Source organism: Knoellia flava TL1, assembly GCF_000768675.1.
Classification (GTDB): Bacteria; Actinomycetota; Actinomycetes; order Actinomycetales; family Dermatophilaceae; genus Knoellia; species Knoellia flava.
Genome location: NZ_AVPI01000022.1, coordinates 1 through 57,671, shown reverse-complemented (window position 1 = coordinate 57,671; position 57,671 = coordinate 1). Strand labels below are relative to the sequence as shown.

51 protein-coding genes and 2 riboswitches (1 of these 53 running past the window's edge) are annotated in these 57,671 nt (G+C 69.9%); of the genes, 34 read left to right on the top strand and 17 right to left on the bottom strand.

Annotation, left to right across the window (positions count from 1 at the left end):
* On the bottom strand, positions 1-117 hold the beginning of the coding sequence (locus N798_RS09170) for an nSTAND1 domain-containing NTPase (RefSeq protein ID WP_084100396.1). The gene continues 4,884 nt to the left of window position 1, outside the view; the window shows 117 of its 5,001 coding nt (coding positions 1-117); it begins with the start codon at positions 115-117; its stop codon lies beyond the left edge, outside the window.
* 101 nt (positions 118-218) lie between these two features.
* Entirely contained in the window at positions 219-725 is a 507-nt protein-coding gene (locus N798_RS09165) for a hypothetical protein (protein WP_035947924.1), read from the bottom strand.
* 375 nt (positions 726-1,100) lie between these two features.
* On the opposite strand from N798_RS09165, the gene nrdR reads away from it, so the two are divergent.
* The 3 genes from nrdR to N798_RS17805 all read left to right on the top strand — a co-directional run bounded on the left by nrdR (position 1,101) and on the right by N798_RS17805 (position 6,010).
* Positions 1,101-1,628 carry a transcriptional regulator NrdR gene (nrdR, locus tag N798_RS09160; RefSeq protein WP_035947923.1) on the top strand — a complete coding sequence of 176 codons (528 nt, stop codon included), beginning with the start codon at positions 1,101-1,103 and terminating at the stop codon, positions 1,626-1,628.
* A 120-nt stretch (positions 1,629-1,748) separates the two neighbouring features.
* On the top strand, positions 1,749-4,715 hold the full coding sequence (locus tag N798_RS09155) for a vitamin B12-dependent ribonucleotide reductase (RefSeq protein ID WP_035947922.1): 2,967 nt from the start codon (positions 1,749-1,751) through the stop codon (positions 4,713-4,715).
* Between the two features lie 98 nt (positions 4,716-4,813).
* Positions 4,814-6,010, top strand: a complete 1,197-nt coding sequence (locus N798_RS17805) for a DNA cytosine methyltransferase (RefSeq protein WP_084100410.1) — start codon at positions 4,814-4,816, stop codon at positions 6,008-6,010.
* Between the two features lie 3 nt (positions 6,011-6,013).
* Here the strand turns inward: N798_RS17805 and N798_RS17800 are convergent, their stop codons facing one another.
* Positions 6,014-6,931, bottom strand: coding sequence for a NotI family restriction endonuclease (locus N798_RS17800; protein WP_084100393.1), 918 nt, complete (start codon positions 6,929-6,931; stop codon positions 6,014-6,016).
* A gap of 244 nt (positions 6,932-7,175) precedes the next feature.
* Between N798_RS17800 and N798_RS17795 the strand changes: the two genes are divergently transcribed.
* The 8 genes from N798_RS17795 (at position 7,176) to N798_RS19010 (ending at position 16,222) form a co-directional block, all read left to right on the top strand.
* The gene (locus N798_RS17795) at positions 7,176-7,916 is read left to right on the top strand and encodes an FRG domain-containing protein (protein ID WP_188450475.1); all 741 of its coding nucleotides are present in this window, start codon (positions 7,176-7,178) and stop codon (positions 7,914-7,916) included.
* Positions 7,913-8,962 carry a DUF262 domain-containing protein gene (locus N798_RS09150; protein ID WP_084100387.1) on the top strand — a complete coding sequence of 350 codons (1,050 nt, stop codon included), beginning with the start codon at positions 7,913-7,915 and terminating at the stop codon, positions 8,960-8,962. The genes N798_RS17795 and N798_RS09150 overlap by 4 nt, the downstream gene beginning before the upstream one ends.
* Positions 8,963-9,298: 336 nt before the next feature.
* The gene (locus N798_RS09145; RefSeq protein WP_035947921.1) at positions 9,299-10,306 is read left to right on the top strand and encodes an IS481 family transposase; all 1,008 of its coding nucleotides are present in this window, start codon (positions 9,299-9,301) and stop codon (positions 10,304-10,306) included.
* A gap of 45 nt (positions 10,307-10,351) precedes the next feature.
* Entirely contained in the window at positions 10,352-10,993 is a 642-nt protein-coding gene (locus tag N798_RS18370; RefSeq protein ID WP_198030734.1) for a transposase, read from the top strand.
* A 228-nt stretch (positions 10,994-11,221) separates the two neighbouring features.
* Entirely contained in the window at positions 11,222-11,899 is a 678-nt protein-coding gene (locus N798_RS09130; RefSeq protein ID WP_084100383.1) for a hypothetical protein, read from the top strand.
* A 165-nt stretch (positions 11,900-12,064) separates the two neighbouring features.
* Positions 12,065-13,333: an HNH endonuclease signature motif containing protein gene (locus tag N798_RS17355; protein WP_052117099.1), complete on the top strand. Its 1,269-nt coding sequence runs from the start codon at positions 12,065-12,067 to the stop codon at positions 13,331-13,333.
* Positions 13,334-13,604: 271 nt separating this feature from the next.
* Complete coding sequence (locus N798_RS09120; RefSeq protein WP_156971681.1) at positions 13,605-14,813, top strand: hypothetical protein; 1,209 nt, start codon at positions 13,605-13,607, stop codon at positions 14,811-14,813.
* A gap of 599 nt (positions 14,814-15,412) precedes the next feature.
* A complete protein-coding gene (locus N798_RS19010; RefSeq protein WP_462937160.1) occupies positions 15,413-16,222 on the top strand; it encodes a rolling circle replication-associated protein in 810 nt (269 codons plus the stop codon).
* Positions 16,223-16,442: 220 nt separating this feature from the next.
* On the opposite strand, the gene N798_RS09110 is transcribed toward N798_RS19010, so the two are convergent.
* On the bottom strand, positions 16,443-17,825 hold the full coding sequence (locus N798_RS09110; protein WP_198030733.1) for a recombinase family protein: 1,383 nt from the start codon (positions 17,823-17,825) through the stop codon (positions 16,443-16,445).
* A gap of 119 nt (positions 17,826-17,944) precedes the next feature.
* Between N798_RS09110 and N798_RS18365 the strand changes: the two genes are divergently transcribed.
* Together N798_RS18365 and N798_RS09105 are read left to right on the top strand one after the other, a co-directional pair.
* A complete protein-coding gene (locus N798_RS18365) occupies positions 17,945-18,190 on the top strand; it encodes a hypothetical protein (RefSeq protein WP_198030732.1) in 246 nt (81 codons plus the stop codon).
* Positions 18,191-18,228: 38 nt separating this feature from the next.
* Complete coding sequence (locus tag N798_RS09105; protein WP_035947939.1) at positions 18,229-18,957, top strand: SprT-like domain-containing protein; 729 nt, start codon at positions 18,229-18,231, stop codon at positions 18,955-18,957.
* 77 nt (positions 18,958-19,034) lie between these two features.
* Here the strand turns inward: N798_RS09105 and N798_RS09100 are convergent, their stop codons facing one another.
* Both N798_RS09100 and N798_RS09095 read right to left on the bottom strand, forming a co-directional pair.
* Entirely contained in the window at positions 19,035-19,943 is a 909-nt protein-coding gene (locus tag N798_RS09100; protein WP_035947915.1) for an oxygenase MpaB family protein, read from the bottom strand.
* Positions 19,944-20,018: 75 nt separating this feature from the next.
* Positions 20,019-20,792, bottom strand: coding sequence for a hypothetical protein (locus tag N798_RS09095; protein WP_035947914.1), 774 nt, complete (start codon positions 20,790-20,792; stop codon positions 20,019-20,021).
* Between the two features lie 117 nt (positions 20,793-20,909).
* Between N798_RS09095 and N798_RS09090 the strand changes: the two genes are divergently transcribed.
* On the top strand, positions 20,910-21,467 hold the full coding sequence (locus N798_RS09090; protein ID WP_052117098.1) for a TIGR03086 family metal-binding protein: 558 nt from the start codon (positions 20,910-20,912) through the stop codon (positions 21,465-21,467).
* Positions 21,468-21,487: 20 nt separating this feature from the next.
* Here N798_RS09090 and N798_RS09085 read toward each other — a convergent pair whose 3' ends face one another.
* Positions 21,488-21,955 carry a GNAT family N-acetyltransferase gene (locus tag N798_RS09085; protein ID WP_229708841.1) on the bottom strand — a complete coding sequence of 156 codons (468 nt, stop codon included), beginning with the start codon at positions 21,953-21,955 and terminating at the stop codon, positions 21,488-21,490.
* A gap of 80 nt (positions 21,956-22,035) precedes the next feature.
* Between N798_RS09085 and pdxH the strand changes: the two genes are divergently transcribed.
* A complete protein-coding gene (gene pdxH, locus N798_RS09080) occupies positions 22,036-22,719 on the top strand; it encodes a pyridoxamine 5'-phosphate oxidase (RefSeq protein ID WP_035947913.1) in 684 nt (227 codons plus the stop codon).
* Positions 22,720-22,837: 118 nt separating this feature from the next.
* The gene (gene rocD / locus N798_RS09075; protein WP_188450476.1) at positions 22,838-24,070 is read left to right on the top strand and encodes an ornithine--oxo-acid transaminase; all 1,233 of its coding nucleotides are present in this window, start codon (positions 22,838-22,840) and stop codon (positions 24,068-24,070) included.
* Positions 24,071-24,172: 102 nt separating this feature from the next.
* Here the strand turns inward: rocD and N798_RS17350 are convergent, their stop codons facing one another.
* Positions 24,173-24,838 carry a cobalamin B12-binding domain-containing protein gene (locus N798_RS17350; protein WP_052117097.1) on the bottom strand — a complete coding sequence of 222 codons (666 nt, stop codon included), beginning with the start codon at positions 24,836-24,838 and terminating at the stop codon, positions 24,173-24,175.
* A 99-nt stretch (positions 24,839-24,937) separates the two neighbouring features.
* On the opposite strand from N798_RS17350, the gene N798_RS09065 reads away from it, so the two are divergent.
* Positions 24,938-25,759, top strand: coding sequence for a tryptophan-rich sensory protein (locus tag N798_RS09065; RefSeq protein ID WP_035947912.1), 822 nt, complete (start codon positions 24,938-24,940; stop codon positions 25,757-25,759).
* On the opposite strand, the gene N798_RS09060 is transcribed toward N798_RS09065, so the two are convergent.
* On the bottom strand, positions 25,751-26,656 hold the full coding sequence (locus N798_RS09060; protein ID WP_035947911.1) for an alpha/beta fold hydrolase: 906 nt from the start codon (positions 26,654-26,656) through the stop codon (positions 25,751-25,753). The two genes, N798_RS09065 and N798_RS09060, sit on opposite strands and share 9 nt — an antisense overlap.
* 80 nt (positions 26,657-26,736) lie before the next feature.
* Between N798_RS09060 and N798_RS09055 the strand changes: the two genes are divergently transcribed.
* Positions 26,737-27,093 carry a hypothetical protein gene (locus N798_RS09055; protein ID WP_035947910.1) on the top strand — a complete coding sequence of 119 codons (357 nt, stop codon included), beginning with the start codon at positions 26,737-26,739 and terminating at the stop codon, positions 27,091-27,093.
* Positions 27,086-27,547 (top strand): hypothetical protein, encoded by a 462-nt coding sequence (locus N798_RS09050; protein WP_052117096.1) that lies wholly within the window; start codon positions 27,086-27,088, stop codon positions 27,545-27,547. The genes N798_RS09055 and N798_RS09050 overlap by 8 nt, the downstream gene beginning before the upstream one ends.
* Positions 27,548-27,550: 3 nt before the next feature.
* Here the strand turns inward: N798_RS09050 and mgrA are convergent, their stop codons facing one another.
* Positions 27,551-28,597, bottom strand: a complete 1,047-nt coding sequence (mgrA, locus tag N798_RS09045) for an L-glyceraldehyde 3-phosphate reductase (protein ID WP_035947909.1) — start codon at positions 28,595-28,597, stop codon at positions 27,551-27,553.
* A 96-nt stretch (positions 28,598-28,693) separates the two neighbouring features.
* Positions 28,694-28,809, top strand: a riboswitch (SAM riboswitch).
* A gap of 15 nt (positions 28,810-28,824) precedes the next feature.
* Here mgrA and N798_RS09040 point away from each other — a divergent pair.
* The 3 genes from N798_RS09040 (at position 28,825) to N798_RS09030 (ending at position 31,777) form a co-directional block, all read left to right on the top strand.
* Entirely contained in the window at positions 28,825-30,162 is a 1,338-nt protein-coding gene (locus N798_RS09040; protein ID WP_035947908.1) for a bifunctional o-acetylhomoserine/o-acetylserine sulfhydrylase, read from the top strand.
* Positions 30,163-30,296: 134 nt separating this feature from the next.
* A complete protein-coding gene (locus N798_RS09035) occupies positions 30,297-30,584 on the top strand; it encodes a hypothetical protein (RefSeq protein WP_035947907.1) in 288 nt (95 codons plus the stop codon).
* Complete coding sequence (locus N798_RS09030; protein ID WP_156971680.1) at positions 30,581-31,777, top strand: hypothetical protein; 1,197 nt, start codon at positions 30,581-30,583, stop codon at positions 31,775-31,777. Before N798_RS09035 ends, N798_RS09030 begins: the two co-directional genes overlap by 4 nt.
* On the opposite strand, the gene N798_RS09025 is transcribed toward N798_RS09030, so the two are convergent.
* Genes N798_RS09025 through N798_RS09015 form a run of 3 tightly spaced genes read right to left on the bottom strand, consistent with a single transcriptional unit; the run spans position 31,764 to position 36,318 of the window.
* Complete coding sequence (locus N798_RS09025; protein WP_229708843.1) at positions 31,764-34,388, bottom strand: multicopper oxidase domain-containing protein; 2,625 nt, start codon at positions 34,386-34,388, stop codon at positions 31,764-31,766. The two genes, N798_RS09030 and N798_RS09025, sit on opposite strands and share 14 nt — an antisense overlap.
* 8 nt (positions 34,389-34,396) lie before the next feature.
* Positions 34,397-35,518 carry a hypothetical protein gene (locus tag N798_RS09020; RefSeq protein ID WP_052117103.1) on the bottom strand — a complete coding sequence of 374 codons (1,122 nt, stop codon included), beginning with the start codon at positions 35,516-35,518 and terminating at the stop codon, positions 34,397-34,399.
* Between the two features lie 38 nt (positions 35,519-35,556).
* Positions 35,557-36,318 (bottom strand): helix-turn-helix transcriptional regulator, encoded by a 762-nt coding sequence (locus tag N798_RS09015; protein WP_198030731.1) that lies wholly within the window; start codon positions 36,316-36,318, stop codon positions 35,557-35,559.
* Positions 36,319-36,383: 65 nt separating this feature from the next.
* On the opposite strand from N798_RS09015, the gene N798_RS18920 reads away from it, so the two are divergent.
* The 3 genes from N798_RS18920 to N798_RS09000 all read left to right on the top strand — a co-directional run bounded on the left by N798_RS18920 (position 36,384) and on the right by N798_RS09000 (position 42,158).
* A complete protein-coding gene (locus tag N798_RS18920; RefSeq protein ID WP_035947903.1) occupies positions 36,384-37,241 on the top strand; it encodes a DUF2249 domain-containing protein in 858 nt (285 codons plus the stop codon).
* A 111-nt stretch (positions 37,242-37,352) separates the two neighbouring features.
* Complete coding sequence (hrpA, locus tag N798_RS09005; RefSeq protein ID WP_035947902.1) at positions 37,353-41,186, top strand: ATP-dependent RNA helicase HrpA; 3,834 nt, start codon at positions 37,353-37,355, stop codon at positions 41,184-41,186.
* A gap of 63 nt (positions 41,187-41,249) precedes the next feature.
* Positions 41,250-42,158 (top strand): proteasome assembly chaperone family protein, encoded by a 909-nt coding sequence (locus tag N798_RS09000; RefSeq protein ID WP_035947900.1) that lies wholly within the window; start codon positions 41,250-41,252, stop codon positions 42,156-42,158.
* A gap of 94 nt (positions 42,159-42,252) precedes the next feature.
* Here the strand turns inward: N798_RS09000 and N798_RS08995 are convergent, their stop codons facing one another.
* The gene (locus N798_RS08995; protein WP_035947899.1) at positions 42,253-43,950 is read right to left on the bottom strand and encodes a DNA polymerase; all 1,698 of its coding nucleotides are present in this window, start codon (positions 43,948-43,950) and stop codon (positions 42,253-42,255) included.
* Between the two features lie 129 nt (positions 43,951-44,079).
* On the opposite strand from N798_RS08995, the gene N798_RS08990 reads away from it, so the two are divergent.
* The 6 genes from N798_RS08990 (at position 44,080) to N798_RS08965 (ending at position 50,209) form a co-directional block, all read left to right on the top strand.
* Positions 44,080-44,829: an EcsC family protein gene (locus N798_RS08990; RefSeq protein ID WP_035947898.1), complete on the top strand. Its 750-nt coding sequence runs from the start codon at positions 44,080-44,082 to the stop codon at positions 44,827-44,829.
* A gap of 1 nt (position 44,830) precedes the next feature.
* On the top strand, positions 44,831-45,268 hold the full coding sequence (locus N798_RS08985; RefSeq protein ID WP_035947897.1) for a YkvA family protein: 438 nt from the start codon (positions 44,831-44,833) through the stop codon (positions 45,266-45,268).
* Between the two features lie 93 nt (positions 45,269-45,361).
* Positions 45,362-46,477 carry a DUF4192 domain-containing protein gene (locus N798_RS08980; protein ID WP_084100376.1) on the top strand — a complete coding sequence of 372 codons (1,116 nt, stop codon included), beginning with the start codon at positions 45,362-45,364 and terminating at the stop codon, positions 46,475-46,477.
* Positions 46,478-46,541: 64 nt separating this feature from the next.
* Positions 46,542-46,652: riboswitch (SAM riboswitch) on the top strand.
* A gap of 15 nt (positions 46,653-46,667) precedes the next feature.
* Positions 46,668-47,801, top strand: coding sequence for a homoserine O-acetyltransferase MetX (gene metX, locus N798_RS08975; protein ID WP_035947893.1), 1,134 nt, complete (start codon positions 46,668-46,670; stop codon positions 47,799-47,801).
* A 121-nt stretch (positions 47,802-47,922) separates the two neighbouring features.
* Positions 47,923-48,297, top strand: a complete 375-nt coding sequence (locus N798_RS08970) for a universal stress protein (protein ID WP_035947892.1) — start codon at positions 47,923-47,925, stop codon at positions 48,295-48,297.
* Between the two features lie 211 nt (positions 48,298-48,508).
* Positions 48,509-50,209 (top strand): RNA polymerase sigma factor, encoded by a 1,701-nt coding sequence (locus N798_RS08965; RefSeq protein WP_035947890.1) that lies wholly within the window; start codon positions 48,509-48,511, stop codon positions 50,207-50,209.
* A 100-nt stretch (positions 50,210-50,309) separates the two neighbouring features.
* Here N798_RS08965 and N798_RS08960 read toward each other — a convergent pair whose 3' ends face one another.
* Genes N798_RS08960 through N798_RS08950 form a run of 3 tightly spaced genes read right to left on the bottom strand, consistent with a single transcriptional unit; the run spans position 50,310 to position 54,904 of the window.
* Positions 50,310-52,619, bottom strand: a complete 2,310-nt coding sequence (locus N798_RS08960; protein WP_035947889.1) for a transglutaminase TgpA family protein — start codon at positions 52,617-52,619, stop codon at positions 50,310-50,312.
* Positions 52,616-53,878: a DUF58 domain-containing protein gene (locus tag N798_RS08955; protein WP_035947887.1), complete on the bottom strand. Its 1,263-nt coding sequence runs from the start codon at positions 53,876-53,878 to the stop codon at positions 52,616-52,618. Before N798_RS08955 ends, N798_RS08960 begins: the two co-directional genes overlap by 4 nt.
* 6 nt (positions 53,879-53,884) lie before the next feature.
* Positions 53,885-54,904 carry an AAA family ATPase gene (locus N798_RS08950; protein WP_371870458.1) on the bottom strand — a complete coding sequence of 340 codons (1,020 nt, stop codon included), beginning with the start codon at positions 54,902-54,904 and terminating at the stop codon, positions 53,885-53,887.
* A gap of 349 nt (positions 54,905-55,253) precedes the next feature.
* Between N798_RS08950 and mraZ the strand changes: the two genes are divergently transcribed.
* The 3 genes from mraZ to ftsL all read left to right on the top strand — a co-directional run bounded on the left by mraZ (position 55,254) and on the right by ftsL (position 57,659).
* Complete coding sequence (mraZ, locus tag N798_RS08945) at positions 55,254-55,685, top strand: division/cell wall cluster transcriptional repressor MraZ (protein ID WP_035947885.1); 432 nt, start codon at positions 55,254-55,256, stop codon at positions 55,683-55,685.
* Between the two features lie 229 nt (positions 55,686-55,914).
* A complete protein-coding gene (gene rsmH, locus N798_RS08940) occupies positions 55,915-56,895 on the top strand; it encodes a 16S rRNA (cytosine(1402)-N(4))-methyltransferase RsmH (protein ID WP_035947884.1) in 981 nt (326 codons plus the stop codon).
* A complete protein-coding gene (ftsL, locus tag N798_RS17345) occupies positions 56,892-57,659 on the top strand; it encodes a cell division protein FtsL (protein ID WP_156971679.1) in 768 nt (255 codons plus the stop codon). Before rsmH ends, ftsL begins: the two co-directional genes overlap by 4 nt.
* Positions 57,660-57,671: the final 12 nt, after the last annotated feature.

The window sequence follows — 57,671 nt, the reverse complement described above, 5'->3', positions numbered from 1 at the left end:
GTGGGCCAGGAGCGTGCGTTCCTTGACGCCACGGATCTCGATGGGTCCGTGCCCGTTGCTCACACGCAGCGGGCCGAGGACGCTGTAGTCCACGTGCTGACGATAGGGGCGGGTCATGGCGCGCGTCCTCGGTTTGACGGTTCAGGGAGTGCGCCGCGACGGCGGGGCTGCGGCGGACCGGGCCGCGTTGGCGGACGGGTGAGCGCGGGAGGGGACCGTCACGCCGTGAACGCGGAGCAGACCTCGGCGATGCTCTCCTCCTCCGGGCCGCTGTGGAAGATCACGACCTCCTCGCCCTCACGGTCGATGTTGTTGATGGTGAGTCCGGACGCGAGGGTGACCGTCCCGGCGCCGGGGACGCGACGGTTGACGACGCCGAGCACCATGGCCGTCGCGGTCCCGTCGTCGTGGTAGGTCGTGACATCCGGTCCGTGGGTGACGCCCTGCACCGTCACTCCGTTGGCGGTGAGCTCCCCACGGAAGAGGTAGTTGCGAATCTCCTTGGTCACGTTGCCGGCGCCGTCCGTGTGGGTCACGACGTTGAACCAGCCCCAGACGTGCAGGCTCACGGGGAAGCCGCACGCCTCGCTGGTCTGCTCGTGCACCGGGATGGTGAAGTCCCGCGTCTCGACGGTGCGGGTGGCGCCTGCCGTGGCGGTCGGTGCGGTGAGGGCGACGAGGGCGGCTGCGGAGGCGGCGGCGGCCAGACTGCGACGACGGTTCATCGGATGCTCCTTGGGGTGGCGGGCCGCGAGTTCGGTTCGAGGTCCTGGATGGGAGCCGGCTGGCTCCCGACCACACCGTGGCGTTGCCCGGTCGCGAGCCGGTCGCCATCCGGTCGCGGCGATGGCAGGACGCGACACGCCGGGTCTGCGCGACGACACGCGGGGACGGGTGGCGTGGTTGCGGGGCGACACGCGCAGATGTGCGGAAGGGCTTGCGGCGCGGGTCACACGAGGCGCATACTTGGCACAACATCTAGTGGTTACACCGATGTAGTTCATCCACATATGGTTCACAGGGGCGGGCGGGTTACCCACACGTTGTCCCCAACCCGTCCCCAGAACCGTCCCCATTGCGCCCCTGAGAGGAGCCGGTCCGTGCACTGTCCCTTCTGCCGCCACACCGACTCCCGCGTCATGGACTCCCGGGCCACCGACGACGGCGCGAGCATCCGCCGGCGGCGTCAGTGCCCCGAGTGCGGCAAGCGGTTCACGACCGTCGAGACGGCGGCGCTGTCCGTCGTCAAGCGGTCGGGGGCCACCGAGCCGTTCAGCCGCCCGAAGGTGCTCGTCGGCGTCCGCAAGGCCTGTCAGGGCCGTCCGGTCACCGAGGACCAGCTTGCCCTCCTCGCCCACCAGGTCGAGGAGACGATCCGCGGGCTCGGGCAGGCCGAGGTCGACGCCCACGAGGTCGGCCTCGCCGTCCTCGAGCCGCTGCGGAGCCTCGACGAGGTCGCCTACCTGAGGTTCGCCTCGGTCTACCAGGCGTTCGACAGCCTCGAGGACTTCGAGCAGGCGATCACGCTGCTGCGCGTCGAGCGCGACGCTTTCGGAGGGGACCAGCGGGAGGAGCGCGTGGCGGGGCCGTCCGCTCCAGAAGGTGCCTCGGTCTCCCCGCCGGACTGACCGGCATACCGAAGAAACGAAGCACGAAAGCAGGACCGCGTCACTGTCAGTGCCCGCGGGTAGAAAAGAAACCAGGTCACACGATCGCCCGGCAGGTGCCGGGCAGAAGAGGGAGCAGTCATGACCGAGACCGCCGGTGCACGTGCAGGTGCCCGCAAGTCCGCCAAGGGCAAGGGCATTGCCGTCGAGCGGATCTACACCACGCCCGGCGTGCACCCCTATGACGAGGTGACCTGGGAGAAGCGCGACGTCGTCCAGCAGAACTGGAAGACCGGCGAGACGATCTTCGAGCAGCGCGGCGTCGAGTTCCCCGACTTCTGGAGCGTCAACGCCTCCACGATCGTCACGACCAAGTACTTCCGCGGCGCCGTCGGCACGCCCGAGCGCGAGCAGGGCCTCAAGCAGCTCATCGACCGCGTCGTCCTCACCTACGTCAAGGCGGGCAAGGAGCACGGCTACTTCTCCACGCCGGAGGACGCCGAGGTCTTCGAGCACGAGCTGACCTACGCCCTGCTGCACCAGGTCTTCAGCTTCAACTCGCCGGTCTGGTTCAACGTCGGCACGAAGTCGCCGCAGCAGGTCTCGGCCTGCTTCATCCTCTCGGTCGACGACTCGATGGACTCCATCCTCAACTGGTACAAGGAGGAGGGCTTCATCTTCAAGGGCGGGTCGGGCGCGGGCCTCAACCTCTCGCGCATCCGCTCGTCGAAGGAGCTCCTCTCCTCCGGTGGCACGGCCTCCGGCCCGGTGTCGTTCATGCGTGGCGCCGACGCGTCCGCGGGCACGATCAAGTCAGGCGGTGCGACCCGTCGCGCGGCCAAGATGGTCGTCCTCGACGTCGACCACCCGGACATCGAGGAGTTCGTCGAGACGAAGGCGCGCGAGGAGGACAAGATCCGCGCGCTGCGTGACGCCGGCTTCGACATGGACCTCGGCGGCAAGGACATCGTCTCGGTCCAGTACCAGAACGCCAACAACTCGGTCCGCGTCAACGACGAGTTCATGCGTGCGGTCGAGGACGGCACCGAGTTCGGCCTGCGCTCGCGCAAGGACGGCTCGGTCATCGAGACCGTCGACGCCCGTGAGCTCATGGGCAAGATCGCCAAGGCCGCGTGGGAGTGCGCCGACCCGGGCATCCAGTACGACGACACGATCAACGACTGGCACACCAACCCGGAGACCGGCCGCATCACCGCGTCCAACCCCTGCTCCGAGTACATGTCGCTCGACAACTCCTCGTGCAACCTCGCCTCTCTCAACCTGCTCAAGTTCCTCAAGGACGACGACACGTTCGACGTGGAGAAGTTCCAGGCGGTCGCCGAGCTCGTCATCACGGCGATGGACATCTCGATCTGCTTCGCGGACTTCCCGACCGAGCCCATCGGCGAGACCACCCGCAACTACCGCCAGCTCGGCATCGGCTACGCCAACCTCGGCGCGCTCCTCATGGCGACCGGTCACGGCTACGACTCCGACGGTGGCCGCGCGCTCGCCGCGTCGATCACGTCGCTGCTCACCGGTGCCGCCTACAAGCGTTCCGCCGAGCTCGCCGGGGTCGTCGGTGCGTATGCCGGCTACGCCCGCAACGCGGACGCCCACAAGCGGGTCATGCGCAAGCACGCCGCCGCCAACGACGCGGTGCGCACGCTGCACACGATGGACAAGGACATCCACCGCGCCGCGACGAAGGCGTGGGACGCCGTCGTCAAGCTCGGTGAGAAGAACGGCTACCGCAACGCCCAGGCGTCGGTGCTCGCCCCGACCGGCACCATCGGCTTCATGATGGACTGCGACACGACCGGCATCGAGCCGGACTTCTCGCTCGTCAAGTTCAAGAAGCTCGTCGGTGGCGGCTCGATGCAGATCGTCAACCTCACCATCCCGCGGGCCCTGCGCAAGCTCGGCTACACCGAGGAGACCGTCGAGGCGATCGTCGAGTACATCGCCGACAAGGGTCACGTCATCGACGCGCCCGGGCTCAAGACCGAGCACTACGAGATCTTCGACACCGCCATGGGTGCGCGCGCCATCTCCCCGATGGGCCACGTGCGGATGATGGCGGCGACCCAGCCGTTCCTTTCCGGCGCCATCTCCAAGACGGTCAACCTGCCGGAGACGGCCACGGTCGAGGAGATCGAGGACGTCTACATCCAGGGCTGGAAGATGGGCCTCAAGGCGCTCGCGGTCTACCGCGACAACTGCAAGGTCGGCCAGCCGCTCTCCGACGGCGGATCGACCGCCAAGGACGCGGCGGCGGACAAGGCTGCCGCGGCTGACAGTGCCAGTGAGACCAAGGTCGTCGAGAAGGTGGTCTACCGGCCGACGCGTGAGCGCCTGCCGAAGCGTCGCAGCTCGCAGACCACGTCGTTCGCCATCGGCGGCGCCGAGGGCTACATGACGGCCGGCACCTACGAGGACGGCCGCCTCGGTGAGGTCTTCCTCAAGTTCGGCAAGCAGGGCTCGACCCTCGCCGGTGTCATGGACGCGTTCTCGATCGCGATCTCGGTCGGTCTCCAGTACGGCGTGCCGCTCGAGACGTATGTCGAGAAGTACACGAACATGCGCTTCGAGCCGGCCGGCATGACCGACGACCAGGACATCCGGATGGGCCAGTCGCTCGTCGACTACGTCTTCCGTCGCTTGGCGCTCGACCACCTCGACTTCGAGACCCGGTCGTTCATGGGCATCCACACCGCCGAGGAGCGTCAGCGCCAGCTCGAGACGGGCTCGTACGCGCCGTCGACGGTGGACGACGAGGACGTCGAGGCGCTCGAGGACGAGATCGAGTCGTTCTCGCAGGGGGTCGGTGCGAGCTCGCCGAAGAAGACGGCGCAGGCCGCTCCGAAGACGGCGGGGGAGTCACCGGCTGTTGACGGCGAGGACCACGCGTCCGAGGTGAAGTTCGGTGCGGGTGCGGCGTCGGCCCGTGAGGTGTCCGGTGACGTGCACTCGTCCGCCGAGCTGCTCGAGAAGTTCCAGGGTGTGTCCGCCGACGCGCCGATGTGCATGACCTGCGGCACGAAGATGCGCCCGGCTGGTTCGTGCTACGTCTGCGAAGGCTGCGGAAGCACCAGCGGCTGCAGCTGATCAGCGGCTGCGTCACGGCGTGGGTCCGTTCAGCCGGACCCACGCCGTGACACTAAAGATATAAAGTCCCTCTAGTTGCTAACTGAAAGGCTGTGCACGTGTCGGCGCGGACGCTTATTGACTTATTCGCTGGAGCCGGCGGGCTGTCTGATGGGCTGCAGAACGCAGGCTTCAAAGCTCTCTACGCCAATGAGTTTGAAACGACGTTTGCATCGACATACGCCTTTAATCATCCGGACACCGTGGTCGAGTCAACCGATATCCGAAACGTTGACGCACGGGCCGTGCGAATCGGTTTAGGGTTGAAGCAGGGAGATCTTACGCTTTTGGCCGGCGGACCCCCCTGCCAAGGATTTAGCATTAACGCGCCGGCACGTCGTGAGTCTGACAAGCGCAATCATCTCTTCCGGGATTACCTACGCTTTGTTGACGAGTTTCAACCGTTAGCCGTGCTGATTGAAAACGTGCCCGGCTTGGTTAGCTTCTCGGGTGGGGCAACACTCGAGGCAATTTTGGAAGCGCTTGAACAACTAGGTTATGCCTCGGATGTTCAAATACTCTACGCCCCCCATTTCGGCGTGCCGCAGACGCGATGGCGGACGATCGTCCTAGGATTCCGTGATGGAGTAGATCCAACTAGTGCTTTCCCTTCTCCGAGGCATGCGGCACCGGCACGCGTGAATTTTACATCCCGACTCGGTGGGCGGCGCTTGGTGCGCATTCCAACCGACCAAAATTTGCGTCGGCACACCACCGTTAGGGAGAGTTTGGACGACTTGCCATTCCCAGGAACGGGTGAAGAGCCGACCGAAGGGCAGCAATATCGGACCGAGGCCCAGAACGAGTATCAAGCCCGCCTTCGGGTCGGCTCCTCTGCAATTCGCAATCACGTGGCCAGTCGGCTTTCGGCCCTGCAATTGGAGCGGTTGCGCCACATCCCACCAGGCGGCAACTGGACAAATATCCCAAGGGAACTACTTCCATCAGGCATGCAGCGCGCACGGACATCGGATCACACAAAACGCTACGGGCGAGTGCATCCGGACGGACTGGCTAGCACAATTCTTACTAAGTGTGACCCTCACTGGGGTGCGTACTACCACTACGCACAGGATCGCGCGTTTACCGTCCGTGAGGCGGCGCGGCTCCAATCTTTTCGGGACAGTTACCTATTCCTGGGCAATCGAGCGGACCAATATCGTCAAGTTGGCAACGCAGTGCCTCCCCTTCTGGCCCAGGCAATAGGAGCAAGCATCGCTGCGCGGCTCGATCTCGCAGATCGGGCGTCAGCCTAGCTATCAGAGGTGGTGCCTAATTCTGTCTTCATACGCACCTGCAGGCGGAAGGTTCTCTGGAGTAATGAACGCGATCGACATGTCGCTAGTGGAGATCGTCCGTCCGACTGTGCGCCGAATTGGAATGGTCTGACCCGGCACGATCGCGGCGCCGTAATCGATGGGCCAGAATGTGATGCTTCCTGGCTGACGTGGGATACGTCGGAGTCGCTCGCTACCGCCAAGTCGCATCAAGACTCGCTCATAGACCGGCACTGGTGAGACAAAATAGATGCCCTGCCGGCAAAGTTCCTCTGCCTGCAGCATAAGCCCCTTGACAATCAGCTGCGGAAGAATCCTTTTATTGACATTCTCATAGTTGAGACCTGCCTTAGTCGGCGCAATCGTCCGATCTCGCTGCAAGGCTGTTACGCCACGAGTGTTTGAGTTCGAGATGTCGATGGATTGAACTTCAACCGGCACAAAGGTGGCCAGTTCACCATCAGACTGCACGTGGGTGAGTACGAAGTCAATGGAGTACCTGCCGAGGCCATTGCCGGCCGGTGGCAAACGAAGTTCTCCCCCGAATCCTTGTCCGAACACGCCGACTTGTGCACGTCCGCTCATTAGCGCTCTCTCCCGCACTTGGGCAAAAGGTGTTAGCAGGGGCAACCCATCCGGGCCCGACTCTAGATCGGCGTCTGAAAAAGCTTCAAGAGCGATCTCTTTCAGAAACCTGTGACTGTCTGTATACATCCGCTGTGGACAAATAATGACGGGGGTTGGCGAACCCGTAGGAACGATTGAACAGACTCCTCCGCTGGACCTCTTTACACACATCCCCTTGATGTGCGGACAGAGTTTGTCCTCAGCGGCCAGGGCCGCTTCTGGGCTCGCGTCCGTAGCTGCGTAGCCAAACCACTCATAGATCGTCGAGCCCATCGAAACCTCCGGATGTCTAATAGAGCGCCGTAGAAGTAGACGACAGTTGTACGAGATGCGACATCGCCCGGGGCATTCGGACCCGTGGAGAGCTGACGGCTCGTGGTCGTCGAACCAGAGACCCTATACGCTAAAGAGCTGCCGCTCCGCGGATCCATCGATACAGCTGAAGAGGCGGCGCGTCTAAGTTGAGGTTCCTCGCGTTTGCCTGCGGTCACCTCGATCATCAGGCAGAGTAGCGCCCGTGACGGAAATCGAGGGTGAGGGCGGCGGGGCGGACCCGGAGATTCGCGGGGTGGGCGAACTGTTGGATGCCCTGGCAGGCTCGCACGCTTCAGGCCACCGCTGGTTCCGTGGCCAAGCCGACAGCAATTGGGGTCTGCTACCGGGAGTGGCGCGGAACTCAGGTCATCTGGCCGAAGAAGTGACCATGATCAAACAGTTCATGCGCGACGCGGTGAACCGCACTTCTGTCCGCCCGAGCGGTGGTTGGGAGTGGTTAGCGCTGGCCCAGCACTTTGGATTACCCACGCGCTTGCTCGACTGGAGCGAACATCCGCTCGTCGGGCTCTTCTTCGCCTGCGAGACCTCATCCGGTGGCGCCGCAGATGGCCGCCTCTTTGAACTTGTGCCCGAAACCCTAAATACCACCAATTATCCGGCCGGGCCTAGCCTCCTCGTTCTGGGGCACGATAACCACCTTGACGCGTACCTACCTGAGGCGCCTCCCGGCCCTAGGAATGGCCCCTTAGCTGTAACCTCCATGCGATACTTTGACCGGGTGTCGGCTCAAGTAGGAACATTCACCATTTGTCAGGCGGGTGAGGATTTGGCGAGGGACAAGGCTGTAACAAGTTGGGTAGTACCGTCCGCGGCCAAGGCTGGAATATTGGCTGAATTGGCTGACCTCAACATCACGGCGAGTTCGGTATACCCGGACTTGGCCCACCTGGCCGAGCATATCAAGGAGACGTTTCGCAAATGAGCGCGTTTACACTCTCGGTGATGCGGAATAGCAACGTTGCATATCTGCACCGTATGCGAGAACAGATCCAGCTCGATCCTCCCTATCAGCGCCAAGGAGCCGTGTGGTCGGTCGAGAAGAAGCGCCTCTTGATCGATAGCCTGTTGAACGGCTTCGATATTCCCAAAATCTACTTGCACGAGCACGCTACCCCGATCGAGGTGGACGGACGCCGGGTTCGGTTCTCTCTAATCGACGGTCGCCAGCGTCTCGAAGCCATCTGGGGCTTTCTGGACGGCGAGTTCGCTTTGGCGGACGATTTCACGCTTCTCGAAGATGGCGCGGCAGGAGCGGCTGGTAAGACGTTCAATGAGCTCGAGCAGTCCGATGACCTGATCGCCGCCTTCCTGACGTCGATCAACCTGGATGTGTGTGTTATCCGAACGGACGATATCGAGCTCATCGAAGAAATGTTCAGCCGCTTGAATGAAGCTGTCCCTTTGAATGCGGCTGAGAAGAGAAATGGGCGAGGGGGCGTCCTTCGGCCCATCGTGCGGGAATTGGTCACGCACCCGTTCTTTACGGACAAGGTGCCGTTCGACAACACGAGATACCGTCATTTTGACCTTGCGCTTAAGTTTATGTTGTGGGCCGAGGCTGGAAGGCCTGTAGACGCCAAGAAGCGGCAATTGGACGAGTTCTGGGACGACAACAAAAGTGCGGCCTCCGAGATGTCTGGCGTGCAGACGCGTGTTGCGTCGGCTCTAGACGTCATGGCGCCTGTTTTCGAGGACAACGACAGGCTGCTCGCGAACGTGGGCATGATTTCGGTGTACTTTCTCGCATTTGACCGGAGATTGCGGCATGGTCAGCCGATTCCTCAGCGGCATGCGCTATTGCAATTCAACATCGTTAGATCGTTGGAGTCGTTCGAGCGCGAGGAGTCGTTGTCGCCGACTATGAAGGACTATCTGGAATTCGATAGTTTGGCCCAACGGATGACCGATGGCTATGCGCTTGAGTTTCGGCTTGAAGTCCTCGATCGGTATCTTAATGCGCATGCGTGATGCCTTGGGATAGGGCTCTGGGGCTCCGAGGCGATGTCTAGCCTGGGATGTGGCTGAGGCATCTGCGTTGACGCACAACCAGGCGCGGATCAAGCCATCAGTCTATCTATGCCCATTCGTGGGCTTAAAGCATAAAGGCGAGATCGTCGGGCTTCGGCTCTGCCCTGACGGCCTAATTGGAGCCAACGAAAATGTGGTGCTGGCTGCGTCTAGCTGTACTGACCCGGGACGTTGGTTGAGTGATTGTGATCCGCTGATCTGATCAGTGGCGCGGGAAGGGCCTCCCGCGGTGGAGTGGAACTGCCAAGTCACCACTGCCACGCACAGGAGGCCCTCATGTCCCACGCTAATGCCGCTTTGACGGTTCGTCACCGCCTCAAGGTCGCCCAGCTCGTCGTCGACCAAGGGGTGCCGATCAGTGAGGTCGCGGCCCGGTTCCAGTGCTCTTGGCCGACGGTGAAGCGCTGGGCTGATCGGTACGCGGCCGGTGAGCCGATGAGCGACCGCTCGAGCCGTCCGCACGCGATGCCGGCCAAGACCTGTGCGGCGACGACGAAGCGGATCGTGTCGCTGCGGCTACGCAAACGGTTGGGGCCGGTCCAGCTCGCCGCGCACGTCGGGGTCGCACCTTCGACCGTTCACCGGGTCCTGACGCGGTGCCGGCTGAGCCGGCTCGCGCACGTCGACCGTGCCACCGGTGAACCGGTCCGCCGCTACGAGCACGACCACCCCGGCGACCTGCTGCACGTCGACGTCAAGAAGTTCGGCAACATTCCCGACGGTGGCGGGTGGCGCTTCGTGGGCCGAACCCAGGGTGGCAAGAACCGAGCAGCCACCCCGGGCAAGCCGAAGAACAAGCACTACAACCCGAAGATGGGTCACGCGTTCGTGCACACCGCCATCGATGACCACTCCCGCGTCGCGTACGCCGAGATCCACGACAACGAGACCGCTACCACCGCCACCGCGGTTCTGCGCCGCGCCGTTGCGTGGTTCACCGCCCGCGGCATCACCATCCGCAGGGTCCTTTCCGACAACGGCTCGCCGTACGTCTCCCACCTGTGGAGGGATGTCTGCGCAGAGCTCGACCTCAAGCACTCACGCACTCGGCCGCGCCGTCCTCAGACCAACGGCAAGGTCGAACGCTTCCACCGCACCCTGGCCGACGGGTGGGGCTATGCCCGCTGCTACACCTCGGAGGCTCAACGACGCGACGCCCTGCCAGCATGGCTCCACGAGTACAACCACCACCGACCCTACACCGCCTGCGCGAACAAGCCGCCCATCACCCGCTTGACCAACCTGTCGGGTCAGTACATCTGGGACTGCTGCACCGATAGGTGACAACTGATCTGTGGCGTTGTGAGGCGCCGCTGGAAGGATGTCCCCGTGCCTAATCCCTATCCGCAGGAGTTCCGCGACGACGTCGTGCGAGTAGCCCGTCAGCGTGAGGGCGGTGTCACGCTGAAGCAGGTTGCCAAGGACTTCGGGATCTCCGAGTCGTGTCTGACGAACTGGATGACGCAGGCCGACCGCGACGCCGGGATCAAACCGGGCGCCGATCGTGAGGAGCTGGCCGAGCTGTGTGAGCTCAAGCGGCGCAACCGGCTGCTGGAGCAGGAGGTCGAGGTCCTGCGGCGGGCGGGCCGCGTAGCTGTCGCAGGCGCACCTGCCGGGAAAATGATGTACCCGCTCGTCCGCGAGCTGGCCGCCAACGGGATCCCCGTGACGGTGACGTGTCGGGTGCTGAAGATCGCGAGGGCGCCGTATTACCGGTGGCTGCAGGCGCCCGTCACCGGCGCCGACCTGACCGCGGCGTACCGGGCGAACGCGCTGTTCGACGCCCACCGCGACGACCCGGAGTTCGGGTACCGCTACCTGCACGACGAAGCCACCGACCCCACGGCGATGAACTCGACCAGCGAGACGCCGACCATCCCCGCCAGCACGGCCAAGGGGCGCACACGGCGAGGCACGAGCAGGAGGGACGTCACGGCATACAGGAGGGCCTGCGCCCAGAGCGGCCCCTGACGGTGGGTCTCCCCGATACCCAGCCACGCCTCGAGCTGGCCGAGGACGCCGACCACCAGGGCGAGGCTGATGTCGAAGGCCCAGTTGCGGCGGCTCACGCTTCGACGGTACGCCCGGCTGCCCACCCGCACGTCCTCCTTGGGGAGGACGCGAAGGTCGTCCTGACGTCCACCAGGGCCGCCCGCCAGCACGACGACGGCGACCCTGCCGGACAGCCACCGTCGAGACATGGACACGACACGCAACGACCTCTCGCCGGCCACCGCTCGGCGCATCACGATCGCGACCTGGGCCATGGCGGCCTTCGGCACCGTTGCGGGGCAGCTGCACGCACTGTCCCGTTTCAACAGCCACCCGGACGACCTCTCCGAGGGCGGCCTCGGCAATGTCTGGGCCGAGCCGGCCCTGGACTTCTTCCGGCCGCTGCTCGACTGGGGCGACCCGCTCTTCGTCTACCGGACCTACGGCAAGATCTGGCTGCCGATCTGCCTGGCCTTCCTGGCTGCGGCGTGGCTCGTCTACCGGAGACGGCAGGCGGAGGGCAAGGAGCGGTGGGCCTGGCGCGTGCAGCTGGCGGCGTACGCGTTGATGACCGTCTCGGTGGCGGGGGACTACTACACGCCGTTCGTGGAGCAGTTCTTCATCGTGGGTCTGGTGGCGTTGCCGGTGATCTGCTTCGGAGGCATCTGGTTGGGAATCCTGCTGCTGCGCAACGGGTTCCGACCGCGAGTGACCGCCTGGTTGGTCATCGCCTTCCTGCCCTTCTTCTTCGCGATCACAGAGGTGACCTCGATGGGCAGCGCGCTCCTTCCGCTCATGTGGGGCTGGGCGATCGCAGCCCAGCACGTCGTGTCGACGACGCCGGATCGCGTCGTCACCGCGGAGCCTGTGACGTCCGCTCGCTGAGCGCGTCTCGTCACCACGAGGTTTGCCGGGTCGTCGCGTCCCGCACGCGGCCACCCTCTCGTGTCGGCGCCGCGAAGGGCATGCGGAGCGACGGGCCGGAGGCGGCGTCGGCAGGCGTTGTCAGTGGGCGCCGATAAGTTGGGAGCAGTCGTTGAGGGAGGGCTCATGGACGAGCAGCAGACACCCGTGGCGCCGTTGCGCCGGGTGCTCACCGCTGCTCGCGACGACCTCGCCGGGGTCGGTGACCTCCTGTGCTCGTTGAGCGCCGGAGAGCTCGCCGAGGTGATGACCCTGGCCGACGAGGTGAAGTCACAGGCGGCCGCCGCGCAGGTGCGGGTCACCGCCGAGGCCGCCCACCGGGGCGAGTTCGCGTCCGCGCGCAGGGGAGTGGGTTCGGTCCACGGCTGGGTGCGTGAGCACGCTCCGTCGCTGCGTCAGGGTGGAGCCGGCCAAGTGGCGCAGCTGGCGCAGGAGGCGGCTGCCTCGACCCCGGGAGGCCTGTGGTCGCGAGGTGGCCCGGACGCGGGTGCCTTCGCCGACGACACCCGACCCGAGGGCATCGTGTGGCGGCGCGTGGTCAGCGGGGAGGTCGGTGTCGGTCTGGCGTTGACCGCGCTGCGTGAGGTGAGCCGGATGAAGGACCTGTTGACGCCCGCGGCGGTGCCGACGGTGACCGGCGCCGTCCTCGACCACGGCGTCCAGTGGGGGCTGGCCGAGGCGCGCAGGATCCGCCCTCGGCTGCTCGCGAGGTATGGCGTGGAGGGGGAGCTCGACGGCAAGCACAGACGGTTGCGGGCCGGGGCGTTCCTGTCCAGTCCGTCCGTGGCTGACGGCGACCTGACCGAGTACAGGATGGCGATGACGCCTGAGCAGGCATCCCGGCTGGAGGCAGCGATCGAGCCGCTGTCGAAGCCCGCGCCGAACCCTGAGACGGGCGAGGCAGACCTGCGCAGTGCGGGCCAGCGCAGGGTGGAGGCACTCGCCTCCGTGCTGGGTGGCGCGGCCGCGCACGATGCGGCGGCCGCAGAACCGGGAGGTGCCGCCACCGTCGTGCACGTCACGATGAGCCTGGCTGAGCTGATCGCTGGGCTGTCAGGCGTTGCGGGCGCCGACGGTGCGGGGCGGGTCATGGTCTCGCGTGCGAGGCAGACGATGCTCGCACCTTCGACCGTGCGACAGATGGCCTGTGACGCAGACGTCGTCCTCGTCGTCCTCGGCGCCGACGGCGAGGTGGTCGACCTCGGGCGGGTGACGCGGCTGTTCACGCGGGGGCAGCGTCGGATGCTGTGGCACCGCGACGGCCTCTGCACGTTCCCCGGATGCACGACACCTGCTGCCTGGGCACAGGCCCACCATGTCGTGCATTGGGCCGATGGCGGCCCGTCGGACCTCGGCAACGCGGCCAGTTCTAAACAGGACCCCTTGGCGGCGTAGCAGTGTGGACTTGCCCGTGTTGCTTCTCCCGCAGCACGTAGGCACGTAGCCCGGCTACTCCCCAGGCGCACATCCGCGCATGTCCCGCGTAGAACCCAGCATTCGTGTCAAGATGCGGCCATGGCAGAGGGGAAGTCGCCCGGTGGGGGAAATGGACAAGCTGTAGACATCTGGGCACGTTTCGATCCGTCGGTGCTGGCAGGCTGCAGAAGGTGTCGTCAAGAAGGAGGCGACCCCAAAGCCGCCGCCCTCGCGGTGGAGAAAGTACCGCATGCCATTTCTGCACCTTCTTGGCTTCCTGTCTTGGTCTTGGGTACTGATCAAGGTATTTGTGGGAGACGTTGACCGCTGGTTGTTCGGAGCCGTAGCGCCCTCTTGGGCATGGGTTCTTGACTTCCGTCTTCTGGGATTCTTGCTTCTTGCGGCTGTCCTCGTAACAGTGATTCGTCGAAAATCTTGGTGGATGCCTGTCTTCGTACTTTTGTGGCCGTTGCTGATGCTCGTCTTCTTTCTGCCGAAAGCCCTGTACAGGCGGAAGAACCCAACGCTCGCTGTCGGGGTAATCCATGCGGTTTCGGGCTTCTTTCGCAGTCTGCGGTTCACGCTGATCGCCTTGTCAATCACAGCTCTCGCGGTTATCGGAATACTGGCCAGTGAAACGCGGTGGGTGCTCGTCGTCTGTGCGGTCGCACTGTTTTCCCTCTGGGTATTCTCATTAGTGAAAACGTTGAGGTTCGCCATCTCTCCAGGACGCTTTATCGCGAGCCAACGATCCCTGTTCACACGGTTGTTCAATAGTGACGTCGTCTGGCGATTCGTCCATCTGGACGAGAACCTGAAGAACCCGGCGATTCAAAAGTACGACCAACAGCAGGCCAACGCCATTGTTACCAGCCTGTCGACGGGGTTGGTGTGTTCCCGGGGTGCGCAGTTTGCCGCGAGTCATCTCGAAGCCTATCGCCGTAGCCCCGCTAGCATTCTTTCAAGCTGCTTCGCCGTCTTCGGCCTTTTTCTCATGGGCCTTTTCACCTTCACCTTTGTAAACATGGCTGTTTATAAGTCGGCGCCCCAGGAGTTTCTTGCAGGCTATGAGCCGAGCCTCGCGACCTTCGCCTATTACACGTCGTCGTCAGCGTCATTTGGTGAAATATCGGCACTGATTCCTAAGGGCAGTCTGGCGACCGCCGTAAACCTGCTCACTGGGGTTGGCTCAGGCGTCATCATCTGCATGCTAATCGCCTCAGTGGTCCTGGGCTTCCGCCAGACTAGGGAGGACGAGGCAGCTACAAAGCAAATCGAAGCGATGCGCAGAGAGGCGGACGAATTCGAGGACCGGTTGGCGCGTGAGTACGGACTCGGACCGGATGAGTTGGTGCGACGGCTTGAGGAACTTGGCGTGGGCTTCGTGAAGCTGATCCCGTTCCTCTTCGTACGTCGGCCCAGCTCGTCTCAGGGGCGCGACGGGTCCACCCGCGCTTGACTTGAACTAGCAACACAACTCGTTGGGCCGCTTAGATGGCTTCATGCCTAGTTTCTCGATGCTGGACTGTCCGCGCTGCGATGCCTCGGGTCCTCACCTGGCGTCTGACATGGGGGAGCACGTGTTCCAGTGTGAGATCTGTTTGGCGTGGTTCACGGACAAGAACGCACATTGGGACCCGCGGTAGTCACACGCGCTGCTGGGCAGGGGTGGGCGTCGTTCCATAGCGGCGGTCGTGAGGTGCCGGGGGAGGCTGTCAAGGGCGCGTAGCGGCGGAGCGGACCCTTGACGGGCGGCGGAGGCATCGGAGACTGGTGCGGCGGGACGGCGACCGCCGAAGGTGACTCGTTCAAGTGAGTGACATGGCTGTGGTTCGTGTGGTCTCATGTGGATGCGGCGCCTCTGACCGGGGGCGAAGACACAACGACAAAATTGAAGCCCTTGCCTGGGGCGCGAAGCGATCAGGGACGACAGACAGAGCGTCCACACGTATCGCAGGGTGACGGGATCACGTCGACGGCTCATCCGCAGGAGCCGCTGCCGCCCCTGATAAGCGAACTCACGGAACCGGTCGAGCCAAGTGGTTCCCGGTTCTTCGCGTGTCCGGGGGTCTCCACTCTCGTCGTTGTGGGGTTGTCGTGTCTGTCTCGGTTAGGGTTCCGCCACCATTCTCAGGGTGGTCGCTGTCGCTGTATCCGGGGGCGGGTGAGGCTGGAGGCTGCTTCATCGCTGCCGGTGAGCGGCGGCACAGTGTTGGTGTCAAGGGGGCTGCGGCTGATCCGGAGCGTGCGGCGCATGAGGCTGGGCGCCGGGCTAAGAGTCGCCTCCGGCGGTACTGCGCTCACAACCGGTTGAACCGGCTGGGCACGCTGACGTATGGCCCACCGCGGTGTACCGATCCTCGCGAGCTGCGGGTGCATGTGGCGTCGTTCTTCAGGCAGTTGCGGGCCGTGCGAGGTAAGCCGTTCCCGTACGTCTGGGTGCCCGAAGTCCACAAGGACGGCGTGCACTTTCATGTGCACTTCGCGGTGGGGTCGTTCATTCCTCGCGGACAGATCGACACCGCGTGGGGGCGCGGCTGGGTGCACATCAAGCAGTTGAATGACCTGCCGGTCGGGTCCGGCGCGATGGCGGAGTCACGGGTGGCGGCCAACTACCTGTCCAAGTACGTGTCGAAGTCGTTCCTGGACACCGGGAATGGGGTGATCCGTCCGCCGGGGCTGCACCGCTTCGATGTGGCGCAGGGGTTCAAGCCCTCGGTCGTGAAGGTCCCGGGGACCTCGCGTGATGAGGTCATCGAGCACGCGTCGGGGGCAATGGGTGGGCGGCCGGCACGGTTGTGGACCTCGGATGAGGTGGACGACTGGAAGGCTCCGCCGGCGCTGTGGCTCCAGTGGGACGGGCGATGACTGCGCTGGTGCCTGCGGAGGTGGTGCGGGCGTGGCTGGTCGCATCCTGTGAGGCGCAGGGCGTTGCGGTGGTGGTGGCCGATCCCAAGGTGTTGGCGTCGGTGGCGGTGCTGGTCTCTGGCAGGGGCGCGGGTGTGGGCGGGGCCACGCGGGGACCGCTTGCGGGTGCGGGGCGCGCCCGCCCCGCACCCCTGCCAGATTCAGACTCGCCAGATCGGTTTCACTCGGGCTGGGTCCAGGCGTTGGGCTCCAAGGACTCCGGGGGCGATGACGGCATGGTCCAGGACTGCAGCGACCACGGCGTGCTGACGGTCGAGGTTGAGGTCGCTCCACTTCGCGGTGAGGTCGTCGCTGGGGTGGAGCCCCTCGAGGGCGTGGCTGCTGGTGGCTCGGGTGAGTCGTCGTTGGGCGTCGCGTAGTCGGTGTCAATGCCTTCACGGGCTCGTGCCCATTCGGCTGCCGTTATGGTTCTGGCGGCGTAGAGGTCGGCGAGTTCGTCGAGTTGTGCCCGGTCGGCGGTGACCTGCTCGGCCAGTTGTGCGGTCTCTGCTGAGGCTGCGGCTCGTCCTGCGAGGGCGTCGGAGAACTCCGACGAGGCGAGGCGGATCAGGACGGCATCGGCGATCAGCTGTTCAACGGGGGGCGCGACGACGCTGAGTTGGCCGCATCCTCCGTGGTCCGGTCCCTTCTGGCAGACGTAGCGGCGCGTGGACTGCCGGGCGGCAGAGTAGAGACGGTTCCCGCACTTGCCGCATCGCAGCAGCCCGGAAAGCAGGTATCGGCGGGGGGCGCGACGACCGGTGATCTGCTTGGTGGACATGACGGCCAGAACTTCGTCTCGTTGTTCCGGGGTGATGATTCCCTCCCACACGGCGGGGCCGCCAACCTGCTCTCGATGCTCACGCAGACCGGCGATGCGCGGGGAGGTGATGAGTGTCCGCAGGGTCTGCGTCTTCCAGAGCCCCCCGCAGATCGTTCTGACGCCTTGCGCGTCGAGCCACACGGTCAACGACCGCAGCGACTCCCCGGCACAGAACCGCTCGACCAGCGTGCGAACGACCGCTGCTTCGTCCTCGCGGATGGTCACCTTGTCGCGCTCGTAGCCGAACGGTCGAGCCCTCGACCCGCCAGCGTGCGGCAACCCTGCGGCGGCTCGCTGCTCGTTCTTTCGCCGGATTCGACGGGACTTCGTTGCTGACTCGTTCGCTGCCACCGCGGACAGCATGCGGATGACCATGAGCCCGTCACCGGTCATCATGTCGGAGTCCCCGACCACGAACCGGACGTGCCGAATCCGTGCGGCGTCAAGGGTGGCGACGAACTCCTCCAGCTCGATGGGCCGCCGCGTCAACCGATCCACGTGGTAGACGATCACTGCGTCCCGCGTGCCGTCGCGCAAGTCGTCGAGCATCCGGACATAGGCAGGGCGACGCTTGCCCGAGTACGCCGAGAAGTCGTTGTCCTCGTACACCTCGCCGACAGGCCACCCCAGACGCTCGGCCAACGCTCGGCAGTCCTGCACCTGCCGACCAACCCCTAACCCGGCCCCCTCCTGGTCGCTGCTGATCCTCGCGTAGACCGCCGCAGAACGCACTGTCGTCATGAGGGTCAGATTAGCGACTAGCGGACAACGCGGCGCTGCTCTGCCAGCACCACCACACCCAGGTCCACGACCGCAGGCTCATCGCTCTCGTGCACCCGCCCGACGAGCACGGGCGGTGCGTGACGTGGGACCTCAGCCCCGGAAGCTACGACCGGCAGCTGCCGGAGCACCTCGCGGACCTTGCTCGCGCACGAGCTCGATCGGGCACACGCCCTCCTCGACGAAGCCTCGACACGGGGCCGCCGGAGGGGTGGGACCCCGGCGTCCCGGAGTGGGTGCTGGACGAGATCGTCGACGACCTCGAGTCGGCACGACGGGGGTGCGACGACCACGACGACCCCATGCAGTGGGGTATGCCCGCCTGATAGGCGCACTGTCGGTGGCCGCTGGCAGCATGGTCGGCATGGAGATCTCGTCAGCACTCGCTCTCGGGCGATCCCTGCTGCGCGAGCACGGGCTCGAGCACTGGCGCGTGACGACCGATCGGGCCAAGACGCGCGCCGGCGTATGCCGCTTCGGCACCCGCACGATCTCCGTCAGCGCGCCGTTGACGCGCCTCCACGACGAGTCCGAGGTGCGCGACACGCTGCTCCACGAGATCGCGCACGCCCTCGTCGGACCGAGCCATGGTCACGACGACACGTGGCGCAGGAAGGCCGTCGAGATCGGCTGCACCGGGCAGCGGACCGTCGACGCGACCTCACCGCAGGTCGAGGGACCGTGGAAGGGCGAGTGCCCCGGCGGCCACACCTACACCCGGCACCGTCGGCCGCGTCGCGTTCTCAGCTGCCTCACCTGCCACCCCGAGTTCGACGCCGGCTCGATCCTCACGTGGACCTACCGCGGCCGACGGGTCGACATGGGGGAGTCCTACCGCGAGGAGCTCGACGAGATCATCCGTCGCCAGGGCGCTGCGGCGACACGGCGGGCGGTTCAGATGCCGTCAGCAGCGTTGCCGCACACTGCCTTCCCGATCGGTGCCATGGTCCGCATCGTCGCCGACGGCCCGCTCCACGGCGTCGTCGGCGAGGTGGAGGCCACCTTCCCGACCCGGAGCCAGGTGCGCATCGACGACGAGCTGTATGCCGTGCCGAACGAGGTCCTCGAAGCCGCCGACCGCCTCGCGAGCTGACCTCTCGGTGGTTCGACCGAGGGCACCCCGGGGGCGTGCGCAGGGAGGTCAGTTCGCCTGCGCCCCAGCGTCATTCGTCAGCCCGCGCGGGAACGCTCGGCGGCGGCGCGCACGTCGTCCGGGTCGGTCATGGCCCACCGCACGGCGGCGGTTGCCGCGTCACCCAGCGGCCGAGCCACCACGAGCTCCGTCACCGGCAGCCACGGCAGCCGCAGCGGACGACGAGCCCACCGCGGCAACAGCGCGACTGCGCCGGCGGCCAGGGCGGCATACCCGGGCTTGGCTGCGATCGGCAGCGGCGGGTGGAGCAGCAGGAACCTAGCCGCATCGCGTGAGGCGGCGGTCGACTCGAGCTCGGGCCGGTACGACTCGATGACCGACGCGAGCTCTGAAGTCGTCAGGGGAGGGTCGACCACGCCGAGACGCCTAGCGACCACCGCGGTCTGCTCGACGTAGCGATCGGCCTCGTCGGCGGTGAGCGGCTCGGCGGCATACCGCTGGAAGGACGCGAGGAAGCTGTCGACCTCTGTGACGTGGACCCAGCGAAGCAGGTGGGGGTCGCTCGCGGCATACGGGCGGCCGTCGGCGGCCTTGCCGCGCACGCGTTCGTGGATGGCGCGCACCCGGGCGATCTGGGTCTCGGCGTGCTCGATCGTCCCGAACGTCGTCGTCGCGAGGAACTCGCTCGTGCGCTGCAGCCGACCCCACGGGTCGCCCTTGAAGCCGGAGTGCCCCGCGACGCCGGCCATGGCGAGGGGGTGAAGCGACTGGAGCAGGAGGGCCCGGATGCCGCCGGGGAACATCGCGGCATCGGCGTGGACCCGCCAGATCGGGTCTTCGGGGGTGAACCACCGCTCGCCCTCAGCACCCCAGATGACAGCCGCCTTGGCCGCGGCGTCGTCACCGGCGACGCGGGAGCGCAGCGCGGTTGCCAGCTGCCGGCGCAGCCGGGCATCCCATCGTGCGGGGGTCGGTTCGGCGGGCACACGGACTCCTCGGTGGCAGGGGCTTGCCACCCTAACGAGCGCACCTGACAGGCGGCTGGACGCGGCCTCGCCCCGTCAGTGCCACGGGACGATGGAGCGCCGACCCTCCCACGCACCGTGCTCGGACAGGGGACGGAAGCGCAGGGTCGTGAACTCGCTGTGGAAGTCGCGACGCTCTCGCTCGGCCATCGCGCCGGCATGCCGCCCGTCGACCGCTGGGCCACCGACGGTCCCGCCCGTCGCGCTCACCGTGCCCGAGCCATGGGGGCCGCGGGGCTCACAAGAACCCTGCGCGCGCCCCTCGACCATGTCGCGCATCTCGCCCACCGACCGCCACACCGAGAACGTCGAGAACGTCCGCGGCGGTCGCACCGCCGCCACGGCCAGAGAGACGCCCGGGGAGCCGCGGACCTGCTGCTCGACGGGCCGCCCCCACGCGAAGAACCGGCGCAGCTCAGGCAGACGCAGGTGCGCGAGGGTGACGGCGACGACGGGTTCGTCGTCGGCCATCGTCGAGGCGTTGAGCGGCAGCCGGTGCAACCCGGTCACCCCACCCCAGCGGCGCACGAACTCGAGCCGCAGGTGCCAGCCCTCCGCCAAGTACCGACCCAGCGCGTCGCCGCCCAGACATGAGTCCAGTGCAGCCTCGGACTCCCACGAGGCGAACACAGCGAGCCGCCGCAGCTGCAGCCGCTCGAGCGACACCGGCGGAGCACCGAGTGTCATGAGCGACAGGTGCTCGACGTGCTCGAGGCCGGCCACCCGCTCACCGTCGGTTGACCCGCGCAGCAAGGCACGAGCAGCAACGTTCGCCGGCACGTGGGCGAGATGGAAGCTGAAGATCCCCATGGTCCCGGCGACGCTACGGCACGGTCCCTGATCTGGCCCCTCGCCGACCCACACGCTCTCGGCACCCCTCGCTAGCGTCGGAGACACAGCCCATCGTCGACGGAAGGCTCACCACCGATGAACGCGAAAAGCAACGCCGGCTCCCTCCTGTCGCGGGCCGTCGAACAGACGGCGGCCCTGCTCGACGAGGTGTCCCCGGACGACCACGACAAGCCCTCGACGTGCAGCGACTGGACCGTCGGCGAGCTCGTCCGTCACGTCGTCGCCTCGCCGCAGAACTTCGTCGACATGTTCTCCGGCAAGGAGGTCGACTGGGCCAACCCGCCCGAGCCCGGTGACGACCCCGCGGCGACCTTCCGCACCCACGCCGAGGTTCTGATGGAGAAGGTCGAGGCCGACGAGTCCGGCGGGTCGTCCTCGGCCGCGCTGCCCGAGTTCGCCGTGCACAGCTGGGACCTCTCGCGCTCGATCGGCAGCTCGACCCGGCTCGACGACGAGGTCGCCGAACAGGCGCTCGCCTTCATGTCCGACAACCTCACACCGGAGAACCGGTCGGGCGCGTTCGGACCCGAGGTCGAGGCGCCGGAGGGCGCGTCCATACAGGACCGCCTCGCTGCCTTCGCCGGTCGGTCCCTCCCGACCTCCTGGACGGCGGCAGACCTCCGCCGCTCGTGACGAGTGGCCGTCGCGAACCCTCAGAGCAGCAGCGTGAGGAACGTGCTGTTCGGGTCCTCGACATAGGACCCGAACGGCGGGCACTCGGCGAACCCGGCTCCTCGGTAGAGCGAGCGGGCCGGCACGAAGAACTCCATGCTCCCTGTCTCGAGCGACACCCTCGTGACGCCACGAGCCCGAGCGTCAGCCAGTGCGTGGCGCAGCAGCGACCCACCCACCCCGCGCCCGCGCGACTCCGGTGACGTCCGCATGCTCTTGAGCTCCTCGTGACCGGGTTCGAGCGGTGCCAGTGCCACCGTCCCCACGAGCCGTCCTTCGTCGCGCGCCACCCACATCCGTATCCCCGGCTGACGCAACCCCTCGACGTCGAGGGCGTGCCGGCTCTCCGGGGGAGCCGTCGGCGCGAGGTCGTCGAGGTGGGCTCGCAGGAAGTCCAGCAGCTCGGGATCGGCGGGGTCGCCGAGGCCGGCGTCGTCGATGGTCAGCACGCCACCATCCAACCGCTGCAGCCCACCGCGGAACCGCAGGGGTCGAGCGCGACGGGACCGACCGGCATACGCTCACCACCGTGAGCAACGACGTCACCCGCATCGACTACACCGGCACCGGACTCTCCGAGGAGGAGATCGCCCCGACGCCTTGGCAGCAGGCCCGCATCTGGGTCGACGAGGCGGTCGAGCGCTCGCGGGCGCAGGCCGACGTCCCCGAGCCGCACGCCCTCTCGGTCGCCACCGTGGACGCGGACGGCCTGCCCAACGTGCGCACCGTGCTCATGCGCTACTTCGACGAGAGAGGACCCGGCTTCCTCACGAACACGTCGTCGACCAAGGGCGTCGAGCTCGCCGCGACCTCGGCCATCGCCGCCTCGCTCACGTGGCCGTCGATGTTCCGGGCAATCCGCTTTCGCGGGTATGCCGTCCTCCTCGACCGCGCGGAGGTCGCCGACTACTTCGCGAGCCGGCCGTGGGCCTCGCGCATCTCTGCGTGGGCCTCCCGCCAGTCACAGCCGGTCGCCTCGCGCGCCGAGCTCGAGGAGGCCTACGAGGCGTATGCCGTCCGCTGGCCGGACCGCGGCAACGCGGACGACGTGCCCCTCCCGGACTTCTGGGGCGGCTACCGCATCCTCTGCGACGAGGTGGAGTTCTGGGGCGGGCGCACGAACCGCCTCCACGACCGCCTCGTCTTCACCCGCACCGGCGACGGCGATCTCGACACGGCCGACGCGTGGAGCCTGAGTCGTCGCCAGCCCTGAGCCGCCGCCAGCCCTGACGCGCACGCACCACCCAGCCGCTCGCCCATGAGGCGTCGTCGGCACCGTCGGCGCGCGGATACGCTGGCCCCGACCCACACACGAAGGAGTGCGCACCACCATGACGCCCCAGCAGACCGGCGCCACCGAGGCGCTGACCAGCGAGCAGCACATCGAGATCACCGAGCGCTACGCGGCGCACAACTACCACCCGCTGCCGGTGGTGCTCGCGAGCGGTGAGGGTGCGTGGGTCACCGACGTCGACGGCAAGCGCTACCTCGACTGCCTGGCCGGCTACTCCGCCCTCAACTTCGGTCACTCGCACCCGCAGCTGGTCGAGCGGGCGCGCCAGCAGCTCGGCACCCTGACCCTGACGAGCCGCGCCTTCTTCAACGACCAGCTCGGGCCGTTCGCCCAGGCCCTCGCCGAGCTCACGGCCAAGGACATGGTCCTGCCGATGAACTCCGGCGCCGAGGCCGTCGAGACGGCGATCAAGGTGAGCCGCCGCTGGGGCTACGAGGTCAAGGGCGTGCCCGAGGACCAGGCCAACATCCTCGTCATGGAGGGCAACTTCCACGGCCGCACGACGACCATCGTCAGCTTCTCGGACGACAAGGTCGCGCACGACAACTACGGCCCCTACACCCCCGGCTTCCGCGCCGTCCGCTACGGCGACATCGACTCGGTGCGCGCCGCGATCGACGAGTTCACCGTCGCGGTCCTCTTCGAGCCGATCCAGGGCGAGGGCGGCGTCGTCGTGCCGCCCAAGGGCTTCCTGCGCGACCTGCGCGAGGTCTGCTCGGAAGAGAACGTCCTCATGGTCGCCGACGAGATCCAGTCCGGCCTCGCCCGCACCGGCACGACGTTCGCGTGCGACCTCGAAGAGGTCGTGCCCGACATGTACATCCTCGGCAAGGCCCTCGGCGGCGGGCTCTACCCGGTCTCCGCCGTGGCGGCGAACACGGACGTCCTCGGCGTCATCACCCCCGGTTCGCACGGCTCGACCTTCGGTGGCAACCCGCTCGCTGCCGCGATCGGGCACGAGGTATGCCGTCTGCTCGCCACCGGCGAGTACCAGGACCGCGCGCGCCGGCTGGGGGAGCGGCTGCTCGCCGGCCTCGAGCCGCTCGTCGGCCACGGGCTCGACGCAGTGCGCGTCCGAGGGCTCTGGGCCGGCCTCGACGTCACGCCGGGTGGCCCGACGGGTCGTGAGCTGTGCGAGCGCCTCATGGAGCGCGGCATCCTCGCCAAGGACACCCACGGCATGACGATCCGTCTCGCCCCGCCCATCGTCATCACCGAGGACGAGGTCGACCAGCTTGTCGCCGCCGTCAAGGACTCGCTCGAGGGCTGACTCTCGCCGACGTCCGCTCAGGACGTCCCCGTTCCGAACCGGCCCGGCTCGCCTTCTCGGCGAGCCGGGCCCGTTCGGGTTACGGGAGGGTGTGCTGCTCGGTCAGGCCGAGACGTTCACGCCGGTGGCGTCGCCGCTGTGCCAGCGGACGACCTGCGCGAGGGAGCGTCGCATGTCGGACGGCAGGAGGGTGGCGCCGACGTGCTCGGCCACCTCCGCGTCGGCCCCGGCCCCACCGATGGAGAGCGGGTAGTGCCGGGCGAGCACCCGCAGGGCGCCGCCGTGCGCCTCGAACACGCGTCGCCGGGTCGCGGCCACGATGACGCCCGACGCCCCGACGACCCGGCACACGTCGGCCAGCCCGGGCAGCGGGGTGTCGGAGCCGAGGAAGCGCGAGGGCACCCCGGACCGCACGAGCAGGACGTGGAAGCACAGGAGGCCGAGGTCGTGTCGCTCGCCGGGCGGGCACGCCAGGACGATCGGGTCCGTGGCGGTGGACGCCGCGTCGACGTCGGCGAGTGCTGCCCCGGTGAGCCACGAGCGCACGACCTGGCTGGCGAAGTGCTCGGACGCGACCGAGCAGTCGCCGCGCTCCCAGGCGCGGCCGACGGCGTTGAGGAACGGCAGGACGACGTCGATGACGGCGACGTTCACGCCGAGGTCTCGTGCCGCGTCGCGGAGGCCAGCGCGCAGGGTGTGCTCGTCCATGGCGTTGGCCGCGGCGAGCATCGCGTCGACAGGCGTCGCCGCGTCGGAGGGTGTGGTCACCCCCGAAGTGTAGGTGGTCCGATGTCCCGACCTGCGGTTATGACATGACGCGGGTACGTCGTCCCTGCGTCGCCGGACGACCGGTGGCAGGCTGATCCCATGGACATGTCGTCGGACCGCACCCGTCAGGTCGTCGTCACGCTCGCGGAGGTGTTCTGCATCCTCGGCACCCTCGTCGGCGTCGGGGTCATCGGCACCCGGGTCGAGGAGTCCTCGGGTGGCTCGCTCGCGGCCGATGCCACGTTGCTCGCCCCGGCCGGGCCGGCCTTCTCGATCTGGTCGGTCATCTATGCGGGGCTCGCCGCCTACACGGTGTGGCAGTGGCTGCCCGGCCCCGGGCGCAGCGAGCTCGCCCGGCGCACCGGGTGGATGGTCGCCGGGTCGATGGTCCTCAACGCGCTGTGGCTCCTCGTCACCCAGCAGGGCTGGATCTGGCTCAGCGTCCTCGTGATCCTCACCCTGCTGCTCCTGCTCGCCCGGCTCGCGCTCGAGCTCGCCGCCATCGGTGACCACGCCGCCGACCGCGTGGGGACGTGGCTCGTCCGCGGCACCGTCGGCCTCTACCTCGGCTGGGTCGCCGTCGCGACGTTCGCCAACATCGCGGCAGCGCTCGGCAGCACCGGCACCAACGTCACGACGGGGGTTGCCGTCGTGGGCGCCCTCGTGGCGCTCGTCCTCGTCGCGTCGGTCGCCGTCGCGCTCATGCGGGCCGAGCCCACGCGCTGGGGCGTAGCCGCCGCGGCGGTCTGGGGTCTCGCCTGGCTGGCCGTGGGCCGGTTCACCGACGAGCCACGGTCTGCGGCCGTCGGCACCGGCGCCCTCGTGGCGGCTGCCGCCATCGCGGTCGCCGCCGTGGCCTTCTCGATGTCCCGCCGGGCCGAGGCGTCGGTCGACGTACGGTCACCCACCCGTTCAGCCTGAGGCTGTGGAGTCCGCGCGCGAGGCGTTGAGCGCGATGGCATCGGCCATCTCCACGCGCCGGCCGCGGGGGAGGTCGTGCCCCATCTCGGGGAAGACGAGGAGTCGCGAGCCGGGGATCGCCCTCGTCGTCGCGACCCCGCCGCTCGGCAGGACCAGACGGTCACGCAGGCCGTGGATGACGAGCGTCGGCACGGTGATCGACCGCAGGGCGGCCGTGCGATCGGGGGAGGCGTTGATGGCGTTGAGCTGGCGGTCGCGGCTCACCGAGGTCACCGTCCCTCGCTCTGCGTGGGCCTGGGCGATGAGCCGCATCTCGTCGGCGTCGAAGTCCTTGCCCGCGATGACCCGGAACGCCTCGACGCTCGCCGCGATGGCCTCGTCCCGCGTCGTCGGTGGGTTCGCGCGGATCTGGCGCACCAGCGCCGGCAGGAGCTTCGCGGACGTACGACCGTAGCGACGGTGACCGGTGTTCGACATGATCGAGCACAGCGACCGCACCAGCTCGGGCCGGTCGATGGTCAGCTGCTGGGCGATCATGCCGCCCATCGAGGCGCCGACGACGTGCGCGGACGCGATGCCGAGGTGGGCGAGGAGTCCGGCGGCGTCCCCGGCGAGGTCGGCGAGCGTGTAGTCGGCCCGCGCGAGCCGGCGCGCGGCGAGCCCACGCGCGATGTCCTTGCGCGTCGGGGCGGGCGTCTCGGTGAACGACGACAGCCCTTGGTCGCGGTTGTCGTAGCGCACGACGCGGAAGCCGCGGTCCACGAGCAGGTCGACGAGGTCCTGCGGCCACGCGACGAGCTGTGCGCCCATGCCCATGATGAGGAGCATCGGGTCGCCGTCGTCGGGTCCGTCGATGACGTACTCGATGCGCACGTCGCCGATCTGTGCCGAGGTCATGCCCTCATCCAACCAAAGCGCCGTCCCTCCGCACCTCCCGCGGGGCGGTTGCACCGGCACCCCCAACTAGGCTGTCCGCCGTGCTCCTCCAGCTCACCCAAGTGCTCGTCGCGGTCGCGGCGCTGCTCACCCTCGTGGCCCTGGGCTACACCCTCCTCGACCGGCTCATCGACAACTGGCTCCTCGGCCTCGTCGCCCTCGTCGAGCTCGGGGTCGTGGTCCAGCTCGGGCGCGGACTCGTCGGCATCCCCGACCTGAGCGAGCACAAGGCGACGTTCACGGCATACCTCGTGACGTTGCCGTTCGTCCTCGCGATCACGACGCTGGGCGCCATCAAGGACAAGACGCGGTGGGCCATGGCCTCGATCGCCGTGGGAGCGTTCGCGGTCGTCGTCATGACGCTGCGCCTGCAACAGATCTGGGACCTCTATGCCTGACGCCACCGACCGCGCGAACGCCACCGACGCCGCAGACACCACCCCGACCGACTCCGGCCGCGGCCCCGGCCGCATCCTCGTCGTCGTCTACGGCGTGCTCGCGCTCGCGGCCACCGGCCGCTCGGTCCTCCAGATCGTCGAGTACTTCGACCGTGCGCCGCTGGCCTACGTGCTCTCTGCGCTCGCCGCCGTCATCTACATCGTCGCGACCGTCGGCATGGCGCGTGGCAACCGCGCGAGCAACCGGGTCGCCCTTGTCGCCTGCACCATCGAGCTCGTCGGCGTGCTCGTCGTGGGCGCCCTCTCGTATGCCGTCCCGAGCGCCTTCCCGGACAAGACCGTGTGGTCCCACTTTGGGTCGGGCTACGGGTTCGTGCCGCTCGTCCTGCCGGTGCTCGGCATCTGGTGGCTCACGCGGGTGCGCAGCCGTAGCAGCGGGAGCGCCGGCGCCTGACGGCTACTTGTCGCTCGACGTCGCCCAGAGGTTGATGCCGGCGTCGACGGCGTGCTTGTCGATCTTCGCGAGCTCATCGGCGGTGAAGTCGAGGTTCTTGACGGCCAGCAGGTTGTCGTCCAGCTGCTCGACGCTCGAGGCACCGACGAGCACCGAGGTCACCCTGTCGTCACGCAGCAGCCAGGCCAACGCCATCTGGGCGAGGGTCTGACCACGCTTCTTCGCCATCGTGTTGAGCGCGCGGACGTGCTTGAGCGACTCCTCGGTGAGCAGGTCCGGCGACAGGCTCTTGCCCTGCGACGCACGAGAGCCCTCGGGGACGCCCTTGAGGTACTTGCTCGTGAGCATCCCCTGCGCGAGCGGGGAGAACGCGATGCACCCGACGCCGGTCTCGCCGAGGACGTCGAGCAGCTCCTCCTCGACCCAGCGGTTGAGCATCGAGTAGGACGGCTGGTGGATGAGCAGGGGAGTGCCGAGCTCGCGCAGGATCTCGACCGCCTCGCGGGTGCGCGGGCCCGAGTAGGAGGAGATGCCCACGTAGAGCGCCTTGCCCTGTCGCACAAGGGAGTCCAGCGCGCCCATGGTCTCCTCGAGCGGCGTCGTCTCGTCAAAGCGGTGGCTGTAGAAGATGTCGACGTAGTCGAGGCCCATCCGCGTCAGGGACTGGTCGGCGCTCGCGAGGATGTACTTGCGGCCGCCGCCACCCTGGCCGTAGGGGCCGGGCCACATGTCGTAGCCGGCCTTGCTGCTGATGACGAGCTCGTCTCGGTAGGGCCTGAAGTCGCGGGCGAACAGCGTGCCGAAGTTGCGCTCCGCCGAGCCGTAGGGAGGCCCGTAGTTGTTCGCGAGGTCGAAGTGCGTCACGCCGCGGTCGAACGCGCGCCGCAGGATGGCCTGCTGGCGCTCGAGCGGCACGTCGTCACCGAAGTTGTGCCACAGGCCCAGGGAGATCGCCGGGAGGTCGAGACCCGACCGCGCGACCCGGCGGAACGGCATACCGGCGCGGTAGCGGCCAGCGGCCGCCTTGTACTCGTCGACGTGGAAGGTCATGCGCCCATTCTGCCCGCGATCACCGTCACGACGGGCCGTCCACCTCCCGAGACGCCGATGTCGTATGCCGGTCACGCGCGGCTACCGTGGGGACCAGGTCATGAGTGCCAGCGCGAAGCCCCGGCTTGCTGGCCGGCAACCCTCCAACCGCGGTGGGGTGCCCCGGGTGAGGACCGGGCGCGACGCCGACCGGCGTCGGGCAAGCACGGCACACAAGGAGCAAGGCCATGGCCGACGACCCCACTTCCGGCACCCCGAACTGGTCCTTCGAGACCCGCCAGATCCACGCCGGGCAGGAGCCCGACGCGGCGACCGGCGCTCGGGCCCTGCCGATCTACCAGACGACCTCCTACGTCTTCAGGGACACCGAGCACGCGGCGAACCTCTTCGCGCTCAGGGAGTTCGGCAACATCTACACGCGCATCATGAACCCGACCCAGGACGCGGTCGAGCAGCGCATCGCCTCGCTCGAAGGCGGCGTCGGCGCCCTCCTCGTCGCGTCGGGCCAGGCGGCCGAGACGCTCGCGATCCTCAACATCGCCGAGGCCGGTGATCACGTCGTCGCCTCGCCCTCGCTCTACGGCGGCACCTTCAACCTGCTCAAGCACACCCTCCCGAAGTTCGGCATCCAGGTGACCTTCGTCGAGAACCCCGCCGACCCCGAGTCGTGGCGAGCAGCGGTGCAGGACAACACGAAGCTCTTCTTCGGCGAGACGATCAGCAACCCCAAGATCGAGATCCTCGACATCGAGGCGGTGGCGGCCGTCGCCCACGACGCCGGTGTCCCGCTCATCGTCGACAACACCGTCGCGACGCCCTACGTGCTGCGCCCGCTCGAGCACGGGGCCGACATCGTCGTGCACTCGGCGACGAAGTACCTCGGTGGGCACGGCACGACGATCGCCGGCGTCATCGTCGACGGAGGGTCGTTCGACTTCGGCAAGGACCCCGAGAAGTTCCCGAACTTCAACACGCCCGAGGAGAGCTACCACGGGCTCGTCTTCGCGCGGGACCTCGGCGTCGGCGGTGCCCTCGGCGCCAACCTCGCCTACATCCTCAAGGCGCGGGTCCAGCTGCTGCGCGACCTCGGTCCGGCGGTCGCGCCGTTCAACGCCTTCCTCATCGCTCAGGGCATCGAGACGCTCAGCCTGCGCATCGACCGTCACCTCGAGAACACCCGCAAGGTCGCGGAGTTCCTCCAGGGCCACGAGCAGGTCGAGTCGGTGCGCTGGGCCTCGCTGCCCGGCGACGACAACTACGAGCTCGCGCAGAAGTACACGCCCAAGGGCTCGGGCGCGGTGCTTGCGTTCGAGATCGCCGGTGGCGTCGAGGCCGGCCGGACGTTCGTCGAGTCGCTGAGGCTGCACTCGCACGTCGCCAACCTCGGTGACGTGCGCTCGCTCGCCATCCACCCGGCGACGACGACGCACTCGCAGGGGCCTGACGAGGACCGCCTGGCAGCCGGTGTGACGCCCGGGCTCGTGCGCCTCGCCGTGGGTATCGAGCACATCGACGACATCCTCGCCGACCTCGAGCAGGGCTTCACCGCGGCGAAGGGCGCCTGAGCGCCCCGACTTCTTGCCCGGATGCGCCAGCGAGCCTGTCGCATCCGGGCAAGAAGTCGCTGGGCCTGAGCGGGGGCGCGGGGGCTGTGGACAACTCGACGCCCGTGCCCGCGGTTCGCCCTAGCGTCGTCGGCATGACGACGATGCGCATCGAGGCGGAGTGGATCGCCCAGCTCGGGGTCTCGCTCGCCGACATCGGCGCGCAGCTGGCGGAGGCAGGCGACGGCGACGAGGACGCAGCCGCGTTCGGTCCCGGCGACGCTGCGGCGGCCTTCGACCACCTCATGGCGGGGTGGCGCCGTCAGCGGCTCGCCCTCGTCGAGCAGCTGGCCGACCTCTCCGACAGGGCTTCGGTTGCCGGAGCCGCCTTCGTCGAGACCGAGGAGAGGGTCGGCCGGTCCCTCGCCGGGGGCTCCCAGTGACCCGGGCGTTGCTCCCGCTGCCGGGCCACCCGGATCGACTGCGGATGCTCGCCGACGCCCTCGCCGGGGGAGCCGCGCGGCTGTCGGCCGTCAACACCGTGCTGCTCGGCCTGCGCGCCGGCGTGCGCTGGGACAGCCCGTCGGGGCACGCCTTCGAGGCCGCCGTCCAAGGGCCGCCAACCGTCATCGCTGCCGTCATCGAGAGGTATGCCGGTGCCTCCCGGGCGCTGCGCACCCTCGCCGACGCGCTCGAGGCAGCCCAGGACGAGGTGGCCCGGGCGACGATCGCGCACGACGAGGCGTGGCGCCGGCACGACGCCTTCATGAGCCGACGTGGGTTCGCCGTCGACCCGGTCGAGCAACAGGACCTCGAGCGCGCCATGAACGCCGAGATCGCCCTCATCGATGACGCCGAGCGACGCCATGCCCGAGCCGTCGAGCTCCACCGCGAGGCGGACCGTTCGTGCACACGAGCGCTGCGGGCCCTGGCGCGGGACGGGATCGAGGACACCACGGCATACACGGCGGTCGTCGGGGCGGGGACGATGTCGAAGCCGGTGGCGATGGTCGGCGGGATGCTGCCGGGAAGGCTCAAGCTCATCGGCGTCGCCGGCGCCGCCACGGGCACGCTGAGCGAGGTGGGTCTCCTCGTCTTCTACGACGAGGGCTCGTGGAAGCAGGTGGGCATGAACGCGCTCGTCGCCGTGGGGACGGCCGCGGGCTCGGTCATGGTCGCGGGGTCTGCACTCGGCGTCAGGGTCGCCGTCGACGGCGGGCGGCGGGTCTTCACCAAGGTGGCCAACCCGTCGACCGGGTCCCGGCTCGGCGCGGGCGCGCGGACCACGTTCGACGACTGGGTGCGCGGGTGGCGGGTCAAGGCCGGGTTGCCGGTGGCACCCGCACAGGTCCGGATCCCACCGCGGCCACTTCCCGCCGCGACGTCCATGACCGGCAAGGCTGTCAACGCGGCCACGCGGGCCGTCGACAACGCCGTCCTCGACGGCTGGCGGGTCGCCACGGCGAGTGGACCCGATGCCCAGAGGATGTTCGTGGCGGGCATGACGCTCAAGCACGCCCCCACCGTCGCCGCGAAGGTCGACAAGGTCCACGACGGCCGTGTGGAGCGGCAGGAGCAGGCGGCCCGTCGCGAGCGTGAGAGAGGCGAGGTGCCCGTGGAGCTCAGGGTGCAGTGACCTCGAGGATCCCGTGGGCCCCGCGTTCGGCGTCGACCATGAGGTGCGAGACGAACGGGTAGTGCCCTGGTTCGGGCAGGGACAGCTCGACGAACCCGCCCTGGGCGGGGTGCAGCCCGAGCGACTGGGCTCCGCCCACGCTGCCCGGGGATCCGGGCCTCAGCGAGAACGCACCCTCGGCGAAGACCGTGTCGAACTGCCCTCCGACGACGTGGAAGGACGACGCCCGGTTCGGGCCGGCGTCGAGCACCCAGAGCCGCACGCGCTCCCCGACGGCCGCGCGAAGCGGGTCGTGGTCGTACTGGTTGGCGAACCCGTTGAAGACGACGGCGTCCGGACGCTCCGCGTTGACCTTGTCGGCATCCGCGGAGGACGGGCCCGGATAGAGCTCGGACTGCACGAGGAGGTACTCCCGGTCGACCGGCGCGAGCCCGGGCGGGTCGATGACCACGGCACCGAACATGCCACTCGCGATGTGCAGCGACATCGGCATGGTGCTGCAGTGGTACATCCACATGCCGGCCCGCGTGGCGGTGAACGAGAAGGTGTGGCTCGACCCGGGCGCGATGGTGCGCATCGCGCCGTCGGGCGCCAGCGACCCCGCGTGGAAGTCGACCGAGTGACCGATCGTGGCCTCGTTGTGCAGCGTGATGACGAACCGGTCGCCGACCCGGCCTCGGAGCACCGGACCGGGCGTCGTGCCGTTGAACGTCCAGAGCCGCTGTCGCACACCGACGCCCACCTCGCGCTCGACCTCGCGCACGGTGAGCTCCACGTGGTGGGTCCGGCTCGTCGACGCCGGTGGGAGGGCTGCGTCGCGTGCTCGGAAGCCGGGCGGGGGAGCGGCCATGAAGTCGAAGCGCGGTGCGGGTGAGGCGTTCTGCTGCGACGCGGCGTCGCTGTCGTTCTCCTGGGTGGGGTGTCCAGTGGCCGCATGCTCCACCGAGTCGGACCGGGTGGCCGCGTCGAGGCCGGTCACCTCGACGGCGAAGAGCATGCCCATCTGCCGGTGGCCGGCGATGGTGCACCAGCCGTCGAGACCCCTGCCCACCACCGGGACCTCCAGCCTTCCGCTCGACCCGGGCGCGATGCGTCCGCTGCGCTCGCCGCTCTCCAGGGCGAGGTCGTGCACGTCCTCGTCTGCGTTCGCGAGCTCGACGACGAGCCGGTTGCCGGCCGGGACCGAGACCCGGTCGGGGCGGAACCGCATCCCGCGGGCCTCCACCCGCACCGTGGTCGTCGCCCCGGTGGCGCTGATTCCCCCCGCCGCCGAGGGGCCGACGCCGCCCAGGGCGCTCGGGTCGGCGGCGGCGCCCGCGGCCACGGCGAGGACGACCGCTGCGAGTCCGAGCGCTCCCATGCCCGTATGCCGTCCGCGCACCACCGCTCCCGGCTCCGGCACGTGGCGGGCCGGGTGGGTCGGCACGGGGCCGATCGGACGCCGCGAGCGACGCAGGGCCCCGCCGAGGAGTGGCACGAAGGACGCCATCGCGCTAAGCACGAGCATCGAGACGAGGACCCTGACGAGGCTCGGGGAGGGCAGGAGGCAGACGAGGAGACCGGTGTTGGCGACGACGACACGCAGCGCGGCACCTCGCTCGAGGGTGGCGTTGAGCTCGCGCACGCGCGCCGGCCCGCCGCCGAGGACCACGGGCACGAGGTGGGTGAGGGCCCCGAGGAGGACCTGTGCCGCGAAGCCGACGGCAAGTGGCACCGCGACCCGGTTCCCGCTCTCGCCGGCGGCTGCCCAGTCGGGAGCAGTGGCGAGCAGCACCGCGAACCACGCGACCGAGACGACGAACCAGCCGGTCGCCGCGAGCACGGACCACGCGGCATACGACTGCGGTGGCTTGGTGCGGGCGGCGACGAGGAGCGGACTGAGGGACCAGAGGGCTCCGCAGAGGTAGGTGATCACGCCCAGTGCGGCGAGGGTGAGCGCCCCCGCGGCAGCTCCCGCGCCCACCACCGAGAGGCCGAGGACGAGTACGGGGAGCGAGCGCCGGGTGGAGCGCTCGGCACCGTCGGGGATGCGGGTCCGCAGGATGGTGGGCCACAGGGTCAGGACCGTGCCGATGACGGTGAGCCCCACCCAGCCGAGCACGTTGACGGTGAGGTGCGCGACGAGCAGGCGGCCGTGGACAGGATCGGCTGGCTCTCGTGCCAGGAGAGTCCCGAGGACGGCTCCGATCGGGAGGATGAGCGCGGCACCCACGTAGTGGTGGATCGTCGTGCCGAAGCGTCCGGGCAGGGCGCGTCTCATGAGGCGGAGCAGCGAGATGCCGTGTGCTGCAACCGATGCGCCGACGACCAAGGCGCCGAACAGGGCGAGCTGCCACACCTGGCCGACGACACCGGCGACCACCGTGGCGACACCGACGTTGAGCGAAAGCAGGCGCACAGCTTCCCAGCGTCTCCTCGACGGTGCCGCGCGCAGGAGGGCGCGGGCGAAGTGGGTGCTCCACACGAGGATCGCGTTCGTCACGGCGCCGAGCAGCAGCAGGTGGACCATGAGCCAGCGCGCCTCGGGCAGGAAGGGGTGGGTCAGGGTGGTGGCGAGAAGGGCGAACAGCCACAGGACGACGCCACTGTTGGCGGCCACGTGCCACCTCACGCGGGGCTTCATCCGGCTCGCCGCCCCGCCATAGTCGCGGACCGGGCGAGCACCGCGACGAGGAGGAGCACCGCGGCGACGTTGAGTGCACCGCCCAGCTGCCGAGCCGGCTCCCACCCGCGCAGGTCACCGACCGCGACGCGCAGCAGCAGCGAACCGTGGAGGAGCACGGCCGGCGCCCACAGAGCCGACCGGTAGGGCAGTCGCACCCGGAGCACGGCCGGGAGGATGACCGGGGCGTGGGCCATGATCATCGACAGCGTGAAGCCGAGGAAGACGCAGTGGACCACCGCGTCGTAGGTGGCTCCGTCGAGGACCGGGCTGCCGAGGAGCCAGAGCAGGGCTGCCGCGGCGAGCCAGACGTAGCCGGCGAGGAGGCAGGCGGCGGCGAACCGGGGCAGACCGGTGTCGTGGACAGTCCGTCTCGCGACGTCGTGTCCGGCGAGCCAGACCACGAGCCCGGCGAGGACGAGGCCGAACAGGGCCTGGCCGGCCTCGGGCCAGAGCAGCGACGCCACTGCCGCCCCACAGAGCCCGAAGGCGCCAAGGACGACCGGGCCGGACCGCGCGAGCTCGATGCGGGCCAGCTCCAGGCGCTCGCCGGCGATGGTGAGCACGACGAAGCCGGCGAGCCAGGGAAGAAGGCGTGGCACGGGCACCTCCCTCAGCCACAGGATCGATGCACCGAGGGCGAGCACACTGCCGAGCGCCTGCACGGTCACGGCCTCGTCGCGCTGTCGTTGCCAGAGGGCGACGAGGACCAGGCCGAGCGCCGCCGATCCGGCCACGAGGAGCAGCTGTCCGAGGCTCCCGGTCGCAGTGGGAACGAGGAGCAGCCCTCCCGTCCCCAGCAGTGCGGGCGCGGCGTAGCCGGCGCGGTGGCGCAGGGCGACCGCTCGCTCGAGCGCGATGAGCGTGCCGACGAAGCCCAGGACGAGCAGGAAGCCGTGCACGTCCGGCAGGCGGCTGCCGAGGGGAAGAGCCGGGGCGTCGAGGAGGAGCAGCCCGGCGTCGAGCCCGAGAAGGAGGGCCAGCGCCCCGGGGACGAGAAAGGGGACGCGCCACAGCCCGGGCGGGACAGCCGAACCACGACGGGTCCGTGCAGGAGGGGACGTGGCCGGGGCGTTCACCGTCGCGTCGTCACTCGCAACGGCACGGACGCGCAGCATCAGGACCCCGCGGCGTCGGCGCTCGACCCGGCGAGGCGCGTTGCTGGGTGGCCGAGGTGGAGTAGGCAGGCGCCGGGCTCGGCGAACGGGACGAGCGCGGCCGGCTCGTCGTCGGCACCCCACGTGTCGAGGGCCCCGCGCACGATCCCGAGGTGGACCGAGCAGACCACGTCGGGCTGGTCCACGGCAGCCTCGAGCAGGGGGCACGTCGTGAGGCGGGTCGTGGTGGCGCGGGAGTCGGTGGCCGGCTCGAAGCCGAGGTGTCCCAGCAGCCCGACCACTGCCCGCCGGGCGGCCACCGCGCTCCGGCGCTCGGGGCGGCGATCGTCGGCGAGCCGTCGCCCCCACAGCTCACCGGCAGCGGCGGCCTCACGCCGTGGGTCGGGGCTGGTGGCGGCCAGCTGCATCGCCAGGGCCGTCGCGAGCCCGGCGTACTCGGGTGCGCCGGGCTCGGGGGCCGGCACCGCGGCATACAACCAGGCCGGTCGACCGCGCCCGGTCGCGGCCCGGGCCTCGCGTGTCGCGAGCTGCGCGGTCACGAGGGCGTCGAGGTGCTCACGGACGGTGTTGGAGTGCTGGCCGGTGGACTCGGCGACCTCCGCGACCGAGACCGGCGCCTCGAGGCGTTCGAGCACCTCGAGGACGGCGCCGGCGGCTCGGCTGGGCGCTTCGCGGACCCTGCTCGTCGTGGTCGGACGGGGGCCGAGACCTGCAGCCATCCGTTCGTCAAGGGCCGCCGTCGCCGGGATTGGATTATTCACGGAACAAAGTGTATTAAATAGATGTGGCCTCACGCCAACCGGGGGCCCTCAGGGAAGGAACCACCGTGAACGACGTCGTCGTCGCCAGCTCCGCGTCCGACTCCGCAGCCGTCGAGGCGGTGAAGCAGCACCACGCACACATGGCCGGCACCCTCGCCGGGCTGGTCGACAGGGTCCTCGACGCGACGGACGACGCGACCGCCCTCCGGGCGCGCGACGCCCTCGTCCGTTGGGCCGAGGGGGACCTCGTCCCGCACGCCCGTGCCGAGGAGGCGGCGATGTATCCCCTCGCGCACGCCGACGAGCGCGCCGGCCTGCTCGTCGAGGCGATGCTCGCCGAGCACGTCCTCATCGTCGGGCTCGTCGGCCGCCTCGCCGCGGCGCCCGACCACGTGCACGCCGCAGCCGAGGCACGCGCCCTCGCGGTGACGTTCGACAGCCACCTCGCGAAGGAGAACGACCAGATCCTCCCCCTGCTCGCGGGCAAGCCCGACGTGTCGCTGTCCGCGGCCCTCGCGGGGATGCACGAGCTGCTCGGTGGCCACGAGGGCCACGAGCACAGCCACGACCCCGACCACGGTCACGACGAACACGTCGACGCCGGGGACCGCCGCGAGGCAGCCCCCACCTCGGCTGCCGAACCGGCGCCGGGCGGTGGGTGCGGTGGCGCCTGCGCCTGCGGCGAGAGCGACGGCGCCGGCTACCCCGAGCTCGACGCACGCGATGTCCCGCACGCCATCCGGCACGCGACGATCTTCGGTGCCCTCGACGCCGTCGAGCCCGGCGGCGGCCTGGTCCTCGTCGCTCCGCACGACCCGCTGCCTCTTCTGCGCCAGCTCGAGGGACGCGCTCCCGGTGCCTTCACGGTCGAGTACCTCGAACGGGGACCGGAGGCCTGGCGTCTCCAGCTCGTCCGGGGCTGACCTCGCGGAGGCCGGCCCAGCCCGCCGCGGGACCTCTCCGGCGCCGGACGACCGGCCGGCGCCGGAGAACTCGGACGACCCGTGTCCCGCGCCCGACCTATCCTTGAGCGCGTGCCCGAGCCCCGACCCGTCGTCGCCGACCGTGGGCCGGTCGACCCCGAGCGGCTGAGGTACCCGGAGCAGCTGCCCGTCGCCGAGCGCCGCGACGACATCCTCGCCGCGATCCGCGACCACCAGGTCGTCGTCATCGCGGGTGAGACCGGCTCGGGCAAGACGACCCAGCTCCCGAAGATGTGCCTCGAGCTCGGCCTCGGCGCCACCGGCCAGATCGGCCACACCCAGCCGCGTCGGATCGCCGCGCGCAGCGTCGCCGAGCGCATCGCCGAGGAGATGGAGGTCGAGCTCGGCGACCTCGTCGGCTACCAGGTGCGCTTCACCGACCACTCCAGCGACCGCACTCGCGTCAAGGTCATGACCGACGGCATCCTCCTCGCGGAGATGCAGCGCGACCGCGACCTGCGCCGCTACGACACGATCATCATCGACGAGGCGCACGAGCGGTCGCTCAACATCGACTTCATCCTCGGCTACCTCAAGTCGCTGCTGCCGCGTCGTCCCGACCTCAAGCTCGTCATCACCTCGGCCACCATCGACCCCGCCCGCTTCGCGGAGCACTTCTCGACGGACGCCCGCGGCAAGGTCGTGCGCGAGGTGCCCGTCATCGAGGTGTCGGGGCGCACCTATCCCGTCGAGGTCCGCTACCGGCCGCTCGTCGAGCGCGGCGAGGGTGGGCACGTCGTCGAGGAGCGCGACCAGGTCACCGGCGTCGTCGACGCCGTCACCGAGCTGTGGACCGAGACCCCTCCCGGGCACACGGCGACCGACATCCTCGTCTTCTTCTCGGGGGAGCGCGAGATCCGCGACGCGGCCGACGCACTCACCGGCCTCGGCCTGCCGAACACGGAGGTCCTCCCGCTCTACGCCCGGCTCTCGGCGGCCGAGCAGCACCGGGTCTTCACCCGGGGCCGTGGCCGCCGAATCATCCTCGCCACCAACGTCGCCGAGACCTCGCTCACCGTCCCCGGCATCGGCTACGTCATCGACACCGGCACCGCCCGCATCTCGCGCTACTCCCAGCGCACCAAGGTCCAGCGACTCCCTATCGAGCCGATCTCGCAGGCCAGTGCGGCCCAGCGGTCCGGGCGCTGCGGTCGCGTCGCCGACGGCATCGCCATCCGGCTCTACTCGGAGGAGGACTTCGAGAGCCGGCCCGAGTTCACCGAGCCCGAGATCCAGCGCACCTCGCTCGCGTCGGTCATCCTCCAGATGACCTCGCTGGGGCTCGGCGACGTCGCCCGCTTCCCGTTCGTCGACGCTCCCGACCCGAAGCAGGTCGCGGACGGCGTCCGGCTCCTCGAGGAGCTGCGGGCCCTGCGCGAGGGCCAGGGGAGGCGAGGCGAGAAGCGGCTCACGGCATACGGGAAGACGCTCGCCCGACTGCCGCTCGACCCGCGCATGGGACGGATGCTCATCGAGGCGGGTCGGCTCGGGTGCACCAAGGAGGTCCTCGTCATCGTCGCGGCCCTGTCGATCCAGGACCCGCGCGAGCGGCCGGTCGACAAGGAGGCGCAGGCCCAGCAGCAGCACGCCCGCTTCAAGAGCGAGACGTCGGACTTCGCCGGCTTCCACGCCCTGTGGCGCTACGTCAAGGAGCAGCAGAAGGCGTTGTCCGGCAGTGCTTTTCGTCGGATGTGCAAGGCGGAGTTCCTGCACTACCTGCGCATCCGCGAGTGGCAGGACCTGCACCAGCAGCTGCGCAGCGCGTGCAAGCAGGCGCGCATCGACCCCGAGCAGAGCTCGGCGGCCAAGGGCGGCGAGCCCGACTGGGACCTCGTCCACAAGGCGCTTCTCGCCGGGCTCCTCTCGCACGTCGGTGTCCGCGACGAGCAGAAGCGCGAGTATGCCGGTGCGCGCGGTTCGCGTTTCGCCATCAACCCGGGGTCGGGGCTCTTCAAGAAGCAGCCCGACGTGGTCATGGCCGCCGAGCTCGTCGAGACGACCCGGCTCTGGGCGCGCGTCAACGCCGCCATCGAGCCCGAGTGGGCCGAGGAGGTCGGGGCGCACGTCGTCAAGCGGACCTGGTCGGAACCGCGCTGGGCGAAGTCGCAGGGGAGCGTCGTCGCCTCCGAGCGGGTCACCCTCTACGGCGTGCCGCTCGTCGTGGACCGCACGGTGCAGTACGGACGGATCAACCCCGAGGAGGCGCGCGACCTCTTCATCCGGCACGCGCTCGTCGAGGGTGACTGGGAGACGCACCACCGGTTCTGGAAGGCCAACACTGCACTGCTGCAACGGCTCTCGGAGCTCGAGGAGCGGGCTCGGCGGCGCGACATCGTCGTCGACGACGAGGTCGTCTTCGAGTTCTACGACGCGCGGATCCCGCCCGACGTCACGTCGAGCCGCCACTTCGACCGGTGGTGGAAGGGCGAACAGCGGCGACGGCCCGACCTGCTCACCTTCACCGAGGAGCTGCTCACCCGCGACGACGCCGACGCCGTCTCGGCGGGCGACTACCCACGCACCTGGCGCCAGGGCGACCTCGAGCTCGACGTCACCTACCAGTTCTCGCCGGGCGACGCCGCCGACGGTGTGACCGTGCACGTCCCCACCGCGGTGCTCAACCGGCTCGACGCCGCAGGGTTCGACTGGCAGGTGCCCGGGCTGCGTGAGGACCTCGCCGTCGCCCTGCTCAAGTCGCTGCCCAAGGCGACCCGTCGCCACTTCGTGCCGACCCCCGACCACGCGCACGCCGCACTGGCGGCCGCGGACCCGGGCTCGGGCGCTGCCTTCACCGACGAGCTGGCCCGGGTCCTCCGCGAGCGGACCGGGGTCGCCGTGCCACCGGGGGAGTGGGACTGGGCACGCGTCCCCGACCACCTGCGGATCACCTTCTCCGTGGAGGCCCCCGGCGGCCGCGTCGTCGCCCGCGGCAAGGACCTCGACGAGCTGCGCCCGAAGTCCGAGGGAGCGGTGCGCAAGCGCATGGCCCGGGCCGGGGCGTCCATCGAGCGACGGGGGCTCACCGGCTGGACCGTCGACGACGTGCCACGCACCTTCGAGGGGCGCTCCGACGGTCACACCGTCCAGGGGTTCCCCGCGCTCGTCGACGAGGGGACGTCGGTCGCGCTGCGGGTGCTCGACCACCCCGGCACGGCCGCTGCCGCCCACCGGCAGGGTGTGCGCCGGCTGCTCCTGCTCAACACGAGCGCGCCGTGGAAGCGGGTCCTCGCCCGGCTCAGCAACGCACAGAAGCTTGCCCTCGGGCAGAACCCGCACGGGTCGGTCCCGGCGCTGCTCGAGGACTGCCTCGCCGCCGCCGTCGACGCGATCGTGGCCGAACACGTCGCCGGCGAGGTCCGGACGCGGGCCGAGTTCGAGACCGCGCTCGCGGCCGTGCGGACCCACGTCGTCACCCGGGTCCTCGTCGTCGTCGAGGCGGTCGAGCCCGTGCTCGCGCTCGCCGGTGACGTGCGCCGGCGGCTCGACGCGATCGGCTCGGGGGCAGGTGCCCGCAGCCTCGCCGCGACGACGGCGGACGTGCGCGCCCAGCTCGACGGGCTCATCCGGCCGGGATTCGTCGCCGAGACGGGGCTGGCCCGGTTGCCGCACCTCCAGCGCTACCTCAAGGCGATGCTCCAGCGCCTCGACAGAGCCCCGACGAACCCCCGCGAGCCGCAGCTGCAGGCGCAGGTCGACTCGGTCGAGACGGCATACGCCGACCTGCTCGACGCGCTCCCGGCAACCGCCGCCCGCGCGCCCGAGGTGACTGACATCGCGTGGATGATCGAGGAGCTGCGGGTGAGTCTCTTCGCGCAGTCGCTCGGGACCGCGCACCCGGTGAGCGAGAAGCGCGTGCGCAACGCCATCGCGGCGGTGACGCGGTGAGGGAATCTCCGTGCGCACCGGCACGTTTGACCAGACACGTGACCCCCCTGAGAGGCTGTTCCCGTGCAGAACCCGTCTGACCTCTACCGCTTCGAGATCGACGTCCAGCCGCCGACCCGGCAGCCGGGCGCGCTCATCGTGCTCCTCGGCGCGTTCATCGACGCCGGCAATATCCAGCGCATCCTCGGCACGCACCTCGTCGACACGACCGACGCCGAGGTCGTCGCGACGTTCGACGTCGACGCGCTGCTCGACTACCGCGGGCGTCGCCCCGCGATGGTCTTCGACACCAACCGCTGGGAGAGCTACGCCGACCCGTCGATGGTGCTCTACCGGATGCGCGACCGCGACGGCCAGACCTACTACCTCCTCACGGGTCCGGAGCCGGACTTCCAGTGGGAGCGCACGATCGAGGCGATCCGCCATCTCATCCAGATCCTCGGGATCACGCTCGTCGTCACGAGCCACGGCATCCCGATGGGCGTGCCGCACACCCGTCCCGTGGGCATGACGGCGCACGCCACCGACCCCCGCCTCGTCGGTGACAAGGAGTCCCCGTTCGGGCAGGTGCAGGTGCCGGCGAGCTTCCCGGCCCTGCTCGAGCTGCGCCTCGGCGAGGCCGGGCGCGACGCGCTCGGGTTCGCGATCCACGTGCCGCAGTACCTCGCGCAGGCTGAGTGGGCCGAGGGTGCCCTCGCCGCGCTCAACGCGATCACCGACGCCACCGGTCTCAACCTGCCCAACGACGAGCTCGTCGCCAAGGCCGGGGTCAACAACCGCGAGATCGCGGCCGAGCTCGCCGACAACGCCGAGGCCGGCCAGATCGTCAACGCGCTGGAGCAGCAGTACGACGCGTTCGTCGAGGGCCAGGAGCGTCCGAGCCTGCTCGCGACCGAGGCCGAGGACCTGCCGTCCGCCGACGAGCTCGGTGCCGACATCGAGGAGTTCCTCCGCAACGTCAGCGACGACTGAGAACCTCGACTTATTGCCCGTTTGGGACGCATCCGCTCGGCGAAGCACTCGATGCTGTGTCCCAAACGGGCAATAAGAAGTCGAGAGAGGGGTTTCAGTCCTTGGCGTCGGACCAGCGGGCGATGACGGAGGTGTCGGCGACGAACCGCACCGGCGCCCCTGCCGCCCACCGCCGCGACGCGTCGGCCAGCGCCCGGTCGACGAGGGCCCACACCTCCTCGGCTCGTTCGGCCGGCGCGTGCACGAGCAGCTCGTCGTGCAGGCACAGCACGATCTCGGCGCCCAGCGGGCCACCGAGCGCGCGGACCGTCGCCGCCCACGCCTTGAAGAGCTCGGCCGCCGCCCCCTGGATGATCGCGTTGCGCGCGAACCGTCCCCGGGCCGCGTCGAGCGCCGGGTTCGCGCCCACCGGAGACTGCGCGAGGAACCGACCGGTCGGGATGAGCCGGCCACCGAAGGTCCGCAGCGGCTCGCCGCGCACCCCGCTGTCGTAGGCACGGTCGAGCAGCCCCATCGCCACCGGATAGGCCCGCTCGAGCCCGCGCAGGGCCTCACCCGCGGCGCCGCTGCGCTGGCCGTACATCGCGGCGAGCACCGCCACCTTGGCCACCGGCCGCTCGACGCCGAGGCGTGACGCCACCGGCGCATAGAGGTCGTCGGCACGGGTCGCCTCGGCGAAGGCCGGGTCGCCCGACACGACGGCGAGCACCCGCGGCTCGATCTGGCCGAGGTCGGCGCGGACGAGGACGTGGCCGGGGTGCGCGGCTACCCCTGCCCGCAGTGCCGCCGGCAGGTTGTGCAGGCCGTTCTCGGCGGTCATCCGCCCCGCAGCGCCGTCGCACGCCGACCAGCCGCCGCGGAGCCGGTCGTCGGGGCCGACGCACTCGTCGAGCCAGCGGTAGCCGTAGGTCGTGGCGATCCGTTCCGCCTTGCGCCACGTCAGGAGCGCGTCGACGACGGGGTGGACCTGCCGGTAGGCGTCGAGCACCCACTTGCGCGTGTTGGGCACGTCGACACCGACGCCGGCGAGCATCTCGCGCACCTGCTGCGGGTTGCGCAGGTCGGTCGACTCGCGACCGGGCACGTGCTGGAGGACCTGCGCGTCGCGCTCGCGTCGCGCCGCCACGGCCGCCTCCTCGGACGCCGCGCGCGGACCTGCGAACTCACCGATGAGCCGCTCGAGGAGGACGCGGTCGACGGGAAGGCCGCCATGCTCGAGCTCGAGGCACAGCAGGGCCGCGGCGGACTCCGAGTGCACGGTCGCCACGGTCCGGGCGCCGAGCGACCCGGCACGCTCCCGCTGCGCCACCGCGCACTCGAGCGCTGCCTCGGCCCACCGCAGCAGTCGCTCGTCGGTCTCGAGCCAGCCCGATGCCGCGTCCGCGCGCAGGTGGCCGTCGGAACGAACGAGGTCCTCGGGCCCCACCTCGTCGCCCGCCGAGAAGTCGAAGAGGTCACCTGCCGACGGGGCCGGCATCGTCGAGACCGGTATGCCGTGTGCCCCCGCCCAGACGCGACCGGGCTCCGCGTTCCACCCGCCGTGGAGGATCCGGTGGGCCTCGGCGAGGTCCCAGGCCCGAGCGAGGGGTGCGCCGGCCGCGGACACCAGCGGGCCGGCATACCGGGCGCTCCACCAGACCCACCGCGGACGCGACGATGTCTCGATGACCGCGAGCTCGCGGGCGACGTCACCGACAGGTCCGACCGTGCGGACGCGGTCGCCGACGAGCGCGGCACGGCCACCGTGGACCACGGCGGCGACGAGGTCGGCGGGATCGCCGGCGAAGGCCATGGGCGCAGCCTAGGTGAGGGTCAGGACACCCCCGCGCCCGAGCGGCGTACCCGCGTTGACGTGGCAGGATCGGTCGGGACAGCAGTCGCGACGGTGCCGGCAAGAGCCGCGCACCACAGGAGGTCATCAGTGGGATTCTTCGGATTCGGCAAGGACGACGCCAAGGACGCCAAGGACCAGATCGCGCAGACGAAGTCCGCGCTCGAGCAGGCCCAGGAGGCACCCAAGGACCAGGGCTTCGTCGGCAACTCCGCCACGAAGATGGTCGAGAACCTCCTCGACACCGGCATCGACGGCAAGGGCCCGTTCGACTCCGCCGCGAAGGTCGCGGCCGCCGCGCTGAGGAAGAACAACGGCAACGCCGAGGCCGCCGTCGACGACATCGTCAAGGGCCACCTCAAGCTCGCCGCGGCCGGCGGGTTCGTCACGAGCCTCGGCGGGTTCATCACCCTCCCCGTCTCGCTGCCGGCCAACGTCCTCGGCTTCTACCTCATCGCCACCCGGATGACCGCGGCCGTCGCGTCGCTGCGCGGGCACGACATCAGCCAGCCTCAGATCCGCACCGCCGTGCTGCTCACGCTCGTCGGTGCCGACGCTGACGACCTCCTCGCCAAGGCGGGCATGGTCGCGCCGGCAGGACGTCTCACGAACCTCGCCGCGCAGCGGCTCCCCGGACCAGCGCTCATGGTCGTCAACAAGGCGATCGGGTTCCGGCTGCTCTCGACGGCGGGCAAGAAGACGTTCGCCCGGTTCGGTCGCAACGTGCCGATCGTCGGTGGCGTCGTCGGCGCCGGGCTCGACGGCTGGCTGCTCAAGCGCATCTCCGACAACGCCCGGCGCGAGTTCCCGACCGCGACGCCGCAGATCGCGCAGGCCTGACATGGCGATGGCCTCCAAGGTCACGACGTTCAAGAGCCTGGCGACGGCGATCCGCATCGCCACCCGGCCCGGCGGCCCGTCGATGGTCGAGCGTGCGCAGGCAGTGCCGCGGCTCGTCAAGGCGGTGCGTTCGGGCGAGTACACCGGGACCTCCGTCGGCCGCCTCCTCATGATCGCCGGTGCGGCCGGCTACCTCGTCTCGCCGGTGGACCTGCTGCCCGAGGCGCTCCTCGGTGCCTTCGGGCTCGCCGACGACGCGATGGTCGGGTCGTGGCTCGCCGCGCAGCTCGTCACCGAGACCGAGGCGTTCCTCGAGTGGGAGCGCGCGACCGGCCGCGGGTCGGGCCACGGCGCCGGTCCCAGGACCCCCGCGGACGCGGTGCCGGGCGAGGTCGTCGACGACGCCTCTCGTGGGGGTTCGGTCCCGCCGCGTGCCTGAGCGTCGTCCACACCAGACGCGTCTGCCGTCCGCCGTCCACAGCGGCGGAACCTGACCCTTCCGTGGTGGTCGGGGTCTCCCGAGGGTGGCTCCATGACCACAGTGAAAGTCTCCACGACCGACGAGATGCTGGCGTTGTTGCCGCACCAGGTCGGCCACCGGATCTCCCGCTCGCTCACCGTCAGCGTCGTCTCCGGCGGGCTGCTCGGACCCGTGGCCAGGATCGACCTGCCACCCGAGTGCGACGTGCGGCCCACGGCGCGCCTGCTCCTCGAGAGCCTGCTGCGCGTCGAGCCGCAGGCGGCGCTCGTCGTCGGTCACGAGAGCGTGGCCGGCGAGTCACGGTCGCTGCGGCGGGCCGTCCACCGCGGGCTGCGCTCCGCCGGCGTCGGGATCATCGACCACGTCGTGGTCCGCGACGGCCGGTGGTGGGGGTGGTGCTGCCGTCCCGTGGACGAGCTCGACGGCCTCCTGCTCGATCACGCCGACGGACACCCCGTCCCGGACGACTTCGAGGTGCCGGCGGTCGCCGAGCTCATCGCCCGGGGCAGTGCGCCGCTGGCGAGTCGAGACCAGGTGGGCGCGCTGGTCGAGGAGAACCCGGCGCTGAGCCACGGGGTCGGCGCCGCGCTGGCGACCCTTCCGGAGCCCGGAGCCGTGCTCCTGCCGGGAGACCCCACAGGACTCGACGCCGCTGACCGCGGCGGAGACGACTCCCTCGACCGGGTGCCGGACGTGTGGGCGCAGGTCCTTGCTCCGCTGGGGGACCGTGGCGACACGTTCGCGGTGACCGACGAGGACGCCGCCCGGCTGGTTCGGTCCCTCGCCGACAGGGCCTGGCGCGATGCCCTCGTCGCGTGGATGTCACCGGTGATGTTCCCGCTCGACAAGGTCGACGACGAGTCGACGGCCTTGCTGCGCCGACACGTCACCACCGGCGCGGTGACGACCTCCGAGCACTCGGAGGTGGTGCTCCGTCGCCTCCTCGCGATGACGACCCGGGTGCCGGACGCGTGGCCCGCGGAGGTCGCCGCGATCTGCACCGTGGCGGGCTGCGTCGCGTGGGGCGTGGGCAACGGCTCCACCGCGGGGGACGCCGTCGCCAGAGCGCTGCGCGTCGACCCGGACTACCGTCTCGCGGCCTTCCTCGACCGCATGGTCGAGCATCAGATGCGGCCACGGCACCGGTGGGGCGAGATCGCCGCCTGACCAGCGCTCTCACGGTGCGGACAGGCCTCCCGCGAGGCGCCGTGGCGCACCTAGACTCCACCCAGGTCAAGAGTCCCAGCGACAAGCCCCGGCTTGCTGGGCGGCAACCCTCCTCGCGGTGGGGTGCCCCGGGTGAGGACACGGCCCGTCGGCATCCGGCGGGCAAGCGCGACGTGCGAGGAGCACCCCCATGACGATCACCGACCTCCCGACGACGTCCTACTGGCGTCCCGGCGACGACCCGGGTGACCGACGGTTCGTCGACGTCGGCCCCCTCGAGCTCGAGCGTGGGGGCTTCCTGCCCGAGGTCACCGTCGCCTACGAGACGTGGGGGACACTCAACGCCGCTCGCGACAACGCCGTCCTCGTCGAGCACGCCCTCACCGGCGACTCCCACGTCGAGGGACCGCCCGGCTCGGGACACCCGACGCCCGGCTGGTGGGACGGGCTCGTCGGACCCGGGCGACCGTTGGACACCGACCGGTTCTTCGTCGTCGCGAGCAACGTCCTCGGCGGGTGCCAGGGGACGACCGGCCCGTCGAGCGACGCGCCCGACGGCCGTGCGTGGGGCGGCCGCTTCCCATCCGTGACGATCCGCGACCAGGTCGCCGTCGAGGCGCGGCTCTCCGACCACCTCGGCATCGACCGGTGGGCCGGCGTGCTCGGTGGCTCGATGGGCGGCATGCGGGCCCTCGAGTGGGCGACGACCCACCCGGAGCGGGTGGCGACGTGCGTCGTGCTCGCGTCGACGGCATACGCGACGGCCGACCAGATCGCGTGGTGCCAGCCTCAGCTGCTCGCGATCCGCAGCGACCCGGCCTTCCACGACGGCGACTACTACGAGCACGGTGTCACCCCGAGCGACGGGCTCGGCATCGCGCGGCGCATCGCGCACGTCACCTACCGGCACGAGGGCGAGCTCGCCGAGCGGTTCGGGCGTGATGCGCAGCCGGGCGAGGAACCGCTCGACCGGGGTGGGCGCTTCGCGGTCGAGTCCTACCTCGACCACCACGCAGGCAAGCTCGGTCGCCGCTTCGACGCCAACTCCTACGTCGTGCTCAGCGAGGCCATGAACAGCCACGACGTGGGGCGCGGGCGTGGGGGAGTCGCCGCGGCGCTCGCCGCCTTCGAGGGCCGCCTCGTCGTCGCCGGCGTGGACACCGACCGTCTCTATCCGGAGCGGCTCTCCGACGAGATCGCCGCGTTGCGCCCGGGGACGACCCTGCGACGCATCGGGTCGCGCTTCGGCCACGACGGCTTCCTCATTGAGATCGAGCAGGTCGGCGCCATCATCCGGGAGGCGTTCGCGAGCGTCGACGACTGAGCGGTCGCGCCGGTCGCGGCGCACCCACACCGGTCGTCCGGCCTCCGTGTCCTCGCTCACATTCTCCGGTAGCGTCCAGCCAAGAGCCGTCCGGCTGATCACCTGACCGAAGGAGACACTCGTGGCCATCGTCGTGGGATACATCCCGACCAAGGAAGGCGCGGCAGCCCTGGCCCGCGCCGGCGAGGAAGCACTCCTGCGCAAGACCGACCTCGTCGTCATCAACTCCGGACGCGACGGTGCGGGCGACGACTCCGAGGAGCTGGACCGGCTCGGTGACGAGCTCAAGGGCAAGGGCGTGGGGGTCAAGGTCCGTCAGCTCATCCGGGGCAACGAGCCCGCCGAGGACCTCATCGCCGTCGCCGAGGAGATCGGCGCCGACCTCATCGTCATCGGGCTCCGTCGGCGCACCCCCGTCGGCAAGCTCATCCTCGGCTCCAACGCCCAGCGCATCCTGCTCGACGCGCCCTGCCCGGTGCTCGCCGTCAAGAGCTGACCCACACGCACGTGGAATCGCCGCGGACCCCCGGGAATGGAGAAGGGGGACCGCGGCGATTTATAATGGTCATGTTCCCTTCGCGCAACGGCCGAACCGCAGCCCTGCGGAGTCCGTGTGAGGGGTTGCCAACCAGACCAGCATGTCCCTGCTCCGCCCGCTCGTGAGCACTGTCGTGCCTCCCCGTGACGAAAGGTTGTCGGTGTCGCCTGTGTCCACGAACGCCTCCGAGACGCCCCTCCCCGCCGAGTTCGGCCACCCCGCCCTCCAGGACCTCGTCCGGACGGGCCGCACCACCGGCCAGGTGTCCGGTGAGCAGGTGTCGCAGGCCATCGTGGCCGCCGGCGTCCGGGCCAGCCGGGGGCGCATCGTCCTCAAGGCGCTTGCCGGTCAGGGCATCGAGGTCGTCATGACCGCGCCCGACCGCGCCGTCGCCGCGACGAAGGCGACCGCCAAGAAGACGACCTCCGCGACGACGAAGAAGGCCGCCGCCAAGAAGGCGACGACGAAGGCGGCGCCGGCGAAGAAGGTCGCGCCCGCCAAGAAGACCGCGGCGAAGGCCGACGGGGCCCCGGCAGCCAAGGCCGCCCCGGCGAAGAAGACGGCCAAGGCCGCCACGACGAAGAAGGCCGCCGCGGCCGCCGCTGCCCCGGCGAAGAAGACCGCGGCCAAGGGCCCGGCGACGAAGAAGGCCGTCGCGAAGAAGACCGCCGCGACCAAGGTCGCCGACGCCGATGCCGAGGTCGACGCCGAGGACGAGGGCGCCGAGCCCGAGGACGTCGACGAGGCCGAGCTGGCCAAGGTCGACACCGAGGAGGTCGCCGACACCGCCGCCGACACAGCCGCGGACGCCGCCGACGACAGCTCCGACTCCGAGGACTCGGACGAGACCGAGGACGGCGACAAGGCCAAGGCCGAGGCCGCTCCCGAGAGCGCCGGTGGCTTCGTCCTGCGCGACGACGACGAGGAGGACGCACCCGTCCAGCAGGTCGTGACCGCCGGAGCCACCGCCGACCCGGTCAAGGACTACCTCAAGCAGATCGGCAAGGTCGCCCTCCTCAACGCCGAGCAGGAGGTCGAGCTCGCCAAGCGCATCGAGGCCGGCCTCTTCGCCGAGGAGCGCCTCAACTCCGGCGACAAGATCGACATGAAGCTCAAGCGTGAGCTCTGGTGGATCGCCCAGGACGGCAAGAACGCCAAGAACCACCTCCTCGAGGCCAACCTGCGCCTCGTCGTCTCGCTGGCCAAGCGTTACACCGGTCGCGGCATGCTCTTCCTCGACCTCATCCAGGAGGGCAACCTCGGCCTCATCCGTGCGGTCGAGAAGTTCGACTACACCAAGGGCTACAAGTTCTCGACCTACGCGACGTGGTGGATCCGTCAGGCCATCACCCGCGCCATGGCCGACCAGGCGCGCACCATCCGCATCCCGGTGCACATGGTCGAGGTCATCAACAAGCTCGCCCGGGTCCAGCGCCAGATGCTCCAGGACCTCGGTCGGGAGCCCACCCCAGAGGAGCTCGCGCTCGAGCTCGACATGACCCCCGAGAAGGTCGTCGAGGTCCAGAAGTACGGCCGCGAGCCCATCTCGCTGCACACGCCCCTCGGTGAGGACGGCGACAGCGAGTTCGGTGACCTCATCGAGGACTCCGAGGCCGTCGTGCCCGCCGACGCCGTGAGCTTCACGCTCCTCCAGGAGCAGCTGCACTCGGTCCTCGACACGCTCTCCGAGCGCGAGGCCGGGGTCGTCTCGATGCGGTTCGGCCTCACCGACGGACAGCCCAAGACCCTCGATGAGATCGGCAAGGTCTACGGCGTGACCCGCGAGCGGATCCGCCAGATCGAGTCCAAGACGATGAGCAAGCTCCGTCACCCGTCGCGCTCGCAGGCCCTGCGCGACTACCTCGACTGAGGCTCGACCACCACCACGTATGCCGTGTGCCCACCTAGGCACACGGCATACGTGCGTCACCCCGACCCGGCGGGGAGCCCTCGCCGCGAGCCCGTGCGCGTCAACGGCGGCGGAGGCGGAGCCAGGCGCGTCGCGGCCAGTCGAGGACCGCGTCCTTGGCGTCGTTCCACTGGCGCAACCCGTCCGAGGGGACGAGGTAGGCGCGCACCTGGTCGCTGCGCTGGCGCGCCGAGACGGCGGCTCGCCACACCGTGCGCGCGTCGTCGGACACGTCGTCGACCGGTGTGCGCGGAGGGGCGTAGCGGGCCCGCTCGACGGTGTCGACGAGGCGACCCATCGCCGCCTTCGAGTCACCGCTGAGGATGGCGTCGTGGGTGAGGCGGGCGCCGGCCTGCCTCGGCGTGCTGCCGACCGGGGGTGCGATGCCGATGTCCCCGAGCCGTGAGATGAGCGAGGCCCACTCGGCCTCGACCCGTTCGGCGTCGTCGCGTGCGTCGAGGCGCAGGCGACGACGACGCATCCATGCGGCGACCGGGAGGAGGAGCAGGGAGAGGACGATGCCGATGACGACCCCGATCGTCAGCAGGTTGTCGCGCACCCAGCCCAGCGGACCAGCGGTCGCCGTGGGGTTGTCCTGCACGGCACCCTCGTCGCTGTCGGGCCGTTCGCTCAGCGTCGGGGTGGGGGCGGCGGTCGTCGCGCTCCCGGTCGGGCTCGCGGTGGGAGCGGCCTCGGTGGGGATGAGCGAGTAGGTCGGCGCCGCACCGGACTGCACGCCCGGCGTGGGCTCGAAGCGGGTCCAGCCCAGCCGGGGGAACCACAGCTCGGGCCAGGCGTGCGCGTCCGCCGCGCGGACGGTGTAGCCGCCGTTGGTGAACGACCCGGGCAGGAAGCCGATGGCCATCCGCGCCGGGATTCCCTTGAGCCGTGCAGCCATGACGAAGGCCGTCGCGAACTGCACGCAGTAGCCGGTGCGTGAGACGAGGAAGTTGGACAGTGGGTCCGACATCATCGCGCGGCCAGAGACCGGGTCGGTCGGCGTCGGCAGCTGGAGCGAGTACGTGTACTGGCTGCTGCGGAAGTGGGCCTGGAGCAGGCGGGCGGTCTCGAGCGGTGTGGCGTCCTCGGGCACGACGGAGTCGACGAGCTCGCTGAGGCGCAGGATGCCCTCGCTGTCGAGCTCGGTGAAGATGCCCTGCTCCGCACCCGCAGGCTCCTCGCCGTCGGAGGCGAAGTCCTGCTCGCGCGGCGCGACCTCGCTGTAGGTCGCGGAGTAGTCGCCCCGTCCGCGGTCGACCTCGTAGCCGCCGACGAAGTTGCGTGTGAGCACCGCCCCGTCGAGGTCGACCGACCGCAGGGGAGTGGGCAGCGCGATCTGGGGTGCCTGGAGCCGGTTCTCGGACACGTCGACCTTGACGTCGGTGCGCTTGACGTCGGGGGCGCCGACGACCTGCTCGGTCCCGCCCGGCACGACGTCGTCCGCGTCGAAGCGCGTGCGCCACTCACCCCGGCGGTAGTCGGTGAGGATCGAGACCCGCAGCGGCGCGGGGGAGCTCGTGGACGTCGTGTAGCTGATGACCGGCTCCTGCGACTGGCTCTCGAGCGAGTTGCGCAGGTCGATGGTCGTGTTGAGTCGCACCGACCCGCCGCCGCGACCCTCGTCGGAGCGGCCGAGCCCGTCGGCGAGGTAGGTCGTGGGGAGGTGCGGGACGACGGCGGGCACGACGACGGCGAGGGCGAGGGCGGCGGCGCCGAGCAGCCGGGCCGTGCCCGCGACCCCGAGGACCGGGTCGTTCTCGTTGCCGTCGTGGCTGCGCGGCACGGCGGTGCCCCATCGCCGGACCGAGGCGATGCCTTGTGTCGCGACGAGCGCGCTCCAGCAGGCGAACGGCAGCACGAAGTACTTCCAGGACAGACCCTCACCGGAGTTCGTCGCCGAGACGAGGTATGCCGTGAGGAGACCGAGGCCCGCGAGCGCGGGCAGGCGCAGCGTCACCGCGACGGCGTCGGTGGCGAGCGCGGTGATGCCCACGAGCATCGTGATCGCGACGACGACACCGCGCTCGGTCGGGACGGGCACCGAGTAGGACAGCACGGTCTGCTGGGCCTCGCCGAGGAGGATGCCGAACGTCCGCAGGGTGTCGGGCCCGGGGAGGAAGCCGTAGTAGAGGTGGCCGCGTCCATGGATCCACGACACGACGAGGAAGCCGACGACGAGCTGGCCGAGGACGACCTGGAGTGCCGACGCCGAGAGTGACCGCAGCGCGAGCCCGACCCCGGCGATGACGACGATGACGAGCAGCGTCGGCCGCACCCAGGCGTTCGAGTCGAAGAGGGTGAGCAGCGGGAGGGCGACGGTGAAGCTCGCGAGAGCCGCGAGCAGGGTCTCGACCGGACGGGTGCGGTTCATCGCGCACCGACCAGGCGTCGGGCACCGGCGACCGCGGCCCAGGCGTCGCCGACGGCGAGGTCCGGCGTGACCGGCAGGGCGGCCCACCCCGCACCTGAGAGCGCAGCCGTGGTGGCGCGGGGATCGAGGGCGCCGTCCCCGGAGTCGCCCCCACGTCCGAACGAGGGCCCGTCGATGACGAACGCGAGACCCGGACCGCCGGGCTGCCGCAGGGAGGACAGTGCCCTGGCCGAGTCGTCGTCGAGGGCACCGACGACGGCCACGACGAGACCGCCCTGTGCGGTGGCGCCGCTCGCGGCGTGGAGCATGCTCCCGATACCGGGCTCGTCGGACGGGGTGGTGCGGGCGAGGGTCTCGAGGGCGACGTCGAGGTCCGAGTCCTCGCGCACGCCCGACTCCTGGCCCGGGTCCGGTGTGAGCAGGTGCACGGCGAACCCGCTGTCGAGGAGGTGGTTGACCGCGGAGGCGGCCATCGTCACGGCCCACTCGAGTGAGCCGCTCGGGCCGCTGCCGCCGTGGGCCCGGGTCCGCGTGTCGAGCAGCACGACCGCGCGGCGCTTGGCCGGCCGGTCCTCCTGGCGCACCATGAGCTCGCCGGTGCGAGCGGTCGCCGGCCAGTGGATGCGCCGCAGGTCGTCGCCGTCGCGGTACTCGCGGATCGACTGGTCGTCCTCCCCGTGCAGGGCCACCCGGTGGGGCACCGAGCCCTCGGCGCCGAGCCCGCGCCCGAGGGCACGCCCGTCGGCGAGGGTGACGATGCGGGGAAGGACGAGCAGCTCGTCGTGGCTGCTGATGGAGGTGTGGCGAAGGGTGAGACCGAAGGGGTCCTGGACGCGAACCGCCAGCGGCCCGAGACGGTGCGCACCGCGCGCGTGGGCGCGGACGGCATACTCCACGTGCGTCTCTCCCTGCGAGGGCAGGGAGGGGACGACGAAGCGCGGTCGGTCACCGAGCGAGTAGTCGAGGTGCTCCTCGGCGAGGAGGATCGGCGAGCGCGTCGACGAGGGGTTGGTGATGGCGACCCGCACGACGGCGGGCTCGTCGATCGTCACGCGGGAGGGACGGGCCTCGCGGTCGACCTCGAGGAGGAGGTCGTGCCGGCGGCCCATGAGCCCTGAGAGCAGGGGGAGTGCGCACAGTGCGGTCCCGATCCGGCTGAGGTCGTGCTGGCCCAGGGCGAGGCCGGAGAGGACGAGGACGATCCCCGAGGCGAGGAACGCGGCACCCCTCGTCGTCAGCGACTCACGGAAGCGGCGCATGGGACCTCAGCGGGTGGGAGCGGGCACGCGGACGCGCTGGAGGAGGTCGGCGAGGACGTCGGCGGCGCTCCGGTGCGCGAGCTGGCTCTCGCCGGTGAGCATGAGCCGGTGCGCGAGGACCGGGGTCGTCATCGACTGGACGTCGTCGGGCAGGACGTGGTCGCGGCCCGCGAGCGCGGCGTGGGCGCGGCTCGCGCGCAGCAGGTGCAGGCTCGCGCGCGGAGAGGCGCCGAGGCGCAGCGCCGAGCTCGTGCGGGTGGCCTGGGTGAGGTCGACGACGTACTGCTTGAGGGCCTGCGACGCGTGGACGCGGCGGACCGACTCGATCATGTGGGTGATCGTCGTGGCGTCCGTGACCGGCCGGAGGTCGTCGAGGGGTGAGCCGCCACCGTGCTGGTCGAGCATGTCGAGCTCGCTGCGGGCCGACGGGTAGCCCATGGAGATCCGCGCCATGAAGCGGTCTCGCTGTGCCTCGGGCAGGGGGTAGGTGCCCTCCATCTCGATGGGGTTCTGGGTCGCGAGCACCATGAAGGGGCGGGGCAGGGAGTAGGTCGTGCCGTCGACCGTCACCTGCGCCTCCTCCATCGACTCGAGCAGCGCGGACTGGGTCTTGGGGGAGGCGCGGTTGATCTCGTCGCCGACGACGACGTTGGCGAAGATCGCACCGGGCCGGAACTCGAAGTCGCGCACGTCCTGGTTGAAGACGCTCACGCCCGTGATGTCGCTCGGCAGGAGGTCGGGGGTGAACTGGACCCGACGCACCGAGGCGTCGATGCAGCGGGCGAGGGTCTTGGCGAGCATGGTCTTGCCGACGCCCGGCACGTCCTCGATGAGGATGTGGCCCTCGGCGAGCAGTGCGATGACGGCGGTGCGCACCGCTGCGGGCTTGCCCTCGATGACCGAGTTCATCGCGTTCTGCAGCGAGCTCGCGACCTGGAGCACCTGGTCGAGCGCAGCACCCGACGGTGTGGGCCGCTCGCCGCGGACGGTCTCGTGTGACTGCTGGACCTCGTCGTGTGCCGGCACCGGTGCTCCTGGGATGAGTGCTCCCGAGGCCTTGCGCCACCGGGTCTTCGATCTTGCCCCACATTCCTCCACCGAGGGAGGCCCTCACGCCCGAAAACGCGGTTCACAGCGAACGTGCAGGTGGGGAGCGCGGAGTGAGTGGACGGCATACGGGCCGTCGTCGCCCGGCATCACGCTCTGTCGGTGAGGGGAGCCGCAAAAGTGCCCCACTTTGCACCACCGCATCTGACCTGCGGAAAAAGCGCTTCAAGGTGTTCATAACGACTTGATTTCAAGTAAAGGTGGAGTAAAGTGGGGGACACCGGAGAGAAGTGTCGCCCACGGGTCGAGTGGATGGGGAGGTGAGCGCGTGTTCCTCGGTACTCACACGCCGCGCCTCGACGACAAGGGCCGCCTCTTCCTCCCCGCCAAGTTCCGCGAGCGCCTCGCGACCGGTCTCGTCGTCACCCGCGGCCAGGAGCGTTGCCTCTACGTCTTCCCCATGGACGAGTTCGTCAAGGTGACCCAGCAGATGCAGGAGGCGCCGACGACCAACCGGGCCGTCCGCGACTACATCCGCGTCTTCCTCTCGGGCGCGAGCGACGAGATCCCCGACAAGCAGGGCCGCGTCACCATCCCGGCGCACCTGCGCCAGTACGCCGGCCTCTCGCGCGACTGCACCGTCATCGGCACCGGGTCGCGCGTCGAGGTCTGGGACACCGACGCGTGGAACGACTACCTCGCCAGCACCGAACAGGCCTACTCCGAGCAGTCCGAGGAGGTCATCCCCGGACTCATGTGACCTCGCCCCGGCTCCCGGCCTCCAGCCGACCGGCTCCCGACACGACTTCCCCCGTGCCGGGCACCGGACGGATGGGGACCAGGGGCCGGGGACCGGGACACCGCAAGGGATCGACCTCCACCACCTCCCACCACCCACGAGCCACGACACGACCCGGGCCCAGCTGCACCCGCTGCTTCGTCCCACCCGCCACGCCAGTCACATCAGCCCAGCAGACAAGGAGAGCCCCATGGAGTTCCGGGGAGACGCGCACGAGCGCCACGTCCCCGTGCTCCGCGACCGCATCGTCGACCTCCTGGCCCCGGCTCTCACCTCCCCGGGATCGGTCCTCGTCGACGGGACCCTGGGCATGGGCGGGCACACGGAGGCGTTCCTCGAGCGCTGCCCCGAGGCGACCGTCATCGGCATCGACCGCGACGAGGAGGCCCTTGCGCTGGCGGGGGAGCGCCTCGCCCGGTTCGGCGACCGCTTCCGCGGGGTGCACGCGGTCTACGACGAGATCGGCGAGGTCGTCGCCGACGCCGGCCTGCGCGAGGTGCAGGCCGTCCTCTTCGACCTCGGCGTCTCCTCGCTGCAGCTCGACGAGGCCGACCGGGGCTTCGCCTACGCGCAGGACGCCCCGCTCGACATGCGCATGGACCAGGGGCGTGGCATCACCGCCGCCGAGGTCCTCAACACCTATGCCCCCGGCGAGCTCGTCCGGGTCCTGCGGGACTTCGGCGAGGAGCGCTTCGCCAAGCGGATCGTCTCGGCGATCGTGCGCGAGCGGGAGGTCGAGCCGTTCACCCGCTCGGCGCGGCTCGTCGAGCTCCTGCGCGACGCGGTCCCGGCGGCGTCGCAGCGGACCGGCGGGCACCCGGCCAAGCGCACCTTCCAGGCGCTGCGCATCGAGGTCAACGACGAGCTCGGCGCGTGGCAGCGGGCCGTCGCCGGAGCCGTCGACGTCCTCGCCGTCGGCGGTCGGATCGCCGTCCTCTCCTACCACTCGCTCGAGGACCGGATCACCAAGCGCGCCTTCGCCGCTGGTGCCACCTCGACGACACCACCCGGTATGCCGGTCGAGCTCCCCGAGCACGCGGCCTACCTCCGCCTGCTGACGCGCGGGGCCGAGGAGCCCGGCGCCGAGGAGCAGTCCACCAACCCACGATCCGCATCGGCGCGGCTGCGGGTCGCAGAACGTACACGCTCTACCAAGGGGGCCCGGCGATGACCTCGACCGCCACCGCACGTCCACTCCACCGCTCACCGTCGCGGCCCACGAGGCCGCAGCCCCTGCGCGTCGTTCAGCGCGCCCCGCAGCAGGGACAGCCGGTGTTCGTCGGCGCGTGCCTCGCCCTGCTCGTCGCAGGGCTGCTCGGCGTGCTCATGCTCAACACCGCGATGGCCAAGGGCTCCTTCGTGCTCGGCGACCTCCAGGACCAGTCGAACCAGCTCGCGGCCGCCGAGGAGGAGCTCGGCCACGCCATCAACGCGCAGAGTGCGCCGGCCGAGCTCGCCCGTCGCGCCCTCGACATGGGCATGGTCCCGTCGGAGACCGCGGCCTTCCTGCGGCTCAGCGATGGCAAGGTCCTCGGCGTGGCGGAGGGGGCGACGGCGCAGAAGGAATTTACGGTGGCCACACAAGGCAGCTCCGCTGCCGCGGCTGCCCGCCCGGCCACGACACCCCAGACGACGGTCAGGACGGTGGGCACCGTGACGACGACGACAGTGACCACGGTCAAGGGGGCGAACATCGAGGTGACGACGACGAGTGTCGACGCACGCACCGGTGAGACGCGCACGACCACTGCGACGAGGAAGGTGGCCCCCGCCGCGACCCCGTCCGGGACGCCCGGCGAGTCGGCGACGCCCAGCCCCAACGCCTCCGACCGGGCCACCGACAGGCCGTCGGCCAACCCGTCCGAGGGCGGATCGACCGGCCGGCCCTCGCAGGCCGACACGGCGCCCCGACCGAGCGCGACGACGACGCCGTGACGCCCCGGACCC

What these genes read in the sequence shown, in the direction of transcription:
- N798_RS09165 (WP_035947924.1), bottom strand. Translation starts at nt 725, where the DNA reads ATGAACCGTCGTCGCAGTCTGGCCGCCGCCGCCTCCGCAGCCGCCCTC.
- N798_RS09155 (WP_035947922.1), top strand. Translation starts at nt 1,749, where the DNA reads ATGACCGAGACCGCCGGTGCACGTGCAGGTGCCCGCAAGTCCGCCAAG.
- N798_RS17800 (WP_084100393.1), bottom strand. Translation starts at nt 6,931, where the DNA reads ATGGGCTCGACGATCTATGAGTGGTTTGGCTACGCAGCTACGGACGCG.
- N798_RS09150 (WP_084100387.1), top strand. Translation starts at nt 7,913, where the DNA reads ATGAGCGCGTTTACACTCTCGGTGATGCGGAATAGCAACGTTGCATAT.
- N798_RS09145 (WP_035947921.1), top strand. Translation starts at nt 9,299, where the DNA reads ATGTCCCACGCTAATGCCGCTTTGACGGTTCGTCACCGCCTCAAGGTC.
- N798_RS09130 (WP_084100383.1), top strand. Translation starts at nt 11,222, where the DNA reads ATGGACACGACACGCAACGACCTCTCGCCGGCCACCGCTCGGCGCATC.
- N798_RS17355 (WP_052117099.1), top strand. Translation starts at nt 12,065, where the DNA reads ATGGACGAGCAGCAGACACCCGTGGCGCCGTTGCGCCGGGTGCTCACC.
- N798_RS09120 (WP_156971681.1), top strand. Translation starts at nt 13,605, where the DNA reads ATGCCATTTCTGCACCTTCTTGGCTTCCTGTCTTGGTCTTGGGTACTG.
- N798_RS09110 (WP_198030733.1), bottom strand. Translation starts at nt 17,825, where the DNA reads ATGACGACAGTGCGTTCTGCGGCGGTCTACGCGAGGATCAGCAGCGAC.
- N798_RS09105 (WP_035947939.1), top strand. Translation starts at nt 18,229, where the DNA reads ATGGAGATCTCGTCAGCACTCGCTCTCGGGCGATCCCTGCTGCGCGAG.
- N798_RS09095 (WP_035947914.1), bottom strand. Translation starts at nt 20,792, where the DNA reads ATGGGGATCTTCAGCTTCCATCTCGCCCACGTGCCGGCGAACGTTGCT.
- N798_RS09090 (WP_052117098.1), top strand. Translation starts at nt 20,910, where the DNA reads ATGAACGCGAAAAGCAACGCCGGCTCCCTCCTGTCGCGGGCCGTCGAA.
- rocD (WP_188450476.1), top strand. Translation starts at nt 22,838, where the DNA reads ATGACGCCCCAGCAGACCGGCGCCACCGAGGCGCTGACCAGCGAGCAG.
- N798_RS09065 (WP_035947912.1), top strand. Translation starts at nt 24,938, where the DNA reads ATGGACATGTCGTCGGACCGCACCCGTCAGGTCGTCGTCACGCTCGCG.
- N798_RS09060 (WP_035947911.1), bottom strand. Translation starts at nt 26,656, where the DNA reads ATGACCTCGGCACAGATCGGCGACGTGCGCATCGAGTACGTCATCGAC.
- N798_RS09050 (WP_052117096.1), top strand. Translation starts at nt 27,086, where the DNA reads ATGCCTGACGCCACCGACCGCGCGAACGCCACCGACGCCGCAGACACC.
- mgrA (WP_035947909.1), bottom strand. Translation starts at nt 28,597, where the DNA reads ATGACCTTCCACGTCGACGAGTACAAGGCGGCCGCTGGCCGCTACCGC.
- N798_RS09040 (WP_035947908.1), top strand. Translation starts at nt 28,825, where the DNA reads ATGGCCGACGACCCCACTTCCGGCACCCCGAACTGGTCCTTCGAGACC.
- N798_RS09035 (WP_035947907.1), top strand. Translation starts at nt 30,297, where the DNA reads ATGACGACGATGCGCATCGAGGCGGAGTGGATCGCCCAGCTCGGGGTC.
- N798_RS08995 (WP_035947899.1), bottom strand. Translation starts at nt 43,950, where the DNA reads ATGGCCTTCGCCGGCGATCCCGCCGACCTCGTCGCCGCCGTGGTCCAC.
- N798_RS08985 (WP_035947897.1), top strand. Translation starts at nt 44,831, where the DNA reads ATGGCGATGGCCTCCAAGGTCACGACGTTCAAGAGCCTGGCGACGGCG.
- N798_RS08980 (WP_084100376.1), top strand. Translation starts at nt 45,362, where the DNA reads ATGACCACAGTGAAAGTCTCCACGACCGACGAGATGCTGGCGTTGTTG.
- metX (WP_035947893.1), top strand. Translation starts at nt 46,668, where the DNA reads ATGACGATCACCGACCTCCCGACGACGTCCTACTGGCGTCCCGGCGAC.
- N798_RS08960 (WP_035947889.1), bottom strand. Translation starts at nt 52,619, where the DNA reads ATGAACCGCACCCGTCCGGTCGAGACCCTGCTCGCGGCTCTCGCGAGC.
- N798_RS08955 (WP_035947887.1), bottom strand. Translation starts at nt 53,878, where the DNA reads ATGCGCCGCTTCCGTGAGTCGCTGACGACGAGGGGTGCCGCGTTCCTC.
- rsmH (WP_035947884.1), top strand. Translation starts at nt 55,915, where the DNA reads ATGGAGTTCCGGGGAGACGCGCACGAGCGCCACGTCCCCGTGCTCCGC.
- ftsL (WP_156971679.1), top strand. Translation starts at nt 56,892, where the DNA reads ATGACCTCGACCGCCACCGCACGTCCACTCCACCGCTCACCGTCGCGG.